This is a genomic window from Shinella kummerowiae (assembly GCF_009827055.1).
Lineage (GTDB): Bacteria > Pseudomonadota > Alphaproteobacteria > Rhizobiales > Rhizobiaceae > Shinella > Shinella kummerowiae.
The window spans coordinates 169,546-227,216 of sequence record NZ_WUMK01000007.1 but is presented as its reverse complement, the minus strand read 5'-3'; the positions used below and the strand labels follow the sequence as shown (position 1 = coordinate 227,216).

The window sequence follows — 57,671 nt, the reverse complement described above, 5'->3', positions numbered from 1 at the left end:
CGGAATGATCCGCGGCCAGGCGATGGAGAAGCGATAGGCCTCGACGCCCAGCGATTGGATGAGGTCCAGATCCTGCTCCAGGCGATTGTAATGGTCGCAGGCGACATCGCCATTGTGCCGGCCGAACACCCGGCCGGGCATGTTGGAAAAGGCATCCCAGATCGACGGTTTGCGGCCATCGATGTTCGTCGCACCCTCGATCTGGAAGGCGGCTGTCGCCACGCCGAACACGAAATCGCCGGGAAAACGCGCGGCAAGGGTCTTGGGATCGATCATCATCTTCTCTTCAAAAACGGGGCGCAGACCCATCGACAGGGAAACCTGCAACGTTGCAGTAAAGCCATTGCGCAAAAAGTCAACCGTCAGGCGATGGTGCATGCGGAAGCATCCACGCGGCGAAAATTTCGCCCGTGGGTTTGCGGGAGCATCGGACGGGGCGCTGGGAGCTGCCTCGTAAGGTTTGGTATAGGTGACACCTCTCAGCGCCCCGTTCAGCGGTTTTTGCCTGCGACTCCGGTCCCTCTGCAAAGGCCGCGATCCGTGGATGTCTGCCGCCGGTTTCCGGGATGGGCCGTTCCGGTTTTTCGCCGTGCAGGACCTCGCCTTGAGGTCCTTGCCGGCGGAAAGGGTTTTGACGCCTTTCCGGACGGTTGCCATCCCGGCGGACGATGCCGACGCATCCGCCGGACCCGGCCTCCTTGCGTGCCGCACAGGCACATCCGGCGCGCCGTTCGGGGCGTGAAACGACAGGGTCGGTCCGATGCCCTGCCGTTTCCCCCGTGTCGCCGGAGGGAGACCATTTTCCACAGGCCCTTGCGGTGAAGGGTTACGTCCTTCCCGCACCGCAAGCGCCGACCCCACCCGGCTGCCACGCCTGGCAGCGTATCCTTCGGCGGGATGGGAGGAGTGTAGGCATGCGTCGAGGAGACGGGGAAGATTGCAAGACTATTCTTTTGAAAACCGCATGAGAAATAAGACGATAGAGGTCCGGACAGCTTGCGGGGCACCACGGTTTTCCCCGTCACAACGGAGAAACGGCGATTTTACCGTCGCTACATATACACGCAAAAGTAGATAAACTCTAAAACAGCTATTCCTTAAACAAGAGTTAGGAAATCCTCCTCTAAAGTATCAGGGTAAGGATGGAGATCTGACGCGTGGTACGACGAATACCCAAGAATCTCGTTCGAAAAGGCATGTTCATCGAATCCGTCGAATGCCCGAACACGGAGTTCGCCGGTCGCCGGTTCCTTGTGCAATCCGACGAGACGGTCCGGGCAATCCTTGCAACGTCGGCAGCCTATGCGCTCGTCAATCCGCAACGAAGCACGATCGACATCGATGTCTCCACCGATCTCAAGGCCGAGGAGCAACGCCGCACGCAGGAAACCGTTGCACAGGCGGCAGGCGCCCTGCGCAACAGTTTCGATGCCGTTCGTGCCGGCAATCTGCAGATCGATACGCTGGGTCCGGTCGCAGGCGAGATTTCCGAGCGCATCGACGCGGCACCGGACGTCTTCCTGAAGGTCACGCGCCTCAAGACCAAGGACGAGGGGACCTACGTGCATTCGCTGGCGGTGAGCGCGCTGATGATGAAGCTCGCCGGCCTGCTCGACTATGACGACGACATGGTGCGAGACCTGGGGGTCGCCGGCCTGTTGCACGATGTCGGCAAGCTGATGATCCCCAATGCCATTCTCAACAAGACCGGCAGCCTGGAAGCGGAAGAGCGGCGCCTGGTGCGCAATCATCCGGAGGTCGGCTACCGGCTGCTGAAGGAACAGGGCAACGTCTCGGAACTGACCCTCGACATCTGCCGCTTCCATCACGAGACGCTCGATGGCAGCGGCTATCCGCTCGGCCTGAAGGCAGACCAACTCAGCCCGGAAATCCGCCTCGCCACCGTCTGCGACGTCTTCGAGGCCCTGACGAGCGCCCGCCCCTACAAGCGCGCCTGGACGACGCGCGATGCGCTGAACTGGATGTTCGACCGCGGGCACATGTTCGACAAGAAACTGGTCATCCGCCTCGGCAGTATTTTTGCCTGAGGGCGTGTCGGCCGCCACGACGGACGGCCGAAACCTTGATTGGTCTCAGACCTTGACCCAAGCCCCGTTCTTCTTCGAAGACTGCACGCAGGCATCGACAAAGAGCATGCCCTTCAGGCCATCATCCACCGTCGGATAGACGACGGCGGGATCGACCTTGGCGCCGCTGCGCTTGGCATAGATGGCGCGGGCGGCTTCGGAATAGATGTTGGCGAAGCCTTCGAGATAGCCTTCCGGGTGGCCGGAGGGCACGCGGCTCATGCGCGCGGCGGCCGGACCGGAACCGGCACCGTTGCGGGTGATGAGGCGCTTCGGTTCGCCGAACGGCGTGTACCAGAGGTAGTTCGGATCGGCCTGCACCCATTCGAGGGCACCCTTGGTGCCGTAGACCCGCACCTTGAGGCCGTTCTCGTGGCCGGGCGCGACCTGGCTGCACCACAGCATGCCCTTGGCGCGCGCGCCGTCCTTCTCCTTGAAGCGCAGCATGACATGGGCGTTGTCGTCGAGGCGACGGCCGGCGACGAAGCTGTCGAGATCGGCGGACAGCTCCTCCAGTTCCAGGCCGGAGACGAAGCAGCCGAGATTATAGGCATGGGTGCCGATATCGCCGGTCGAACCGCCCGCACCCGACTTCGTGGGGTCGGTGCGCCAGGCGGCCTGCTTCTGGCCGCTGCTCTCGATGTCCTCGGTCAGCCAGTCCTGCGGATACTCCATCTGCACGAGGCGGATGGGGCCGAGCTCGCCATTGGCCACCATTTCACGCGCCTGGCGGACCATAGGGTAGCCGGTGTAGTTGTGGGTGAGCACGAAGAGCGTGTCGCCCTCCTCCGCCAGCTTCTTCAATTTGCGCGCATCGGCAAGCGTCGAGGTGAGCGGCTTGTCGCAGATGACGTGGATGCCGCGCTTCAGGAATTCCTTCGCCGCTTCGTAATGCACGTGGTTCGGCGTGACGATCGCCACCGCCTCGATGCCGTTCTTCAGCTTGGCCTCGCGGATCGCCATTTCCTTGAAGCTGGCATAGCTGCGCGACGGATCGAGTCCCAGTTCGCGCGCCGACTGCTCGGCCTTTTCCGGCGAGGACGAGAGCGCGCCGGCAACCAGCTCATAGTGATCGTCGAGCCGGGCGGCGATGCGGTGCACCGCGCCGATGAAGGCGCCGGAGCCGCCGCCGACCATGCCGAGCCGGATTTTCCGTTCCCGAGTTTCGCTTGCGCTTCCTTCGATTGCCATTCGTATTCCTCCTTAAAGCCCAAGCATGCGCCGGTTGGCCGCCTCGTCCGTGCCGGCATCGGCAAAATCGTCAAACGCCTTTTCCGTCACGCGGATGATGTGCGCCTTGACGAATTCCGCACCCTCGCGGGCGCCGTCTTCCGGGTGTTTCAGCGCGCATTCCCATTCGACCACGGCCCAGCCGGCGAAATCATTGGCGGCCATCTTGGAGAAGACGGCGCCGAAATCGACCTGGCCGTCGCCGAGCGAGCGGAAGCGGCCGGCGCGGTTGACCCAGCCCTGATAGCCGCCATAGACGCCCTGCCGGCCGGTCGGATTGAACTCGGCATCCTTCACATGGAACATGCGGATGCGGTCCTTGTAGATGTCGATATTGTCGAGATAATCGAGGCATTGCAGCACATAGTGCGACGGATCGTAGAGCATGCAGGCGCGGGCATGGTTGCCGGTGCGCTCCAGGAACATCTCGTAGGTGATGCCGTCGTGCAGGTCCTCACCCGGATGGATCTCGTAGCAGATGTCGACGCCGTTCTCCTCGGCATGGTCGAGGATCGGCTTCCAGCGTTTTGCCAGTTCGTCGAAGGCGGTCTCGACGAGGCCGGCGGGGCGCTGCGGCCAGGGATAGACGAAGGGCCAGGCGAGCGCGCCGGAGAAACTGGCCATCGCATCGAGGCCGAGGTGCTTCGAGGCGGTCAGCGCCATCTTCACCTGCTCCACGGCCCATGCCTGCCGGGCCTTGGGATTGCCGCGCACCTCGGGTGCCGCAAAACCGTCGAAGGCCTCGTCATAGGCGGGGTGCACGGCGACGAGCTGGCCCTGCAGATGGGTGGAAAGCTCGGTGACCTCGACGCCGTTCTCGCGCGCCTTGCCGGCGAACTCGTCGCAATAGGTCTTGGATTCCGCCGCCTTCTTCAGGTCGATGAAGCGCGCGTCCCAGCTCGGGACCTGCACGCCCTTGTAGCCGATATCGGCGGCCCATTTGGTGATCGCGTCCCAGGAATTGAACGGCGCGGCATCGCCCGCGAACTGAGCAAGAAACAGGGCCGGGCCCTTGATCGTCTTCATGTGTGACGTCCTCCCATGGACGTGGCCATCCGCGCGGCCCGTCTCGGATATTTTTGCGGTACGTACCGCAGCGGCGTGAAAGCTAGCGGCCTTTGGTGGGGCGGGCAATGTCAAATTCACCGGCGCGAGGCAAAAGCGCATGTGACGTTGGCGGGACCGACGGCACTCCACCTCTCCTCCGTCATCCTCGGGCTTGACCCGAGGATCCACTCTCTCCCGCAGCGGCTTATGGATCCTCGGGTCAAGCCCGAGGATGACGTCGAGGGTGAGGCGGGAACGCGCCAGCCAGCAAAATGAGCCGCCCGGATCATCCTGTCCCGGGCGGCCTTCATGTCGTCAGATCAGAACGGGGAGTCCGGGAAGTAGAAATGCTCCGCGTTGTCCTTCGTCACCAGCGTGGCGTCGATCGTGTAGACGCCGCGGACCGGGACCTGGCCGTAGAAGTTGGCGGCGGTCATTTCGAGGGCCGTGCCGACCATTGCCGGCGGATAGAGCACGTCGACCGGGATCATCTTGTCGCCGTCCATGACCTTCTTGATCATGTCCTTCGAACCGGCACCGGCGATGACATACTGGATGTCCGTGCGGCCGGCCTGCTCGATGGCCTGGAGAACGCCGACGGCCATGTCGTCGTCCTGGCACCAGACGACGTCGATCTTCTGGTACTTCGTCAGGTAGTCCTGCATGACCTTGAAGGCATCGTCGCGGTTCCAGTTGCCGTACTGGCGATCGAGAACCTTGACGCTGGAGCCTTCAATGCCCTTGTCGAAGCCGTTCTGGCGTTCCTGGTCGATCGGGATCGGCATGCCGCGGATAACGACGACTTCGGCTTCCGGCGTCGTGGTCTTGATGTATTCGCCGGCCGTCTGGCCAAGCGCGAAGTTGTTGCCGGCGACATAGAGGTCACGCACGGAATTGTCGTTGACGCTCGGCGCACGGTCGACCAGGGAGACGAACGTGCCCTTGTCCTTGATTTCCTTGATGGCGTTGACCAGCGGATCCGGATCGGTCGGCAGGATGACGAGCGCGTCGATGCCCTGCGTTGCGAGGTCCTGCACGGCATTCGCCTGGCTTGCCGGGTCCGGCGAGGTCTTGACGATGACGTTGAGGCCCGGATGGCTCTCCATCAGCTGCTTGGCGACGCGCTCGGCATGATAGATCACGCCCGCCGTCCAGCCATGGCTGGCGGCCGGAATGGAGACGCCGATCGTCACCTTCTTCTCTTCCTGTGCGTGGGCAAAGCCGGCGACGACGGCAAAGGCCGCGACCGTCAGGCCGAGTAGTTTCTTGCGCATGAGTTTCCTCCCAAAATCAGGTCTCCCTTCGTGGCCGGGCGACCCGTAAACCCGGCTATTCCCCTCGCAAATCCGGCCGCGTCACCGCCGCCGGACCTGCTTGGCGTTACGACTTCCGCACCAGCGAGCGCTGGACGAGCATCGCAATGATGATGATCGCGCCCTGAATGGCCCCGATCAGGTATTCGCTGATGAAGTTGGACAGCAGCATGATGTTGCCGACCAGTTCGAGAATGAAGGCGCCGCAGATCGTGCCCCAGACGCGGCCCGCCCCGCCCTTCAGCGCTGTGCCGCCGACGACGACCGCGGTGATCGCCTGCAACTCCCAGAGGATGCCGGTGGTGGCCGAGGTGGAGCCGAGACGCGGCACGTAAAGCAGCACGGCGATGGCGACGCACAGCCCCTGGATGACGAAGGCGATGGTGCGCACGCGGTTGACCGGGATGCCGGAATAGCGCGCGACATCGCTGTTCGAACCGACGGCGACGACATGCCGGCCGTAGCGCGTGCGATAGAGCACGAAGGCGGCGACAATGGTGACGGCGAAGATGACGACGATCGGGATCGGCACGCCGAAAAGGGTGCCGAAATAGGCCGGGCGATAGAGCGCCTGCAATTCCGGCTCACGCAGCGTGATCGCGCCGCCCTGCGACAGCCAGGTGGTCAGGCCGCGATAGATGCCCATCGTGCCGAGCGTGGCGATGAACGGCTCGATCTTGCCGACCGTGGTGATGAGGCCGTTCAGCAGCCCGCAGGCCCCACCGATGACGACCGTCAGCGCGACGGCCGCCGCCAGCATGAGTGCTGGATCGGCAATCGCGCCGGAATTCATGAAGAGGATCATGATCGAGGCGACGAAGGCGACCATCGAGCCGACGGACAGATCGAGATCACCCGACGAGATGACGAAGGTGGCGCCGACGGCCACGATCGCGATGAAGGCGCTGCGCGTCGCCACGTTCGCCAGATTGGTGATGCCGATGAAATTGGGGTTCACCAGCGCACCGACGATGAGAAGCAGTGCCAGCGCCGCAAAGGGCGCGACGGCCCTCAGGTCGACGTCCCGCCAACTGCGTCCCCTGCCCTTGGTTTCGAGCGCGTCTTCGCTTGCCGTCATGTTCGTCCCCGACGTGAATGCGTTGTTCTGATGCTGCCGGCCGATGGGCTCAGGCAGCGGTCTTTTTCTTCAGGCCTGCCGAATAGCGCATGATCTCCTGTTCGGAGATTTCCTCGCCTTCAAGAATGCCGACGATCCGCCCTTCCCGCATCACGGCGACGCGGGTGCACAGGCCGATGATCTCCGGCATCTCCGAGGAGACGACGATGATCGACTTGCCGTCGCGGGCGAGCGCCGAGATGAAATGGTAGATCTGCTGCTTGGTGCCGACATCGATGCCGCGTGTCGGCTCGTCGATGATGATGACGTCAGGCTCGGTCTCCATGACCTTGGCGAGCAACAGCTTCTGCTGGTTGCCGCCCGACATGCGGCCGGCGACGACGCGGCCGTCGCGCACGCGAATGTCGAAGCGACGGCGCGCGCGTTCCAGCGCCTCGGCCTCGCTTTTCGGGCTGAGATACCCGTATTGACCGTGTTTGCCCAAGGATTGCAGCGTGAGGTTCGCCGTCATGCGGGAGTTGAGCAGCAGGCCCTTGTGCTTGCGGTCCTTGGTCATATAGGCGATGCCGACGCGGTTGGCGGCATGCACATCGCCGCCCGGCACGCCGACGCCACCGACCGAAACCTCGCCAGCCGAACGCGCGCGAAGCCCGGCGACCGCCTCCATCAGCTCGGTGCGGCCGGAGCCGATCAGGCCGGAAAAGCCGAGAATCTCGCCCTTGCGCACCTCGAAGCTGGCATCCTTGACGTAATGCGTCGAAAGACCCTCGACAGCGAGCGTCACCTCTTCGTCGACGCTCGGCTCCTGCTTGGCGGGATAGAGGCTGGACAGTTCGCGCCCGACCATCAACTGGGCGATCGACTCGCCGTCGAGAATGCCGGTCGGCGCGGTCTTCACCCATTGCCCGTCGCGCAGCACCGTGACGCGGTCGGTCAGTTCCATCACCTCGTCCAGCTTGTGCGAGACGAAGACGAAGGACGTGCCCTGCTCGCGAAGCTTGCGCACCTGACGGAACAGGTAATTGGTCTCCTCGCGCGACAGCACGGCGGTCGGCTCGTCCATGAAGATGATGCGCGCATCGCGGCTGATCGCCTTAGCGATCTCCACCATCTGCTTGTCGGCAATGGACAGCGAGCTGATCAGGGCGTTCTCGTCGACATGCGAACCGAGCTGGTCGAGCACGCGGCGCGTTTCGGCGCGCATGAACTTGCGGTCGAGCACGCCGTAACGCGTGACCTCGCGACCGAGGAACAGGCTCTCTGTGACGGTGAGGTGTTCGGCGAGGTTGAATTCCTGGTGGATGATGACGATGCCGAGCGCTTCGGCCTGGCCGTTCGGCGGCAATTTCGCCGGCTGGCCGTCGAGCAGGATTTCGCCGGAGGTCGGCTGTTCGAAACCGGAAAGGATTTTCACCAGCGTGGATTTTCCCGCGCCGTTTTCGCCCATCAGGGCATGAATCTCGCCGGCGCGCAGCTCGAAATTGACGCTGAACAGCACCTGTACGCCATTGAAAGATTTGCTGATACGGCGTGCAGCAAGAACGACGGGAGCCCCGTCGGCAGCGTCCGGATTCATCGATGTCCTCCCTGCGGCTCCTCGACCGCTTGAGCAATGATGTAAACCTTTACACTCCCCATGTAAAGGTTTACATCATTGGATATCGGGAATTTTCAGCAAGCGCCGTTTGACCCTCAGTCCAGTCTGTGTAGTGTCCCCGCAAATCGTTTGTTTCACGCAGTTCCGCCCGCAAACCGCCCATCCCTTGCCGGAATTGCCACTGCTAAGTGAGAGCCCGTTTGTCGACCTCCAGCCCCGCCACGATCGAAGATGTTGCGCGCATCGCGCAGGTCTCGATCGCGACCGTGTCGCGGGCGATCCACATGCCGGAGAAGGTGGCGAACTCGACGCGGCTGAAGGTCAATCAGGCGATCGCCATCACCGGCTACACGACGAATGCCATGGCGCGCAGCCTGCGGCTTGGCCGGTCGAACATGATCCTCGTCGTGGCGCCCGATATCGGCGACCCCAACTTCTCCAACATCCTGATCGGCCTGGAAAACGAGGCGCGCTCGCACGGCTACGGCATCCTGATCGGCCACACCCATAACGACCCGCAGCGCGGGCTGGAATATCTGAAGTTCCTGAACTCCAACCAGGCGGCCGGGCTGATCCTGTTCACCGGCATCCTGCCCTTCGGTCACCAGACCATGACGGCGCGCCTGCCGCCGAGCGTCGGGGTCTTCGAGCCGGTCTACAAGGGGGGCATTCCCTATGTCGGCGTGGACGACATCGAGGGCGCGCGCAAGGCCGTCGACTTGCTGATCGCCGAAGGCCACCGCAAGATCGCCTTCATCGGCGATTCGCGCACGCGCCTTGCCTACAGCCGCCGCCGGCAGGGCTATGACGAGGGGCTGGATGCGGCCGGCGTGCCGGTCGGCGAGCGCATCATTCTCGAAGGGGACGGGACGATCGAGAGCGGGCGCCTGGCGCTCGAACAGCTTTTCATGCGCGACACGCTGCCGAGCGCCTTCATGTGCGTCAACGACCAGACGGCGATCGGCGTGATGATCGGGCTCAGCGCCCGCGGCTACGATATTCCCGGCGACTTTTCCGTCACCGGCTTCGACGACGTGCCGCAGGCGACCTTCATGACGCCCTCGCTCACCACGGTGCGCCAGCCGCGCACGGCGATCGGCAAAAGCGCCATGGCGCTTTTGCTCGAACTGCTGGCCGGCAACGAGCCGGCCGACACCGAAATCCTGCTCCGGCCGGACCTCATCGTGCGCAACTCCGTCTCCGCACCGGCGCGGCAGTTTTTGCGCCGATAAAACCGGGTTTCTATTTTTCCGCGGGTCTCACCGCGCGAAACCGCAACCCATCGATCAGCAGGTCCACCATGCCCGCCGTATAGGCAGGTCCATCTTCGTCGGAGGCGATCGACAGATTGCCGACCGCCCGCAAAAGGTCATAGGCGGCAACACCTGCCCGTACCTCGCCGGCGGCGGCGGCGGCATCGAGAAGCGCTGTGAGCGCCGGCTCGAAATTGGAACGGAAATAGCCCGGCAGCTTTTCGAAGGCGGGATCGCCCGAGTGCAGCGCGGCGGCAAGGCCCCGCTTCGTCGCGATGAAGGCCGTGTATCGTTTCAGCCAAAGGACAAGAGCCTCGCCCGGGGGGTGGCTCTCCGCCAGCGCCGTGGCCTCAGCAGCGCAGGTATCGACTTCACGCCGGAACACGGCCGCGACAAGGTCCGAGCGTTCCGGAAAGCGCCGATAGATCGTCCCCAGGCCGACACCCGCCTTCGCGGCAATTTCACGGACAGGTGCATCGACGCCCGAGCTCGCAAAGACCGCCTTGGCTGCCTCGAGGACGGCATCCTCATTGCGTCGGGCATCTGCACGCACACGCTTTTCGGACACGGCCTCACTCTCCATCGCGGTCTTCGCACTCCGTGAAATCGGGCACGCCTTGATAAACGGAACGGCGTTCGATATATCAGCCGACATAAACGGAACATTGATCCGTTTATGTCGGCTGATGGGCTTTCGTCTGCATATAGGCGAATTGCTCCGCCGTCGCCACGCGAAAACAGGAGATTTCCATGAACAACCTGATTGATCTCGCCCGCCATATTCCGATCGGATCCGCAACACCGACCGTCTCCGTCAGCCCGGTCACACTTGACGCGCCAGGCCGCGGCCTGCCACTCGAAATGCGCGTCACGGCACCGATAACGGGCACCGACCTGCCCGTCATCCTGCTATCGCACGGACACGGACCATCGCTCTACCTTCCATCGAAGGATGGTTACGGCCCGCTCGTCAATTTCTACGCGGAGCACGGCTTCGTCGTCATCCAGCCGACGCATGCCAACTCCAAGGTCGCCGGCCTCGACCCGAAAACGCCGGGCGGACCTCTGTTCTGGCGCTCGCGCGTCGAGGATTTCAAACTCATCCTCGACCGGCTTGAGGAGATCGAGGCTATGATACCGCTCATCGCCGGCCGCATCGATCGCAGCCGGATCGCCGCCGTGGGGCATTCGCTCGGCGGCCAGACCGTCGGCATGTTGCTCGGCACCCGGCTGACGGATCCCGCGGACGCGGAGGCAACGGACGTCGACCTGATCGAACCGCGCATCAAGGCCGGCATTCTCCTGGCGGCTCCCGGCAATGGCGGCGACAGCCTCAGTGACTTTGCCCGCACGCACTACACGGCCCTCAACCCGGATTTTTCCCATATGACGATCCGCAATCTCGTCGTTGCCGGCGACAGCGACGACAGCCCGCACCTGACCGTTCGCGGCGCCGAATGGCACATGGACCCGTATCATCACAGCCCCGGTAGCGAGGCATTGCTGACACTTCTCGGCGCAAAACACGGACTCGGCGGAATTTCAGGCTATGACGCGAAGGAAACGGACGACGAGGACCCGGATCGCCTTGCCGTGACCCAACGGATGACATGGGCCTATCTGCGCTCGGCCCTCTACGAGAACGACCCCGCATGGGGCATCGCCTGCGCCGCGCTCGAACGGGATGGCGATGCGCTGGGACGTGTCACGACCAAGTAGCCGCCAGAACACGCTGAAACTCCCAACGAAGCACGGGCAGCCAGCGCTGCTCGGCCTTTCCAGAGCATTTCCGGTGAGAAGGGACACCGGGACTGCCTCTTTACAGTGGGCGCATTTCGAGCCGAAGCGATCACGCCTCGGCTCGAAATGCTCGACAGGGCGTCAAACGTAGCGGTTGACCACGTTCTCCAGCAGCTCCTGCTTGCCGGAGCGCGGCTGCGGGTTGACGCCGGCCTGCAGCACATAGGCTTCCAGCGCCTCAAGCGACGAACCGCCGGCCAGGATGTTTTTCGCGGGCGCGGTCTGCCAGCCGGCATAGCGCTCGGCGAGCGGGCCGGACAGCGCCTTGTCCTCGATCATCTTCGCCGCCGCCTTCAGGCCGCGGGCGCAGCAATCCATGCCACCGATATGGCCGATCAGCAGGTCCGCCGGGTCGATCGACTGGCGGCGCAGTTTTGCGTCGAAATTCGTGCCGCCGGTGGTGAAGCCGCCGCCCGCCAGAACCTGATAGAAGGCGAGCGCCATTTCCGGCACGTTGTTGGGGAACTGGTCGGTATCCCAGCCGGACTGGTAATCGTTGCGGTTCATGTCGATGGAACCGAAAATACCGAGTGCATTGGCAAGTGCCAGCTCGTGCTCGAAGGAATGGCCGGCAAGGATGGCGTGGCCCTGCTCGATATTGACCTTCACCTCGTTTTCCAGGCCGTATTTCTTCAAGAAGCCAAACACCGTCGCGACGTCGTAGTCGTACTGGTGCTTGGTCGGCTCCTGCGGCTTCGGCTCGATGAGGATGGCGCCCTTGAAGCCGATCTTGTGCTTGTATTCGACGACCATGTTGACGAAGCGGCCGAGCTGGTCGAGCTCCTGGCCGATATTCGTGTTGAGCAGCGTCTCGTAGCCTTCGCGGCCGCCCCACAGCACGTAATTGTCACCGCCCAGGCGATGGGTGGCGTCGATGCAGGTCTTGACCGTCGCGGCGGCGAAGGCGAAGACGTCCGGGTCCGGATTGGTGGCAGCACCGCCCATGTAGCGGCGGTTGGAGAAGAGGTTGGCGGTGCCCCAGAGCAGCTTGACGCCGGTCTCGGCCTGCTTCTTCTCGAAATAGTCGACGATCTCGTTGAGGTTCTTGGTGTTCTCGACGAAACCCTTGCCTTCCGGCCGCACGTCCGCGTCGTGGAAGCAATAGAACGGCACGCCGAGCAACTGGAAGAACTCGAAGGCCACGTCGGCCTTGAGTTTCGCGGCCTTCATCGAATCCTCGAACCACGGGCGCTCGAAGGTCTGGCCGCCGAAGGGGTCGCCGCCCGGCCAGACGAAGGTGTGCCAATAGGCGACGGCGAAGCGCAGGTGATCTTCCATGCGCTTGCCGGCGACGATTTCGTCGGGATTATAGTGGCGGAAGGCGAGCGGATTGGTGCTGTCGGGACCTTCGTATTTGATCTTGGCGATGTCGCCGAAAAAGCCGGTGGCCATGGATGTCTCCTCTTGAATGGTCTGGATCAGTAGGCGGCGCGGATTGCCGGATAGAGGCGGCGGTAGCGCTGATAGGCGTCCTCGTAGGCGGCGGTCAGCGCCGCCTCGGGTTCGATCGTCTCGGCCGTGGCCGGTGCGGTCAGGATATCGGTCGGGTTCGCGCCGGTCGCGGCGATGAGGCCGAGGCGGGCGGCGCCGAAGGCCGCACCGAAATCGCCGTCGGCCGGCAGATCGACGGGCAGGTTCAGCGCGGTGGCAATCGACTTCAGCCAGTAGCGCGAGCGCGAGCCGCCGCCGATGGCGGTGACGCGCGACAGGCGCGTGCCAGCGGATTTCAGCGCCTCGAGGCTGTCGCGGATGGCAAAGGACACGCCCTCCAGCACGGCCTGCGTCAGCACCGCGCGGCCACTCTCATGGCCAAGGCCGAGGAAGGCGCCGCGAATGGCGGCGTCGTTGTGCGGCGTGCGCTCGCCGGAAAGGTAGGGCAGGAAGGTGACGCTCGAGGGTTCCTTCAGCGCTTCGCCGAGTTCCGTCGTCAGATCGGCGGCGGAGGCGCCGGTGACACGCGAATGCCAGTTCAGCGCATCGGTGGCGGAAAGGATGACGCCCATCTGGTGCCAGGTGTTGGGCAGCGCATGGCAGAAGGCGTGCACGGCGCTTGCCGGGTTCGGCAGGTAGCTGGCGTTCGCCGCAAACAGCACGCCGGACGTGCCGAACGAGACGAAAGCCGTGCCCTCACGCACCGTGCCCATGCCGCAGGCCGAGGCCGCATTGTCCCCGGCGCCCCCGGCGACGACGATGCCCTCGCCAAGCCCCCACCGGGCGGAGAGGTCCGAGCGCAGCGTTCCGGCGGGCTCCGTGCCTTCGACGAGGCCCGGCATCTGGCGCTCTTCCAGGCCGGTTGCCGCAAGCAGCTCTGCGGACCATGCGCGCGCCCCGGTATCCAGCCAGGACGTGCCGGCCGAATCCGACATTTCCGACAGATGCTCGCCGGTGAGCCAGAGGCGCAGGTAATCCTTCGGCAGCAAGACCCAGCGGACCTTTGCAAAGATGTCCGGTTCGTTCGCCTTCACCCAGGCGAGCTTCGGCGCGGTGAAGCCGGGGAAGACGATGTTGCCGGTGATTGCGCGGAAGCGCGGATCGGCATCGAGGCTGGCGGCCTCGCGATGGCTGCGCGTGTCGTTCCACATGATGCAGGGGCGCAGGACCTTGTCGTCGGCATCGATCAGGGTTGCGCCATGCATGTGACCGGACAGGCCGATGCCGCGCACGGCGGCAAGGGCGGCGGGATGGGCGGTGCTGAGGCCGGCAATGGCTTCCTCCGTCGCGCGGATCCATTCGGCGGGGTCCTGTTCGGACCAGCCGGGATGCGGGCGCGTGGTGGCGACCTGCTGGCTGGAGGCCGAGCCGATGACGGTCTGGTCTGCGTCGATCAGCATGGCCTTGACGCCGGAGGTGCCGAGGTCGATCCCGAGATACATGCGTCTCTCCCTAGTTGCCGGCCGCGCCGGGCTGTTCGTCCTCGTCCGGCCCGGCCGGGAGGTTGTCCTTGATGAAAATGTCGAGGCGGATGCGCTCCTGCGCTGATATCACCGGCAGGCCATCGGCCTTGGCGCGCAGGACGCGGATGGCGCTGCGCACCTCGTGACCGGCATCCTGGTTGAGCACGGCATCGACGAGGCCGGTTTCGAGCGCTGCGCGGGTCTCGGCGGTCAGTTCATGGGCGATGACGCAGAGATCGGCCCTCCCCCTGGCGGAAAGCGCCTTGATGAGGCCGCGGTTGCCGGCGCCGAGATTGTAGATGCCGGCAAGAGTAGGATTGGCGGCAAGGCAATCGGAAATGAGGGAGAAGGACAGATCCGGATCGTCCTGTCCCTCCAGCACGGGCAGCACGGTGCGGGTGACCGGCATGGCAGCGTGAAAACCGTCGAGGCGCTCGCGATGGTCGCGCACCCGCATCGAGCCGGCCAGCACCGCCACGGCACCGGGTCGTTCGCCCAGGAAGCGTCCCATCAGGCTGCCGGCGGTGCGACCGGCGGCGATGTTGTCGACGCCGACGAAATGATCGCGGCCGGAATTTGCGAGGTCCGAGACGAGCGTGACGAAGGGAATGCCGGCGGCATGCGCCCGGGCGATCGCAGCGGACACCTCCGGCGCATCGACCACCACGGCGGCGATGCCGGAAACGTCTTCCATGATGGCGGCGTCGATGGCCTTCACCAGTGCGCCGGCATCGAAGGCGGGAACGGTCGCCACGGAGAGGCGCGTGCGCTCGGCAGGAGAATGCAGGCCGGCGCGGCGGACTTCTGCTTCCAGCCCGCGCATGAAGGGATTGTCGCCCTCCGGCAGGATGAAGACCAGCGGGTAGACACGGCTCTTGGCAAGGTTGGCCGCCGCGACATCGCGCACATAGCCGAGCGAGACAATCGCCGCCTCGACCTTGGCCTTCGTGACGCCGCGCACGCCCGGCCGGTCGTTCAGCACGCGGTCGACCGTGGCCAGGCTGACGCCCGCCGTTTCAGCGATATCGTGAACTGTGGGTCTCATGTCTCCTCCGTGGCGAGACCCTTAGAGGAATTTTTGATGTACGTAAATCAGAAATTTTCGCAGGCCGCCCGGAACGGGTTTTTTCAACCCGTGAGACGCTTGCTGAAGGCGTGCGTGAAGATGATGTCGGCCGGGTTTTCGCCCGCCTTGGCGAGGGTCACATCGAGGAAAGAATCGGTGACGTGGACCAGCGCGAAACCGCCGAGAAAGGCGGCGATCGGCTTGAAGATGTCGTAGCCCTCGCGGTTGTAGATCATCGGCGTCGGGTGTTCGTGGCCATGGAAGATACCGACGACGTTGTAGCCCTTCAGCGCGGCGGTAAGGCTCGCGCGCTCCGCATCGGTCCACCAGTGCGCAGCACCTGCGCCCTGCGGATCGAAGGTCTTTGCCGCCGGGTCCCAATGTTCCGTCGAGAACGTGTCCCAGCCATAGTGCTGGAACAGCACGACGGGACGGCCGTCGGCGGCATAGGTGGCGAGATCCTGCTGCAGCCACGACAGGCCGCTGACGGCCCCCTTGGTATCGTCGCCACCGAAGCGCTGGAGCTGGATGAGATGCAGGCCGCCCCAATCCCAGGAGTAGTTGTCCGACTCGATATCGTAGTTCGTCACCGGCACGGGGGCCTTGTAGAACACGGTGGACCGGTGATTCAGCTCGACATAGTCGCGCAGCTCGCGGCGATACCAGTCAACATGCGGCGGCGCGCCGTCCTGGTCGAGATCATGATTGCCGAGGCCGTTATAGACCGGATAGTGCACCCGGTCCGGTCCGGTGCCCTGCTGGTAGCGACTGGAAAACTGCTGGAGCTGGCGCCCCTCGCCCGGCACCTTCACCTGCCCGCCGCCGTCATCCGTCATGTCGCCACCGAACACCAGGCCGAGCGGCGTGGCGATCGTCGTGCCGGCGCTTTCGAGGCCGGAAGGTTTTCCGTCGATCGTCGCGGGCCAGACCAGGCCGCCGACGGCATTCACCGCCGCGACATGGCGCAGCAGCGCCGCATCCGTCTTGCCCTCGTCCGCGCAACCGGGGCTGAGGCCATCGGCCGAGACGAGGCAGGCGTGCACGTCGCAGGAGAAGAGGAAGGTCGCATCCGTCGCCGGCCGCTGCGTCTGCGCCAGGAGCGGCAGGCGCGGCAGCGTGAGGGCAAGGCCGAGGCCGGCTGCACCGGTGAGAAGATGGCGGCGGGTGGGATGAACGGGCATACGGCTCTCCGGGGCGAAAGGCAGGTCGCATTCTGGAACAGGAATGCGCGAGCGTACAGCGGTCTCGGCGTCACCTTGGGGCAATCGCCTATGGCGCCACCGTAGCCGCTTTCCCCTTCTCCCCCACGGGGAGAAGGTGGCCCGAAGGCTCGGATGAGGGGGCTTGGCACGCCGCTTACCGTCCGCGCCACCCCCTCATCCCGCTGCCGCGACCTTCTCCCCGAGGGGGAGAAGGGGCAGGAGGCAACCTCCGAATGCCATGTGCGATCGCCCTGCGTCGCCTTGAGCCACCACCGCGAACTTGCTACCACCGGACGACACATTGGAGTCGCATGATGAAGCTGCCTTTTCACACACTCGACGTCTTCACCCGCCTGCGCTTCGGCGGCAATCCGCTTGCTGTCGTGCTGGAGGCCGATGAGCTGACGGGCGAGGAAATGCAGATGATCGCCCGCGAGTTCAACTATTCCGAAACGACCTTCGTGCTGCGCCCGAAAGACGCGCGGCATACGGCGCATGTGCGCATCTTCACGCCCACGGTGGAAGTGCCGTTCGCAGGCCACCCCAATGTCGGCACGGCCTATGCGCTGGCGACGGCGGACGGCAACGAAACGGTGGAAGAATTCATCTTCGAAGAAGCGGCAGGCCTTGTGCGGGCGAAGATCCTGCGCGTAGCGGGAGAGGTCGACCAGGTCCAGCTGACGGCACCGCAGGCCCTGTCCGTCGGGCGAAGTTTTGCACCGGCGAGCGTCGCCGCGTGCCTTTCGCTGGACGAGGCGGATATCGCCGTTGGTGTGCATCAGCCGTGCATCGCCACGGTCGGCCTGCCGTTCATCGTCGTCGAGATCGCCACGCGCGAGGCCCTGCAGCGCGCCAAGGCCGACATGGCGGCGTTTTCCGCCATCCTGCCGGCGGACGGTGCCGATGCGATCTATCCCTATTGCCGGGAGGTGGCGGAACGAGACGGCGCGGTGGACTTTTCCGCCCGCATGTTTGCGCCGTTCGACGGCCTGCCGGAAGACCCCGCGACGGGCAGCGCCACGGCAGCGGCCTGCGCCCTCCTCGCCGGGCTGGAAAAGAGCACGCCGCGACAGTTCCAGGTGGCGCAGGGCATCGACATGGGGCGGCCGAGCCTGCTGTCGGTCGCGGTCGAAGAGGATGGAACCGTGCGGATCGGCGGCGCCTGCGTGCCGGTCCTGAGCGGGATCTTGAGCGTCTGACGCCTGTCAGTGCCCGCCACCGCCGCCGACGCCGGATTGCGGTTTCTTGATCACGAAGGCGCATAGCACCAGCGTGCCGAACAGCCCCGTCAGCAGCACGAAGACGTCGGCGAAGGACAGGATCGTCGCCTGTTGCTGGACAAGGCCGGACATCTTCTGGATCGCGATGGTGGTGCCGTCGAGGCCATGCGACGAGTAGTTCGCCGCCATGTTGCGCAGCTGGTCCATCGCTTCCGGATTGCCCCACTGCACATGTTCGGACAGCCGGGCATAATGCCCCTGCTGGCGCTGGGTGAGGATCGTGTTGATGACCGCGAGCCCCACCGCGCCACCGAGGTTGCGCGTCAGGTTGAAGACGCCGGAGGCACCGCGGACCTTGTCCGGCGAGAGAGTGCCAAGCGCCACGTTGTTGATCGGCACCATGCAGATCATCAGACCGAAGCCACGCAGGATCTGCGGCAGGAGCAGCTCGTAGAAATCCCAGTCCGTCGTCAGGCTGCTCATGATCCACGTGCCGTAGGAGAAGCTGGCGAAACCGATCATCATCATGAAACGCGGATCCATGCGGCTCGACAGCGCGCCGGCAATGGGCGCCGTGAAGAACATGGTGAGGCCGCTGACGAACATGGTCTCGCCGATCATCAGCGAATCGTAGCCGCGGATGCGCCCGAGATAGAGCGGGTAGAGATAGGTCAGGCCGTAGAGACCGATGCCCATGACGAAGGAGAACAGCGAGCCGAAGGCAAAATTCCGGTTGCTGAAGGCGCGCAGATCCACCACCGGAAACTCGACGTTGAACACCCGGTAGAAGAAGATCAGCCCGCCGACCGCCGACGCGACGGCGCCCATGACGATATGCTCGTCGTTGAACCAGTCATTGGCGTTACCCTCTTCCAGCACATATTCCAGCGCGCCGAGGAAAACCGCCATGGCGGCGAGGCCGAGCCAGTCGAACTTCTTCATCAGACTGAGCTGCGGCTTGTCGAAATCGATGAAGTTCCAGGTCACGATGGTGACGATGATGCCGGGCACGATGTTGACGAGGAACAGCCAGTGCCAGGAGAAGGCATGGCTGAGATAGCCGCCGACCGTCGGGCCGATCGTCGGCGCAAGCGTCGCGACGAGGCCGATCATCGGCGAGACGATGGAGCGCTTCGACGGCGGGAAGATAGTGAAGGCGGCCGCGAAGACCGAGGGGATCATGCCGCCGCCGATAAAACCCTGGATGGCGCGATAGACGATCATCTGGTCGATGTTCGTCGCCGTTGCGGCGAGCGCGCTGGCGGCGGTGAAGCCGGCGGCCGAAACGGCAAACAGCACGCGGGTCGAGACGATGCGGGCGAGCGTGCCCGACAGCGGGATCATGATGACCTCCGCGATCAGGTAGGAGGTCTGCACCCAGCCGATCTCGTCCGAGCCGGCACTCAAGCCGGCCTGGATTTCGGCAAGCGAGGCCGAAACGATCTGGATGTCGAGGATCGACATGAACATGCCGAAGACCATCGCGAAGAACGCGACGACGCGGCGCACGGGGATCTTGTCGGATTGGGCGGGCGCCGCCACGGCGCCGGCTGTCGGTTCAGCGGTCGCGGCCATCGCCCGCGCTCCTTTGACTGGAGAAACCCTACTCGGCTTTCGCGGCCCGTGCCGTGTCGGTCGGCGCCGTGCGGCTGTCGACATCGACGACCACGCTCAGGCCCGCCCGGAGCTTGCCGGTATCCAGCGCCTCCTTGGGGATGGCGATGCGGACCGGCACACGCTGGGTGACCTTGGTGAAGTTGCCCGTGGCGTTTTCGGCCGGCAGCAGCGAGAACACCGAGCCGGAGGCCGGCGCGATCGACTGCACGGTGCCGAGGATGTCGTCATCCTCATAGGCATCGACATGCAGGTGCACCTTCGAGCCCGGCACGAGATGGGCGATCTGCGTTTCCTTGAAATTCGCCTCGATATAGAGGTCCTTGACCGGGACGAGTGCTGCAAGGCGCTGGCCGGCCGAAACGAGATCGCCGACCTGCATGGAAATATTGCCGACGACGCCGTCATAGGGCGCCTTCAGCACGGTGAAGGCGAGATCGCGCTCCGCCTTGTCACGGGCGACCTCCAGCGTGCGCACGCTGCTCTCGGATTCGGCGCGTTGCGCCTGGAGAACCGCGATATTTGCCCGGGCGGCGACGATATTGGCATCCGCGCCGACGAGGTTGGCCTTGGCCTGGTCGAGCGCCACGGTCGCGCTGTCGAGCGATGCGGTGGTGCCGACCGCCTTGGCGTTCAGCTCCTTGGCGCGCTTTTCCGCCACTTCCGCGCCGCTGAGGGAGGCCTGATAGGCGACCTTCTGGGCTTCCGCCTGGGCAAGGCTCGCCTTGGCGCCCTCGATCTGCGCGTCGATGCGGTCGAGCGCGAGCTTCTGCGTCACGATCTGGGCCTCGGCCTGCTCCTTGGCAAGCACGTAGTCACCATTGTCCAGGGTGACGAGCGGATCGCCGGCCTTGACCACCTGGTTGGCGACGACGTTCACGGCCGCGATATAGCCGGAAACCTTGGGAGAAATGGAAGCGATGTCGCCCTCGATGTAGGCGTCATCTGTCGAGATCATGAAGCGACCGTTCGTCCACCACTGGTAGCCATACCAGCCGGCGGCGGCAAGCAGCGCGAGGCCGATGACCGGCATCACGAAACGGCGGCTGCCCTTTTTCTTCTCGGGCTGCGCGACGGCGGCGACAGGCGTTGCCTCGGCGGTCGTCACAGGCGAAGCCTCGGCGGTTTCGGCCTCAAAATCATCGTTGACCGGACGAACCTTCGCCGCGCCGGTGCCATGGGTAGTCGACATGGGCTTGCCACCATCTCAGGGATAAAATTTCGAACTGAACCGTTCGGTTCGATTTGACTTAGGCCACTTTATCCCGCATATCAAGTGAAATCGAACTGATCGGTTCGAAATAGTTGATAGCAAGTTTCGAACACGGGAACTGAGATGCAGACGACCGAAGAAAAGCCGGCTGGCCCGCTGACGGGCCGCCGCGTTGCCGGCGAGGACCCCGCCAAGCGCGAGCAGATCCTCGACGGGGCGAAGCGCGTGTTCATGGAACAGGGTTTTGAAGCCGCCAGCATGAACGACATTACCCGTGCGGCGGGCGTCTCCAAGGGCACGATCTACGTCTATTTCGAGAACAAGGAAGACCTGTTCGGCGACATGATCGAGCGTGAGCGCCGCAAGCTGACGGAAACGGTGCGCCACGCACTCGACAGCGACCAGCCGCTCGACCGGGCGCTGAACGATTTCGGCATGCTCTTCGCCACGCATATGACGGCGGACCAGACGATCCGCGCCATGCGCATGGTGATCGCCGCCAATCATCGCCTGCCGACACTCTGTAGTCGCTTCTTCTCCGCCTCGGCGATCAACCCGGTCTCGGTGTTGCAGGACTATCTCGACCGCCAGGTCGCCGCCGGCGCAATCACCTGCGACGACACCGCGCACGCCGCCAAGCAGTTCATCGAACTCACCACCGTCGGCCTCTTCAAGCCGCGCATCTTCGGGTCGATGGAAGAGGTGCCGCCGCGCGCGGTCATCGAGAAGAATGTCGTCTCGGCGATCAGGGTCTTCCTTTCCGCCTACGGTTCAAAGAGCTAACGTTTTCACGCAGCTCCGGACGCAAAGCCGCTGCGCACGTTTGCTGGCGTTGCTGTAAACGCGCAACCACGATCAAGTGACGGGCCGCGAAGGACGCCATAGAATGGCTGTCCATGAGGAGCGACCGAGCCATGCATCCCGTTGCCAAGGCGATCTGGTACATCGAAAGCCATTTCGGCAGGGCCATCGCGCTGTCCGAGATCGCCGCGATGGCCGGCATGTCGCGCCACCACCTGTCGCGGCGCTTCAACGAGATGACCGGCCAGAACCTCAACCGGTATCTGCGCGCCCGCCGCCTTTCCGAAGCCGCCCGGCAACTGGCCGGCGGCGCGGCTAATATCCTGACGGTGGCACTCGAGGCCGGCTACGGCTCCCATGAGGCATTCACCCGCGCCTTCCGCGCGGCCTTCGGCACCACGCCGGAAGCCGTGCGGGCACGGCGCGATCTTTCCGGCCTCACTCTTCAGGAGCCCATCCGCATGTCCAACCTCGAAAAGCCAAACCTGCCCGCCCCGCGCATCGAAACGCTCGATGCCTTCACCATTGCCGGCCTCGGCGGCGACTTCGAGCCCGGCAAGGCCGCCGGCATTCCCGCGCTCTGGCAGAGATTCAACGACTATTTCGGCCACATCCCCGGCCAGGCCGAAAAGACCGCCTACGGTGTCTGCACGATGCAGCCGGGCAAGCCGCATTTCCACTATGTCGCCGGCGTCCGCATCGCCAAAAACCAGGACCTGCCGGCGGAATTCGAGACGATCGCCGTGCCGGCGCAGACATGGGCGGTCTTCGCGCATCACGGCCATGTCAACGGCATTGCGGCGACGGTGGACGCCGCCTTTCGCACCTGGCTCCCCGCATCCGGCCGCAAAATCGGGGCCTTTCCGGACATGCTGGAATTCTACGGCGAGGATTTCGACCCGGAAACCGGGCTGGGGCGTGTGGAAATCTGGCTTCCGCTCGCCGATCCGATGACGAAATCGTGAAATGATCGGGAACGGCGGCCGGCCTGCTTGCCACCGGTTGAAATCTGCATAAATACGGAAGTCCATTCTCAAACCGTATTCTTGGAGAGGAAGACCGGATGGACAGCATTCTTGCCCTGATGCAAGACCCGGCCGCCTGGATCGCGCTCATCACCCTTATCGTGATGGAAGTCGTTCTCGGCATCGACAACCTTATCTTCATCTCGATCCTGACCAACAAGCTGCCGCCAGAACACCGGGTGCAGGCCCGCCGCATCGGCATCGGCCTGGCGCTGATCATGCGCCTTGGTCTCCTCGGCACCATCGCCTGGATCGTCCAGCTCACCACGCCGGTGTTCGAGGCCTTCGGCCACGGCTTCTCGTGGAAGGACATGATCCTGATCGCCGGTGGCCTCTTCCTCGTCTGGAAGGCGACGAAGGAAATCCACCACAATGTCGACCCCGTCGACCACAAGGAAGACATGGTCGGCGGCGCCGTCGCATCGTCGTTTTCGGCAGCGATCGGCCAGATCCTGCTGCTCGACCTCGTCTTCTCCGTCGACAGCATCATCACCGCCGTCGGCATGACGCCGCACCTGCCGATCATGGTGGTCGCCGTTGTCGTCGCCGTCGCCGTCATGCTCTTGGCCGCCAACCCGCTCGCCAACTTCATCGAGAAGAACCCGACGATCGTCATGCTGGCGCTCGCCTTCCTGATGATGATCGGCACGACGCTGATCGCCGAAGGCATGGGCTTCCACGTGCCCAAGGGCTACGTCTACGCCGCCATGGCCTTCTCGGCCCTCGTCGAGGTGCTGAACATGATCTCGCGGCGCGCGCGCGAGAAGAAGAGCAAGGGCGCGACCCACCACTGACAAACAACCGGCGGGATGAAAATCCCGCCGGTTTCAGTTTGGAAACCTGCTGAAGACAGACCGGACGGGTGGGGAGCTCGCCTGCCGTTTCGTTGGCCACGGGAAGAAACCGGAAAAATCCCCGTGTTCTCCATCCCCGTCGCGTCCGGTTGACACGACCCGCCTTCTCTTGGCAAACCTTTCGACGGATGAATTGTTCCGCGAAAGTTCATGGCCGGTATCCGTTGCTTGTGACGGAACCGGAAAGGCCTGGATGGAATTCATGCCAAGCATCCTCCTGCCGCACGGGCCATACGCATGACACTTGAGCAGACCTTCGCCTTCGTCGTCATCGGCCTGATGATGGCGGCGTTCATCTGGGGACGCTTCCGCTACGACCTCGTCGCCTGCTGTTCGCTGCTGCTGGCGCTGGCGCTCGGCATCGTGCCCTTCGACAAGGCGTTTTCCGGCTTCAGCGACGATATCGTCATCATCGTCGGCAGCGCGCTGATGGTGAGTGCGGCGGTCGCCCGCTCCGGCATCGTCAACCTGGCGGTCAAGCGCTTCTTTCCGAACCTCACCTCGAAACAGAGCCAGCTCGCGCTGCTGCTCGTCTCCGTCGCGGTGCTCTCGGCCTTCATCAAGAATATCGGCGCGCTCGCCATCATGATGCCGCTCGCCTTCCAGTTCGCCAAGAAATCCGGCACGCCGCCCTCGAAATTCCTGATGCCGATGGCCTTCGCCGCCCTGCTCGGCGGCCTGATGACCCAGATCGGCACCTCGCCCAACATCGTCGTCTCGCGGCTGCGCCAGGAAATCACCGGCGAGAGCTTCACCATGTTCGATTTCACGCCGGTCGGCGCGCTTCTGACGGTGTGCGGCATCCTCTTCATGCTGTTCTTCAACCGCATCGTGCCGGAACGCACCAACAGCAATGCCAGCATCGAGGAATCGCTGGAGGCCTCCGCCTATTCCTCCGACGCCACGGTGGAGGAAGGCTCGCCTTCGGTCGGAAAATCGCTCAACGAAATCCTGAAAAACGGCGATGGCGAGGTGATTGCCACCGCCATCATCCGCGGCCATGTCCACATCACCCCCCTGCCCGATGTGCGGCTGATGGTGAACGACACGATCCTGATGGAAGGCACGGCGGGCGCGCTCGACAAGGTCGTCTCCGCCACCGGCCTGACGCTGTCCGGCAAGCCGATCCGCGCCGGTAGGGGGGAAGCCGGCGAAATCAGCGCCATCGAGGCCGTGGTCGGCAACGATTCCCGCCTCATCGACATTTCCGCGCGCAGCATCGCGCTGTTCCACTCCTACGGCATCAACCTGCTCGCCGTCAGCCGGCAGGGCCAGCGCCTGCGCGAAAAGCTCTCCGAGGTGCGTCTTCGCCCCGGCGACATGATCGTGCTCCAGGGCAACACCCGCACCTTGCCGACGCTTTTGCCGGAACTCGGCCTGCTGCCGCTCGCCCAGCGCGAAATCCTGCTCGGCGCACCGCGGCGCGCGATCATTCCCGTGCTGATCCTGATCGCCGCCATGACCTCCACCGCGCTCGGCTTCGTGCCGGTCGCCACCGGCTTCTTCGCCGCCGCCGTCGCCATGGTGCTGTTCAAGGCCGTGCCGTTGCGCGACGCCTATACCGCACTCGACGGGCCGATCCTCGTGATGCTCGCCGCCCTCATTCCCGTCTCCGACAGCCTGCGTACCACAGGCGCCAGCGAATTGATCGCCGGCTGGCTCGGTGACGTCGCCGTGCACCTGCCACCCTTCGGCGCGCTCGCCCTCATCCTCTTGACCGCGATGGCCGTCACGCCGTTCCTCAACAATGCCGCGACCGTGCTCGTCATGGCGCCGATCGCGGCGAGTTTCGCCAGCGCGCTTGGCTACAAGCCGGAGGCCTTCCTGATGGCGGTGGCGATCGGTGCGGGCTGCGACTTCCTCACCCCCGTCGGCCACCAGTGCAACACGCTGGTCATGGGGCCAGGCGGTTACAAATTCGCCGATTATCCGCGCGTCGGACTGCCGCTGTCCTTGCTGATCGTTCTCGTCAGCGTGCCGGCCCTGCTCGCCGTCTGGCCGGTACGGTAGCGCGGCCGGAGTTTTTCTTGACGTGCCGGGCTGAATATGGTCTCAACCAGCCCAACGGAGAGCCTTTTCCCCGCGAAAAACCGGGTTCCTCCTCGCAAAAATCACGCCTCCGACGCCGGGTTCTCCGGCCGGGGGCGTAAAACCATGTCAAGACGGGCCATATCATGAGCACTTCCGGAACCACGTCCGGCGTTCGCGTACGCATCGCACCCTCCCCGACCGGCGAGCCGCATGTCGGCACCGCCTATATCGCGCTGTTCAACTATCTCTTCGCGAAAAAGCACAACGGCACCTTCATCCTGCGCATCGAGGATACGGACGCCACGCGCTCGACGCCGGAATTCGAGCAGAAGGTGCTGGACGCGCTGAAATGGTGCGGTCTCGAATGGTCGGAAGGCCCTGACATCGGCGGCCCCTACGGTCCCTATCGCCAGTCCGACCGCAAGGACATGTACCGTCCCTATGTCGACAAGATCGTCGCCAACGGCCACGGCTTCAAATGTTTCTGCACGCCGGAACGGCTGACAGAAATGCGCGAGGCGCAGCGCGCCGCCGGCAAGCCGCCGAAATACGATGGTCTCTGCCTGCACATTTCCGCGGAAGAAGTCACGCGCCGTGTCGACGCCGGCGAGCCGCATGTCGTGCGCATGAAGATCCCGACCGAGGGCTCGTGCAAGTTCGTCGACGGCGTCTACGGCCCGGTCGAAATCCCGTGGGATGCCGTCGACATGCAGGTGCTGCTCAAGGCGGACGGCATGCCGACCTATCACATGGCGAACGTCGTCGACGACCACCTGATGAAGATCACCCATGTGGCGCGCGGCGAGGAATGGCTCGCCTCCGTGCCGAAGCACATCCTCATCTATCAATATCTCGGTCTCGAGCCGCCGGTCTTCATGCACCTGTCGCTTATGCGCAATCACGACAAGTCGAAGCTGTCCAAGCGCAAGAATCCGACCTCGATCTCCTACTATTCCGCGCTCGGCTACCTGCCCGAAGCGCTGATGAACTTTCTCGGCCTGTTCTTCATCCAGATCGCCGAGGGCGAGGAACTGCTCACCATGGAGCAGCTCGCCGAAAAGTTCGATCCGGAGAACCTTTCCAAGGCCGGCGCGATCTTCGACATCCAGAAGCTCGACTGGCTGAACGGCCGCTGGCTGCGCGAGCAGTTGACGGAAGAGGAATTCACAGGCCGCGTGCTTTCCTGGGCCATGGAGAACGATCGCATCCGCCAGGGCCTCAAGCTCTCGCAGTCGCGTATCTCCAAGCTCGGTGAACTGCCTGATCTCACCGGCTTCCTGCTGAAATCGGATCTCGGCCTGACGCCGGACGCCTTCGCCAAGGTGAAGTCCACGCCGGAAGAAATTCTCGAAGTCTTGAACCAGGTTCAGCCCGACCTCGAAAAGATGCCGGAATGGACCGTGGAAAGCATCGAGGCGGAACTGCGCTTGAGCGCCGACCGGCTCGGCAAGAAGCTGAAGGTCGTCGTGGCCCCGCTCTTCGTTGCCGTTTCCGGCTCGTCGCGCTCGCTGCCGCTGTTCGACTCGATGGCCATCCTCGGCCGCTCCGTCGTGCGCCAGCGCCTTAAAGTGGCGGCACAGGTGGTAGCTTCGATGGTTGGAAGCGGGAAATAGTCTACAGTCGAGGGGACACCCCCTCATCCGCCTGCCGGCACCTTCTCCCCGAGGGGAGAAGGTGATGCGGCGCCCGCAATACTCTCTCTTGTCCCCTCTCCCCTCGAAGAGAGGGCTAGGGTGAGGGGGTAGCCAAAGGCAGCAGTTTTGTAATTATTGCGCGGTTACGCCGCGACAGGGTTCGAAAAATGACCGACACGAAGACAGAAACCGGCCTTTCCTCCGATCCGACGGAAGTCCGCCGCCAGAAGCTCGACCATCTTCGCCAGACGATCGGCGACGTCTATCCGGCGCATTTCCACCGCACGATGAGCAATGCCGAGCTCGCCGAGAAATACGAGGCGCTGGAACTCGACACCGAGAGCGGCGACGTCGTGACGGTGGCCGGCCGCGTCTATTCCTCGCGCAATTCCGGCATGTTCATGGACATCCATGATGCCTCGGGAAAGATCCAGATCTTTAGCCACAAGGACACCACGCCGGAAGAGGCGCGTGCGCTGCTGCCGATGATCGACCTTGGCGACATCATCGGCGTGACCGGCGTCGTGCGCCGCACCAAGCGTGGCGAGCTGACCATCAACGCGCAGGAAATCGTCATGCTGACGAAGACCCTGCTGCCGATGCCGGAAAAGTGGCATGGCGTGGCCGACGTCGAAATCCGCTACCGCAAGCGCCACCTCGACATCATGACCAATGAGGAATCGAAGCTGCGTTTCCAGCAGCGTTCGAAGATCGTCTCGGGCATCCGTCGCTTCATGGAAAACGACGGCTTCATGGAAGTCGAGACGCCGATGCTGCATTCCGTCTATGGCGGTGCGACGGCCGAGCCCTTCAAGACGCACCACAACACGCTGAAGCTCGACATGTTCCTGCGCATCGCGCCGGAGCTCTACCTGAAGCGCACGCTGGTCTCCGGCCTTACCGACAAGGTGTTCGAGATCAACCGCAACTTCCGCAATGAGGGCGTGTCGACCCGGCACAATCCCGAATTCACCATGATGGAATGCTACTGGGCCTATGCCGACTACGAGGACATTATGGACCTCGTGGAGCGCCTGTTCGCCGAGCTGGCCGTAAAAATCCACGGCTCGACGGAATTCGCCTACGGCGACAAGGAAATCTCCTTCAAGGGCCCGTTCAAGCGCGTGCCGATGCCCGATGCCGTCAAGGACGCGACCGGCATCGACTTCCTGGCCATCAAGACGGACGAGGAAGCCCGCGCCGCCGCAAAGGCGGCCGGCTTCGAAGTGGAGAAGGACTGGACCTGGGGCGAATGCCTCGCCTTCATCTTCGAGGAGAAGGTCGAGGGCACGCTGATCCAGCCGAGCCATGTTACGCATTTCCCGAAGGACATCTCGCCCTTCGCCAAGGAAGTGCCGGGCGAACCGCGCCTCGTCGAGCGTTTCGAGACCTATTGCAACACCTGGGAACTCGGCAACGCGTTTTCCGAGCTGAACGACCCGGAAGAGCAGCGCGCCCGCATGGTCGAGCAGCTCGAACAGGCGCATGCGCGCGGCGAGAAGTCCAAGCAGCTCGACGACGAGTTCCTGGACGCCATCGACCAGGGCATGCCGCCGGCCGGTGGCCTCGGCATCGGCGTCGACCGCCTGATCATGCTGCTCACCAATGCGCCATCGATCCGCGACGTCATCCTCTTCCCGGCCCGACGGGCGAAGGCGGACTGAGGCTCTTTACAGCCGGCACGGCCCCTCATCCGCCTGCCGGCACCTTCTCCCCGCAAGCGGGGCGAAGGGGACAAGGCTCTATCGTTTCCTGAAATCGGATAGCCGGTTCGGCATTTCCCTTCTCCCCGCCTGCGGGGAGAAGGTCGCGGCAGCGGGATGAGGGGCAAGTCTCCCCAACAGCACGCTCAGTGCTCGCTCTTGGCGACCTCGTGCGTGCCTTCTTCGGCAGCCGCTGCATGCTCGCCGCCGCCCTCGCCTTCGGCCGGCGCTTCATGGCCACCTTCAGCCTTCGCCTCACCCTGCCCGCCGCCTGCGTCCGCCACCGCATTCGGATCGATGCAATCCGCCCGCTCGTCCATGCCCGTGACGATGGTCTTGATCTCGTCGAGCGACAATTCCTTGCGCTCGCCATAGAACTCGCCGTTTTCGGCGGGCTTGCCATCGGTGTAGCGCGCGACGAAGGGCGCGCTCATGCCGGGGATGGCGGAAGGGTCGCGGGCAAACAGCACCTCGGCGCCAATGGCGCGGCCGCGCATGTCGGCGCGGTTTATCGGGCCTGCCGTATCGAGCAGGATGACCTGATACAGATCGGCCGTTTCGTGATTGGACACGGCGCCCGCGACACGCAGCGCCGTCTTGACGCGCACTTCGCCGTCCTTGGCGTCGGAGCGCACATATTTGCGCAGCCAGTGCTGGCCGTTGCGATCGAGGCGAACGGTGGTGACCGTGGTGCAGGCGACGCCCGACACCTGCTCCGCCGGCGGCCCGAGCAGCGCATCGCGCCCGACGAGGATTGCCGCAGCACCCGACGCACCGCTCAGCACGACGACACCGGCGACGATGATCAGCAGCTTCCGGGACAAGCGGAACGAGGTCGGAAGGAACTTCACGGGCGCAGACTTCTCTTGGAACGCAGGAACATGGAACGCGCCGAGACCACGCGAACTTTGCGCACAATACACGGCGGGCGTTTCGGAAGTTTTAAACGGCGGCGTCCGATTTCGGGACGCTTTTGCGAATGATTTGCAATTGCGTTTGACAGGCGGCGAAAGCGCCCTATAGTTTAATGCAACTCATTCGCAAAAGCAGCTCAGGAGAGCCGATGCTTCGCCGTTCGTTTAATGCCCTTCTCGTCAGCCTCACTCTGGCTTCCGCCGCCCCCGCAATCGCCCAGGAAAAGCCGAAGGTCGTCACGACCTTCACCATCATCGCCGATATCGCGTCGAATGTGGCGGGCGATGTCGCGGTGGTTGAATCGATCACCAAGCCGGGCGCCGAGATCCACAATTACCAGCCGACGCCGCGCGATATCCTGAAGGCACAGGATGCCAAGCTCGTGCTGTGGAACGGCCTCAACCTCGAACTCTGGTTCAAGAAATTCCTCGCCAATCTCGGCGACGTGCCGAATGTCACGGTCAGCGACGGCATCGAGCCGCTGAGCATCGTCGAGGGACCCTATCAGGGCAAGCCGAACCCGCATGCCTGGATGTCGCCCAACAATGCGCTGATCTATGTCGAGAACATCCGCAAAGCCTTGGTCGCGCTCGATCCAGCCAATGCGGCGACCTATGACGCCAATGCCAAGGCCTACAGCGCGAAGATCACCGCGCTCGGCGAGGAGATGAAGGCGAAGATCGGCGCGTTGCCGGAAGAGAAGCGCTGGCTCGTCACCAGCGAGGGCGCCTTCAGCTACCTCACCCGCGATTTCGGCCTCAAGGAACTGTTTCTCTGGCCGATCAATGCCGACCAGCAGGGCACGCCGAAACAGGTGAAGGCGGTGATCGACGCGGTGCGCGAGCACAATATCCATGTCGTCTTCTCGGAAAGCACCGTCTCCGCCGACCCCGCCAAGCAGGTCGCGGCCGAAACCGGCGCCACCTATGGCGGCATCCTTTATGTCGACTCGCTGAGCGAGGCGGATGGCCCCGTACCGACCTATCTCGACCTGCTGCGCGTGACCTCCGAGACCATCGTGAAAGGCCTTTCGCAATGATGATGGGCGGCAAGCCGAAAAAGGTGGACGGCATCGTCGCGGAGGACGTGACCGTCACCTATCGCAACGGCATGACGGCACTGCGCCATGCCAGTTTCTCCGTGCCGAAGGGCACGATCACCGCACTTGTCGGCGTCAATGGTGCCGGCAAGTCCACGCTGTTCAAGGCGATCATGGGCTTCGTGCCGGTCGCCGCCGGCAAGGTGACGATCCTCGGCCTTTCCGTGAAGGAAGCACTGAAGAAGAACCTCGTCGCCTATGTGCCGCAGGCCGAAGAGGTCGACTGGACCTTTCCGGTGCTCGTCGAGGACGTGGTGATGATGGGCCGCTACGGCCATATGAACTGGCTGCGCATTCCGAGCAAACGCGACCATGAGATGGTCGACGAGGCGCTGTCGCGGGTCAACATGGCGGCCTTCCGCAAGCGCCAGATCGGCGAACTTTCCGGCGGACAGCGCAAGCGCGTCTTCCTTGCGCGAGCGCTGGCGCAGGAGGGCCAGGTGATCCTGCTCGACGAGCCCTTCACCGGCGTCGACGTCAACACGGAAGAGCAGATCGTCGAACTGCTCGGCAAGCTGCGCGACGAAGGCCGCGTCATGCTGGTCTCGACCCACAATCTCGGCAGCGTGCCGGATTTCTGCGACCGCACCGTCTTCGTCAAGGGCACGGTCATCGCCTCCGGCCCGACGAAGGAGACTTTTACCGAAGCCAATCTGGAGCGTGCCTTCGGCGGCGTGCTGCGCCACTTCATCCTCGGCGGCCACGACCTGCACGACGACGAGGACAAGCGCTCGATCACGGTCATCACCGACGACGAGCGCCCCTTCGTCATCTATGGCGAGCCCGAGAAGGAGAAGACGCCGTGATCGACACGCTCCTCGAGCCCTTCGGTTACGGCTACATGGTCAATGCCATGTGGGTCAGCGCGCTGGTCGGCTGTATCTGCGGCTTCCTGTCGGCCTATCTCATGCTGAAGGGCTGGTCGCTGATCGGCGACGCGCTCTCGCATTCGATCGTTCCGGGCGTCGCCGGCGCCTATATGCTCGGCCTGCCCTTCGCGGCCGGTGCCTTTCTGTCGGGCGGGCTTGCCGCCGCCGCCATGCTCTTCCTCAATCGCCAGACGAAACTGAAGGAAGACGCCATTATCGGCATGATCTTCTCCTCCTTCTTCGGCCTCGGCCTGTTCATGGTGTCGCTGTCGCCGACACCGGTGAACATCCAGACCATCGTGCTCGGCAACATTCTTGCCGTCAGCCCCGAGGACACGATACAGCTCGCCATCATCGGCGCCGTCACGCTCATCATCCTGCTGTTCAAGTGGAAGGACCTGATGGTCACCTTCTTCGATGAAAACCATGCCCGTTCGATCGGCCTCAACCCGACGGGTCTGAAAATCCTGTTCTTCACGCTGCTCAGCGCCTCGACGGTCGCTGCCATGCAGACGGTCGGCGCCTTCCTCGTCATCGCCATGGTGGTGACACCGGGTGCCACCGCCTATCTGCTGACCGACCGCTTCCAGCGCCTGATCGTCATCGCGGCATCGCTCGGCGCCGGCACGAGCTTCGTCGGCGCCTATATTTCCTACTTCCTCGACGGCGCGACCGGCGGCATCATCGTCGTGCTGCAGACGGCGATCTTCCTGCTGGCCTTCGTCTTCGCGCCCAAGCACGGCCTCATCGCCGCGCGCCGCAAGGGCCAGCTGGCGCTCGAACCCGCGGAAGGCGCCAAGCCATGAACGAGACGCTTGAACTCGCCATCATGCCCTTCCAGCTCGCCTTCATGCAGAATGCCTTTCTGGTGACGCTGATGATCGCCGTGCCGATGGCGCTGCTGTCCTGTTATCTGGTGCTGAAAGGCTGGTCGCTGATGGGCGACGCGGTCTCCCATGCCGTGCTGCCGGGTGTCGTCATCGCCTATGTCGTCGGCCTGCCCTTCGCGGTCGGCGCCTTCGTCGCCGGCTTGTTCTGCGCGCTCGCCGCCGGCTATCTCAAGGACAACAGCCGAGTGAAGGAAGACACCATCCTCGGCATCGTCTTCTCCGGCATGTTCGCGATCGGGCTGGTGCTCTACGTCAAGATCCAGCCGGACATCCATCTCGACCACATCCTGTTCGGCGACATGCTCGGCATCGCGGCATCGGATCTCGTCGAAACGGCGATCATCGCGCTCGCCTCGACCGGCTTCATCCTCATCTTCCGCAAGGACCTCTTGGTGCATGCCTTCGACCGGCAGCACGCCTCCGCCATCGGCCTGCCGGTCAAGCTGCTGCATTACGGCCTGCTCGCCGTGCTGTCGCTGGTCGTGGTCGGCGCGCTGAAGGCGGTCGGCATCATCCTGGCGATCGCCATGCTGGTGGCGCCCGGCGCCATCGCCGCGCTCGTCACCCGGCGCTTCCCGAGCATGCTGATGGTTGCCGTCGCGGTTGCCATGGGAGCGACGTTCTTCGGCATCTGGCTGAGCTTCCTGATCGACAGCGCGCCGGCACCGACCATCGTGCTTTTGATGACGATCCTCTTCGTCCTGGCGTTTTTCCGCAACGTGCTGCAAAGCCGCAGGCCCGCACAGGAGGCGTGATCCGGCCCGGCTGAGGCTCTGTCGACAGAGGTGCGGTTTCCGTCTATCGTCCGCCGCGACCGGTCGGCCGCGTGCTTCGCGGCAGGCCCAATGAAGACGAGAACAAGCAGCGGGACGGCATGGCGCATATCGGTATCGTCGGCGGTGGCCTCATGGGCTGCGCCACAGCGCTCAACCTTTTGGAACAGGGCCACAGCGTCACCATCCTCGAGCGGGATGCCGGTGGCTTGCCGGCCTCCGTCGGCAATGCGGGCATTCTGGCCGTACCGGAAATCGACCCGCTCGCCCGGCCAAACATGTTGCTTTCCGTGCCGAAATGGCTGCTCGATCCGCAGGGGCCGCTGACAGTGCGCTGGCAGGACCTGCCGGCGCTCACACCCTGGCTCCTCCGGTTCCTGCTCTCCGCGCGCCCTGCCAAGATCGCCGCCAGCCGCGCGGCCATGCTCTACCTCATGAAGACGGCCGAGGCCGACCATGTGCGCCTCGGCAACTTCGCCGGCATGTCCGGCCATATCCGCGATACCGGCGCGCTCACCGTGTTCGACAGTGTTGCGGCCCGCGACAGGGCCTTTGCGCACGAGACGGAGAATGCCAAACTGATCGGCTGCAACGTCGAGAAACTCGACATGGAGGAAGCCCGTCGCCGCGTGCCGGCCCTGCAGGGCAGCTTCGCCGGCGCCACCTTCAGCGACGGCTACAAGACCTTCGACTATCCGCTCACCTTCCTGCGCCGGCTCCAGGCGGCATTGCGCGAGCGGGCAACGCTGCTCGACGCCACCGTGTCCTCGGTCGCCCGCGCCGAGCACGGCATCATCGTCCGGACGGAAGGCGGCAAGGAATTCATCTTCGACCGGCTGGCGATCACCGCCGGCGTCTGGTCCCGCCGCTTCGTCGCCGATCTCGGCCTGAATGTGCTGCTGGAAACCGAGCGTGGCTACAACACGACCTTCATGAACCCGTCGACCACGCTGGAAATGCCGATCTTCTTCTCCGAACACGGCTTCGTCGCGACACCCTTCGAGAATGCGCTGCGCGTTGGTGGCGCCGTGGAACTTGCCTCGCCGGACGCGCCCGCCAACTACAAGCGTGCCGCCGCCATGCGCAAGAAGATGCGGCGCTACGTGCCGGACCTTCCGGAAGAGGGCGGCACGGAATGGATGGGCCGGCGCCCGTCCACGCCGGATACGCTGCCCGTCATCAGCCTGCATCCCCGCGATCCGCGCATTGCCTTCGCCTTCGGCCACGGCCATCTCGGCCTGACGCTTTCGGCGACGACCGGCCGCCATGTTTCGCGCCTGCTGGCCGGCGAAGGCGAAGCGGCACTCGCCCCCTTCTCCATCGCCCGTTTCCAGTAAACGCGGCCTCCAGAACAACAAAAAGCCAGAACAAAAAGAAAAGAAAGAGACCGACCATGCACAAGGTTATTTTCGATACGGATCCCGGTGTCGACGACGCGATGGCGCTGTTGTTCCTGCACAATCACCCCGAAATCGACCTGATCGGCATCACCACCGTGTTCGGCAATGCGTCGATCGAGACGACGACGCGCAACGCGCTGTTCCTGAAGCGCGAATGGGGCATCGCGGCACCGGTCGCCAAGGGTGACGGCAAGACCTACAATCCGATGCGCAACCCGATCGACTGGCCGGTGATGATCCACGGCCATGACGGGCTCGGCAATATCGACGTGCCCGAGACGATCGACCTGCCGCTCGACCCGCGCCCGGCCCATCGCTTCATCATCGAGACGGTCCGCGCCAATCCCGGCGAAGTCACGCTGATCGCCGTCGGCCGCATGTCGAACCTCGCCTATGCACTGAAGGAAGACCCGGCGATCGCCGGCCTCGTCAAGCAGGTCATCATCATGGGTGGCGCCTTCGACGTTCCCGGCAACATCACGCCTGCCGCCGAAGCCAATATCCATGGCGACCCGGAGGCGGCCGACGTGGTGATGGGGGCAGCCTGGAAGGTCGTCGTCGTTGGCCTCGACGTGACGATGAAGACCGTGATGCTGCGCAAGCGGCTGGCCGATCTCACGGCGCAGAACGGCACGCACCTGAAACTGCTCTCCGATATCTCGCAGTTCTACATCGATTTCTACGGCCAGCATGTGAAGGACGAGGGCATGGTGGTGCATGACAGTTGCGCCTGCGTCTATCTCGTCGCCCCCGAACTCTTCACGACCCGCAGCGGCGCGATCCGCGTCGTCGCCGGCGGCATAGCCGACGGCCAGACGATCCAGAAGCCGGACGGCCGCGGTTTCCCACCCGGCAACTGGGACGACCTGCCGAGCCAGCATGCCTGCATCGGCATCGATGCGGAAAAGGTGATGGCGCTGCTCGACGCGACGCTGGTACGCTGATCGGGAACCGCCGGCCCGTGTGCGTTACCGGCCGGCGTGTTCATCCCACCAGCGCAGCACGCGCAAAGCCCGAAGCGTGATCCAGCGCGAGGGCTGTCCCGGTACTTCCATCTCGAACCAGACAGGCCCCTTCAGGGTCCAGTCGAGCGGCCAGGTGCCGTCGTCCGACTGCCGGGAGCGCAAATGGTCGATCGCCTCGCGCAGGCGCGGATCGAGTGCAGTGCCCGTTGCCAGCGACGCCGCGCGAAAATACTCCAGCCCGCGCAGAACATCGTAACGCCAGCGGTTCGGGTGCAAAAATTTCAGATAGCGTTCGTCCGCCGGCGCGCCGGTGCCGAGACGGCGGAAAAGACCGCGTTCCAGCAGATAGGCTTCACCCGCCGCCCGCGCTGCCCGCGTTTTCGCCGTGGCGCCCTTGGCGTTTTCGTATTCAAGAAGCCCTTCCAGCACATTGATCGTCGTGTGGAAGGACGAGCGATGCGAGCCGTTGCAACGCTCGCAGTTCCAGCCGCCGTCCGGCTGCCGTTCGCCCAGCAAGCGCTCGACGATCGGCGAGACCTCGACACCGAAATAGGCGCCCACCATCACCGTGCGGGCATTGATGCATTCCTCGACTTCACCATCCCAGAAAGGCTGCGCGTCATGGTCCCAGCGCGAATTTTCCGCGATGAGATCAACCGTACGCCGCGCCCGTGCCGATGAAGGATAGAGGCCGAAGTCGTAAAGCTGCTGCAGGGAAAAACAGGTGGCGGTCCAGGCCTGGCCGAGCTCGCGCCAGTTCTCTTCCGTGTAGCCGGCCGGCATGAAGGCGCCACCGGCCCATTGGCCATCCTGATCCTGATGGGAGAGGAGCCGCGCGCCCCAGCCTTCGGTTTCCACCCTGGCGCGCTCGGCCTGCCATTCCGCTTCCGGCGCGTCGAGGAGGTCGCGCATCACCTGCCAGCGGATCGCGGGATCCGAAGCGAGCAGCCAGTCGATGACGGAACCGGTGGGAGCCATATGGTGGAATCTATCACCGCATCCCGCCGATTTCTATTCCGGCGCGCCCGGCAACTGCCAGTCGATCGGCTTGCGGCCGTGTTTTTCGAGAAAGGTATTCGCCTTGGAAAACGGCTTCGTGCCGAAGAAACCATTGTGCGCGGAGAGGGGCGAGGGATGAACCGAGCGCAGCACGAGGTGGCGCTTGCTGTCGACGAACGCCGCCTTCTTCTGCGCGTAGGAGCCCCAGAGGATGAAGACGACGGGTTTTTCCTGCTCGTTGACGGCGCGGATCACGGCATCGGTAAAACGCTCCCAGCCCTTGCCCTGATGCGAGGCGGCGCGGCCCATCTCCACCGTCAGCACGCTGTTGAGAAGGAGGACGCCCTGCCTGGCCCAATGTTCGAGGAAGCCATGGCGCGCCGGGGGAATGCCGAGATCGTCCTGCATTTCCTTGTAGATATTGACGAGCGACGGCGGGGTGCGAATACCGGGCTGCACGGAAAAGCACAGGCCGTGCGCCTGCCCTTCGCCGTGGTAAGGATCCTGACCGAGAATGACGACCCGCACCTCGTCGAGCGGCGTCAGGTCCAGCGCGCGAAAATATTCCGGCCCCTTGGGGAAGATGCGTCGCCCGTCCTGCTTCTGCTCCAGCAGAAAGGTCTTCAGGTCGGCCATGTAGGGACTGGAGAATTCCGCCGCGAGCGGCGCCTTCCAGCTTTCGCCGATCTTCACATCCGTCATCGTCCGCTCCCGCCATGCCTTCGAGGAGGCAGAGTTTAGCGCCGGATGGACGGAGCGACCGGCCAAAGGGCCGGTCATCCACAGCTATCTCAACGAACCCCGAGCACGCTCATCAGGCTTTTCATGCGCTCTGCCGCCACGTCCGGCTTGTCGAGCACATTCGCCTGGTCGGCGAGGCGGAAGACATCGGCATAGTGCAGCGCGCCGCGCGCGGACTGCATGCCGGCCGGCATGGTGAAGTGATCCTGATGGCCGTTCAGCCAGGCAAGGAAGACGACGCCTGCCTTGTAGTACTGCGTCGGCGCCTCGAAGATCTTGCGCGACAGCGGCACGGTCGGCTCGATGACCGAGCGGAATGTCGCAACGTCGCCAGCGGCGAGCGAAGCCAGCGCCATCGAGGCCTGCGGCGCCACCGCATCGAAGATGCCGAGCAGCGCGTGGCTGTATTTGCGCCCGTCGCCCTCGATCAGTTCGGCATAGTTGAAATCGTCGCCGGTAAAACACAGCACGCCCTCCGGCAGACGATCGCGCAACGCCACTTCCTTGGCGTTTTCGAGAAGCGAGATCTTGATGCCTTCGACCTTGTCGCGGTTTTCGTCGATGATCGACAGCACCGCATCGAGCGCCGGCTCGAAACTGTCCGAACCCCAATAGCCCTTCAACTGCGGATCGAACATGTCGCCGAGCCAGTGCAGCACGACCTTGTCCTTCGCCTGGCCAAGGATGCGGCCATAGACCTTGCGGTAATCGTCCGGCGATTTGGCGAGACGGGCAAGCGCGCGGCTGGCCATCATGATCGCGCGGCCGCCATGTTTTTCGACGAAGCCGACCTGTTCCTCATAGGCCGCGATCACATCGTCCAGCGAGCGGGCAGCGGCCGGGTTCAGGTGGTCCGTGCCGGCGCCGCAGGCAAGGTCGGCACCCGACACCGTCCTGGCGTCCGCGAGCGACCGGCGGATCAGTTCCTGTGCGCCGGCCCAATCGAGCCCCATGCCGCGCTGCGCCGTATCCATCGCCTCGGCGATGCGGAAGCCGAGCGACCAGAGGTGATGGCGGAAGGCCATGGTGGCGTCCCAGTCAACGGCCGGCGCCTCCCAGGGACGCGTATCGCGACGCGGATCCGACACCACATGGGCTGCGGCATAGGCAATGCGGCTGAAGACGGGCACGCCGGAGGGACGCGACGTGGGCGTGCCGGCAAGGGTATAAGCTTCGACACCGCCATCGGCACGCGGCAGGGAAAGGCTGATCGGCATGGAGTCCTCCCGAGGTTTGTTCAGGGCAATAATTTAGATCGTTCCAAATTTCAAGGCTATTTTTTGAAACCGGCACTGAAAATCAAGGCGCACGACCCTGCTGTTGGAAAGACAAGGAAACCTCTCATCCACCCCCCGTCGTCATCGTCGGCCTTGAGCCGGGGACGCGAGAAACCGGATGTTGAGCGCGCCGCATGGATGGTCGGGGCCAAGCCCGACCATGACGGGAAGAAGGGAGCGCTACAAACAAGAAAACCGCAGGATCAAGCCCGTCACCAAACCCGCCAAACATCTCTTGACAAAATTGGAACGATCCAATTAACTGCACCCAACAAGCGAGCACACAACGCCTCGCACAGGGAGGATGATCGTGAACAAAGGCCGGGTAACCGTCATCGATATTGCGCGCGCTGCCGGCGTGTCGAAGTCGACGGTATCGCTCGTCCTGCAGGCAAGCCCGCTCGTGAACGAGGCGACCCGCGCCAAGGTGAATGCCACCATTCGCGAGCTTGGCTATGTCTACAATCGCGGTGCGGCGAACCTGCGCCAGTCCGCCTCCTCGCGCATCATCGGCATCATCGTCAACGACCTCACCAACTCCTTCTTCGCGGAACTTGCCGTCGGCATGGACATGGTCATGCAGTCCGCCGGCTATGTGCAGTTCCTGTCGAACTCCGCCGAAAGCGTCGACCGCCAGCGCGAGGTCATCGCCTCGATGCGCGAGCATGGCATTGCCGGCCTCATCTTCTCGCCTGCCCGCGGCACGGAAGCCGCCGACCTGAAGCCGCTGGTGGCAAGCGGCATTCCCGTCGTCGCCGTGGTGCGCAACGTGGTCGGTGCGAAGGTCTCGACGCTGTTTTCCGACAATTATGCCGGCGCGAAAGATGCCGTACGGCACCTCATCGCGCTCGGCCATCGCCGTATCGCCTTCCTCGGCGGTATCTCGAACACCACGGTGTTTACCGAGCGTGTCCAGGGCTGGCGCGAGGCGCTGGCGGAGGGTGGGCTTGAGGCTCAGAATTCCCTCGTCATCGCCACGACGGCATCGCGCGCCGGCGGTGTCGCGGCCATCGAGCGCGCCCTGCTGCTGCCCGAACCGCCGACCGCCGCGCTGTGCTTCAACGACGCGGCCGCCTTCGGCGTCTGCGATGGCCTGCGGGCCGCCGGCAAGGAGCCGGGTCGCGATTTCGGCGTGGTCGGCTTCGACGACGTGATCGAGGCCGAAACCGCAGTCCCCGCGCTGACGACGGTTTCCGTCGATCCGCAGGGCATGGGCCGGCGTGCGGCGCAACTGCTTTTGAAACAGATCAATGCGGGCCGGGTAGAGCCCGAGGCGATCGTCAGTTCCGTGCGCCTCGTCGTGCGCCAGAGCTGCGGCGCCGGATCGAACGACAAGACGAGGAGGATTTCGGCATGACACGGTGGGGTTTGATCGGGGCGAGCACGATCGCCAAGGAATGGGTGATCGGCGCAATCCGCGCGACGGGCGGCGAAATCGTCTCCGTGATGAGCACGAATGCCGAGCGCGGCAGGGCCTATGCGGATGCGCAGGGCATTGCGAAATCGGTCACCACGCTCGCCGACCTGGTGAATGATCCCGAAATCGACGCCGTCTATATTTCGACGACCAACGAACTGCACCGCGACCAGGCACTGGCAGCGGCCAGGGCGGGAAAGCATATTCTCTGCGAAAAGCCGCTCGCCATGTCGCTTGAGGACGCCCGCGGCATGGTCAAGGCCGCGCAGGATGCCGGCGTCGTCATGGCGACCAACCACCACCTGCGCAATGCGGCGACGCACGGCGCCATGCGCGCGGCAATCAAGGCCGGCCGCATCGGCCAGCCGCTGTCGGCCCGCGTCTTCCATGCCGTCTACCTGCCGCCGCACCTGCAGGGCTGGCGCCTCGACAAGCCGGAAGCCGGCGGCGGCGTGATCCTCGACATCACCGTGCACGACGCCGACACGCTGCGCTTCGTGCTGGACGCCAATCCGGTGGAAGCGATCGCCTTTTCGCAGGCCGGCGGCATGGGCAAGGCCGGGCTGGAAGATGCCGTGATGGGCGTGCTGCGTTTCGAGAACGGCGTGATCGCGCAGTTCCACGATGGTTTCACCACCAAATTCGCCGAAACCGGCCTGGAAGTGCACGGCACGGACGGTTCGCTGATCGGCCGCAACGTCATGAGCCAGCGCGCCGCCGGCACCGTGACGCTGCGCGACGCGAATGGCGAACAGGAGCTGCCGCTCGACCACCGCAATCTCTATGAAACGGCACTTGCCGCCTTTCATGTGGCAATCGCCGGCAAGGGACAGCCCTCGGCCACGGGCGAGGACGGCGTCTGGTCGCTGGCCGCGGGGCTGGCGGTCGTCGAGGCGGCCCGCACAGGCCGCACGGTCAGCATCGAACCTGGACTCTAAAAGACCATGAGCAAGCATATCACGCCACGCCAGGCCGCAGATCTGATCCCGGACGGCGCCGTCGTTTCGGTCTCCTCCTCCTCCGGCCTCGGCTGCCCGGACCTGACGTTGAAGGCGATCGGCGAGCGCTTCGACGAGACCGGCCATCCGCAGAACCTCACCACGCTGCATCCCATCGCCGCCGGCGACATGAGCGGCATCAAGGGCGTGGATTACATCGCGAAAAAGGGCCTGCTGAAGACGATCATCGGCGGCTCCTATCCGTCCGGCCCCTCCTCGTCCGAACCGCCGCTGATCTGGCAGATGATCGGCAGCGACGAGGTTGCCGCCTATAACGTGCCGTCCGGCATTCTCTTTGACATGCACCGCGAGGCCGCCGCCAAGCGCCCCGGCGTGATCACCAAGGTCGGCCTCGAAACCTTCGTCGATCCGAGCCGCGAAGGCTGCGCGATGAATGCTTCGGCGGCAAAGACCCCGCTTGTCGAAAAAATCACCTTCGCCGGCGAGGACTGGCTGTATTTCAAGGCGATCGCGCCGCAGGTGGCGATCATCCGCGCCACCACGGCCGACGAGCGCGGCAACCTGACCTATGAACACGAGGGCGCCTATCTCGGCGGCCTCGACCAGGCGCTCGCCGCCCGCAACAATGGCGGCATCGTGATTGCGCAGGTCAAGCGCATCGTCAAGGACGGTTCGCTGAAGCCGCATGACGTGCGCGTTCCCGGTGTGCTGGTCGATTACATCGTCGTCGATCCGGACCAGAAGCAGACGACGCAGACTCTGTACGACCCGGCGATTTCCGGCGAAATCTTCCGGCCGCTCGACACATTCCGCGTGCCGGAATTCAACATCCAGAAGGTCATCGCCCGTCGCGTGGCGCAGGAGCTGGAGGCCGGCAGCGCCGTCAATCTCGGCTTCGGCATTTCCGCCAACGTGCCGCGCATCCTGCTCGAAGAAGGCCTGCATGGAGCCGTCACCTGGGTGATCGAACAGGGCGCCGTCGGCGGCGTGCCGCTGCTCGACTTCGCCTTCGGCTGCGCGTCGAATGCCGATGCCTTCATGCCCTCGCCCTATCAGTTCACCTATTTCCAGGGCGCGGGTTTTGATGCCTCGCTGCTCTCCTTCCTGGAAATCGGCAAGGACGGCTCGGTCAATGTGTCGAAGCTCTCGTTCCGACCACATGTGACGGCAGGCGCCGGCGGCTTCGTCGATATCACGGCGCGGGCGAAGAAGATCGTCTTCTCCGGCATGTTCAATGCCGGCGCCAAACTCGTCGTCGAGGGCGGCAAGCTGGTGATCGAGAAGGAAGGCAAGCTGAAGAAGCTGGTCAACGCCGTCGAGCATGTCACCTTCTCCGGCCCGCGCGGCGTGGCGCAGGGGCAGGACATCACCTATGTCACCGAACGCTGCGTGCTGAAGCTGACGCAGGAAGGTATCGTGCTCACCGAGATCGCGCCGGGCGTCGATCTGCAGGCGCACATCCTCGACCAGTCGGAATTCGACCTCATCGTTTCGCCGGACCTGAAGGTGATGGATGCCGCACTGTTCAGCGATGCGCCGATCGGCCTGACGCTGCCGCAGAAGGCACCGCGCCAGCTGGCAGGAGCACATCATGGCTGAGCCGCGCATCCGCATCTCCGTCGAAGGCGACGTCGCGACGATTACCGTCGCGCGGCCGGAAAAGGCGAACGCCTTCGACATCGACATGCTGAAGGAGCTTTCGGCTGCCTGCGACGAGATCGAGGCGAATGCTGCCGTGCGCGTCGCGATCCTGACCGGCGAGGGCAAGGCCTTTTCGGCGGGCGGCGATATCCGCGCCTGGGCCGGCATGGAAGCCAATGCATTCGGCCATGCCTGGGTGCGCTTCGGCCACCGCGTCTTCGAACGGCTGGCGACCTTGCGCATGCCGCTGATCGCCGCTGTCAACGGCCATGCGCTGGGTGGCGGGCTGGAACTGGCGGCCGCCGCCGACATTCGCATCGCCGAAACACAGGTGAAGATCGGCCTGCCGGAAGCCGGCCTCGGCATGGTGCCCGGCTGGTCCGGCACGCAGCGGCTGGTGAAGCGCTTTGGCGCACAGGCCGTGCGCCGCATGCTGCTCGGCGGCGAGGTGCTGACAGCCGTGGAGGCACAGACGCTCGGCATCGTCGACCAGGTTGTGGAGACCGGAACGGCTGTCGAAGCAGCCAAGGCTTACGCCGCCCGCATCGCGGCCCGCGGGCCCGCGGCGACGGAAGTTTCGAAACTGATGATCGCCGTGGCGAATGGCGAAGACAATGGTGCGGCGGTGGAGGCCCTCGGCTCGATCCTCGTTGCCAAGACCGGGGACCTGAAGGAGGGCGTTGCCGCCTTCACGAGCAAACGCCCCGCAGACTTCAAGGGAGAATGGTAATGACCGCGCATGTGAAGCCGAAGGCGCTGGAAAACTTCAAGGCACGCGATTTCCGCATGCTGATTAACGGCGTCTGGACGGAAGGCGCCGGCCCCGCGCTCGAACGCGTGGCCCCCGGCCACGGCATCGTGGTGAGCCGCTACCCGGCCGGCACCAAGGCCGATGCCGAGCGCGCCATCGCAGCCGCGCGAAAAGCCTTCGACGACGGCCCATGGCCGACCATGACGGGCGCCGAGCGCTCCAACATCCTGCTGAAAGCCGCCGACCTCATCGCCGCACGCGCCGATGAACTCGCCTTCCTCGACTGCATCGAGAGCGGCAAGCCGATCAGCCAGGCGAAGGGCGAACTCGGTGGTGCCGCCGATATCTGGCGCTATGCCGCAGCGCTTGCCCGCGATCTGCATGGCGAGAGCTATAACACGCTCGGCGAAGGCACGCTCGGCGTCGTGTTGCGCGAGGCGATCGGCGTCGTCTCCATCATCACGCCGTGGAACTTCCCCTTCCTGATCGTCAGCCAGAAGCTGCCCTTCGCGCTCGCCGCCGGCTGCACGACGGTCGTCAAGCCGTCGGAGCTCACCTCCGGCTCGACGCTGGTGCTCGGCGAAATCCTCATCGAAGCGGGCGTGCCCGCCGGTGTCGTCAACATCCTCACCGGCACCGGCCCCGAGGTCGGCGCGCCGATGACGACCCATCCCGACGTCGACATGGTCTCGTTTACCGGCTCCACCGGCGTCGGCCGCCTGACGATGGCCAATGCCGCGCAGACGCTGAAAAAGGTCTCGCTGGAACTCGGCGGCAAGAACCCGCAGATCGTCTTCCCCGATGCCAATCTCGACGAATTTCTCGACGCCGCGGTGTTCGGCGCCTATTTCAACGCCGGTGAATGCTGCAATGCCGGCTCGCGGCTGATCCTGCACAAATCGATCGCGGCGGACGTCACCGCCCGCATCGCTGAACTCGCAAAAAAGGTCAAAGTCGGCGATCCGCTCGATCCGACGACACAGGTCGGCGCGATCATCACGCCGCAGCACCTGGAAAAGATCGGCTCCTATGTGGATGGCGCGACCAAAGCCGGCGCTTCGGTGGCGCTCGGCGGCGGCGCCCTCGATCTCGGCCTCGGCCAGTTCATGGCGCCGACCGTCCTCTCCGGCGTGCTGCCCGAGATGACGGTCGCCCGCGAGGAGGTTTTTGGCCCGGTGCTGTCGGTGCTGACCTTCGAGACGACGCAAGAGGCGATCCGCATTGCCAACGCCATCGACTACGGCCTGTCGGCCGGTGTGTGGAGCCGCGATTTCGACACCTGCCTGACCATCGGCCGCAAAGTGCGCGCCGGCACGGTCTGGATGAACACCTTCATGGACGGCGCATCCGAACTGCCCTTCGGCGGCTACCGCCAGTCCGGCCTCGGCCGCGAACTCGGCCGCCATGCGGTGGAGGATTATACCGAGACCAAGACGCTCAACATGCATATGGGCGCGCGCACCGGCTGGTGGATGCCGCGATGACAAAACCCTTCCCGACAACCATGGATGGGATCGGTTTTGCCGCCCGCTCAGGGCGTCGGGAAGCCGAATTGCGGGCTTTGCAGGATCGTCAGGTCCTCGACAGGCTCGCCGGCGATGCGTTGCAAGAGCAACTGTCCCATCGCCTCGCCGGCCGCCTTGAGGTCCTCGTAGATCGTCTCGACCTTGGGCTGAATCTGGCTCAAGAGCAGCGAGGTCTGCTTGGCGACGATATCGTATTCCGCGCCAAGGGTAAGGCCCTGGTCGCTCATGCCGGTGATGGTGGCGAGCGCCGAGACCTCGCCGGGACAGGCGAAACCATCCGGCGGATCGGGCTCACCGCTGCGGCGGCGCACATAGTCGCGGATCATGTCGGCGGGACTGTCGAGATCGAGCGTGTCGGGAATTTCGTAGGCGATGCCGGCCTCGCGCACCGCGGTCATGAAGCCGTGCAGCATGTGCTGGTGGAAGGTCAGGCGCTTCGGCGGCAGGATGATCGTGACCTTGCGGCGTCCCTTGACGATCAGGCGTTTGGTGGCCTCGTAGGCGAAGGCGTAGTTGTCGTAGTCGACGAAGGCATGCGGAGTGGAGAACTCCGTGCGGCCATGGGTGACGAAGGGAAAGCCGTTTTCGAGCAGCAGCCGCACACGCGGATCGAAGGGCTCGGTGCGCGAAAAGATCAGGCCGTCGGCCATGCCGTTGCGGATGATGTAGTTGACGGCATCGACATTGCTGCCGTCGAGAAAATTCGGCGTGACGATGAGGTGGTAGGGCGTCGTCTGCAGCGCGCGCGCCAGGCCGTGCATGATGGACGTGCCGAAGCCGAGGATTTCCTCGTGCGGATCGAGCAGCACGGAAATGACATTGGTGCGGCCGGTCTTGAGGCGTTGCGCGGCGCGGTCGGGCAGGTAGCCGATCTCGGCGGCGACCTCATGCACGCGCCGACGGGTGTTTTCGGAAATCTGCGGCGCATTGCCGAGCGCGCGCGAGACCGTAGTGATGGCCAGACCCGTCATTTCGGCAATCGTCTTCAGCGTCGGCTTGCCGGCTCGGGACGGGTTGCGGGCTGGTTCACTGTCGGCGGGCTTTTCGATGCGGGACACGGGTGCGTTTCTTTGGATTGCAGCAGTCGATCGGCGGCACCATACCGACGCGCCACGCCGCTAGCAATCTTGCACCGCACAGAATTTAAAACGTTTTCCGTGCGGCGCAGCAAGCGCCCGAATTTGCGCCAATCGCCTGAATTGCCCGAATTTACCGCATTTGCGAAAGCAGTTCCGGCTGACGCTTGGGATGGCTTGACTCCGCAAATTTACAACGTTTTAAATTGGCACGGCACTTTGAGCCGCAAACGAAATTCCGACGCCGTCAACGGCCTCGGGGAAATCGGCGGGAGGAGGCTCTCGCCCTCGAACTTGCAAACGGGAGGAATACGATGCGCAAGTTTCTGACAACCACCGCAATCGCCGCGGTAATGATGACGATGGGCGGCATGTCCGCCAAGGCAGCCGAAGGCGTCGAGGTTCTGCACTGGTGGACCTCCGGTGGCGAAGCTGCCGCTCTCGACGTCCTGAAGAAAGATCTGGAAGCCAAGGGCATTTCCTGGACCGACATGCCGGTTGCCGGCGGCGGCGGCACGGAAGCCATGACGGTGCTGCGCGCCCGCGTCACGGCCGGCAATGCGCCGACCGCCGTGCAGATGCTCGGCTTCGACATTCTCGACTGGGCCAAGGAAGGCGCTCTCGGCAATCTCGACGACATCGCCGCCAAGGAAGGCTGGGACAAGGTCATCCCGACCGCACTCCAGCAGTTCTCCAAGTATGACGGCCACTGGATCGCCGCCCCGGTCAACGTGCACTCCACGAACTGGGTCTGGGTCAACAAGGCAGCCCTCGACAAGGCAGGCGGCAAGGAACCGGCGAACTGGGACGAACTCGTCGCCCTGCTCGACAAGTTCAAGGAACAGGGCATCACGCCGGTCGCCCATGGTGGCCAGCCGTGGCAGGACGCGACGATCTTCGACGCGGTCGTGCTGTCCTTCGGCAACGACTTCTACAAGAAGGCGTTCATCGACCTCGATCCGGACACGCTGGGCGGCGCCCAGATGAAGGAAGCCTTCGACCGCATGACGAAGCTGCGCTCCTACGTGGACGACAACTTCTCGGGCCGTGACTGGAACCTCGCGTCCGCCATGGTCATCGAAGGCAAGGCCGGCGTGCAGTTCATGGGCGACTGGGCGAAGGGCGAATTCATCAAGGCCGGCAAGAAGCCGGGCACGGACTTCGTCTGCATGCGCTTCCCGGGCACGCAGGGTTCGGTCACCTTCAACTCCGACCAGTTCGCGATGTTCAAGGTTGCCGAGGCCAAGATCCCCTCGCAGCTCGAAATGGCGACCGCCATCGAAAGCCCGGCCTTCCAGTCGGCCTTCAACGTGGTCAAGGGTTCTGCCCCTGCCCGCACCGACGTCTCGGACGAAGCCTTCGACGATTGCGGCAAGAAGGCCATCAAGGACCTTGCGGAAGCCAACACCAATGGCTCGCTGTTCGGCTCCATGGCGCATGGCCACGCCAATCCAGCCTCCGTCAAGAACGCGATCTATGACGTCGTGACCCGCCAGTTCAACGGCGAGCTTTCCTCTGAGGAGGCCGTGACGGAACTCAAGGCCGCCGTCGAGGCCGCGAAGTAAGCGAACGAGGCTACCCCTCACCCCGGCCCTCTCCCCGTTCACGGGGAGAGGGCGACGGAGAGGTCACGGCATATGTCCTTCTCCCCGCCTGCGGGGAGAAGGTGCCGGCAGGCGGATGAGGGGCATGGCCCCGCCGCCGACAAACACACAACAACGGTGGTACCGACCATGGATAGCCGAAGCCGGCTGCAGGAGCTTCTGCCGAAGCTCGTGCTGGCACCCAGTTTCCTCATCGTGCTCGTCTTCGTCTACGGCTTCATCGCCTATACGGGCTTCCTGTCGCTGACGGACAGCAAGATGCTGCCCTCCTACAATTTCGTGGGTCTCAGCAACTATACAAAGCTCTGGGCGCTGCCGCACTGGTGGCGGGCGATCTCGAATCTGGCGATCTTCGCCTCGCTCTACATCGTCATCTGCTCGGTTCTGGGGCTCGGGCTCGCCATCCTGCTCGACCAGAAGATCCGTGCCGAAGGCATCCTGCGGCCCATCTACCTCTATCCCATGGCGCTCTCCTTCATCGTCACGGGCACCGCGTGGAAATGGTTCCTCGACCCCGGCATCGGGCTTGAGAACACCATGCACCTCTGGGGCTGGGAAAGCTTCGCCTTCAACTGGATCAAGGACCGCAACTACGCGATCTACTGCGTGGTGATCGCCGCCGTCTGGCAGTCCTCCGGCTTCGTCATGGCGATGTTCCTCGCCGGCCTTCGCGGCGTCGACAACGAGATCATCAAGGCCGCGCAGATCGACGGCGCCTCGACCTCGACGATCTATCGCCGCATCATCATTCCGCTGATGCGCCCGGTGTTCCTGTCGGCCTTCGTCGTGCTCGCCCACCTCGCCATCAAGGCCTACGACCTTGTCGTCGCCTTGACCGGCGGCGGCCCCGGCCAGGCGACCGAACTGCCGGCGACCTTCATGTATTCCTATACCTTCACCCGCAACCAGATGGGCATCGGCGCCTCGTCGGCCATCATCATGCTGGTCATGATCTTCTCGATCATCATCCCCTACCTCTATTCCGAAATCCGCGGAGGCAAAGGCCGATGAGCGCTCAGAACCCCGACAACGTCATCTCGCACAACAAGCTGACGCGCGCCCTGATCTACACCGCCCTCATCCTGTTTGCGGTCTACTACCTGCTGCCGCTCTATGTGATGCTGGTCAATTCGCTGAAGCCCTTGGAGGAAATCCGCCAGGGCGGCATGCTGAACCTGCCGAAGGTCTGGACGATCGAACCCTGGCTGCAAGCCTGGTCGACCGCGCAGATCGGCGTGCAGCCGACCGGCCTTCGCCCCTTCTTCATCAACTCGATCCTGATGGTCGTGCCGGCCGTGGCGATCTCCACCATCATCGGCGCGCTCAACGGCTACGTGCTGACCAAGTGGCAGTTCAGGGGCTCGAACGTCTTCTTCGGCCTCTTGCTGCTCTCCTGCTTCATTCCGTTCCAGATCGTACTCATTCCGATGGCGCGCATCCTCGGCATGCTGGGCCTCGCCGGCTCGCTCTGGGGCCTGATCCTCGTGCACATCATCTACGGCCTCGGCTTCACCACGCTCTATTTCCGCAACTACTACGAAAACTTCCCGACCGAGCTGGTGCGCGCGGCGCAGATCGACGGCGCAAGCTTCTTCCAGATCTTCTACCGCATCCTGCTGCCGTCTTCCGGGCCGATCATCGTCGTCTCCGTCATCTGGCAGTTCACCAATATCTGGAACGACTTCCTGTTCGGCGCCTCCTTCTCCGGCGCCAACACGACGCCGATGACGGTCGCGCTCAACAACCTCGTCCAGTCCTCGACGGGCGTGAAGGAATACAACGTGCATTTCGCCGGCGCGATCCTCGCCGCCCTGCCCACCCTCATCGTCTACATCGTCTCCGGACGGTATTTCGTGCGCGGCCTGATGTCCGGCGCCGTGAAAGGATAATGTCCATGTCTTTCCTGAAGATCAGCAACCTGCGCAAATCCTACGGATCGCTCGAAATCCTGAAGGACATCAATCTCGAGATCGAACAGGGCGGCTTTCTCGTGCTCGTCGGCCCGTCCGGCTGCGGCAAGTCCACGTTGCTCAACACCATCGCCGGCCTGGAGCCGATCACCTCGGGCGACATCGCCATCGACGGCCGCTCGGTCGCTGGCCTGCATCCATCCAAGCGCGACATCGCCATGGTGTTCCAGTCCTACGCGCTCTACCCGAACATGACCGTCGCGGGAAACATCGCCTTCGGCATGGAAATCCGTGGCGTGCCGAAGGACGAGCGCGACAAGGCGATCAAGCAGGTCGCCGACATGTTGCAGATCGGCCATCTGCTGGAACGCAAGCCGGGCCAGCTTTCCGGCGGCCAGCGCCAGCGCGTCGCGATGGGTCGGGCGCTCGTGCGCGATCCGAAACTCTTCCTGTTCGACGAGCCGCTGTCGAACCTCGATGCCAAGCTGCGCGTCGACATGCGCACCGAAATCAAGCGCCTGCACCAGCGCATGAAGACCACCATCGTCTATGTGACGCACGACCAGATCGAGGCGATGACGCTTGCCACCAAGATCGCCGTTTTGAAGGACGGCGTGTTGCAACAGTTCGGCTCGCCGGCGGAAATCTACAACAACCCGGCCAACATCTTCGTCGCCGACTTCATGGGCTCGCCGGCGATGAACCTGCTTTCGGCGAAGATCGAGCAGAACGGTACCGGCATGGCCGTCTCATTGGCGCGCCACCAGGCGGAACCGCTGGTGCTGTCGGTGCCGAACGCGCCGGGCGGGCTTGCCGCCTACAAGGGCAAGGACGTGATCTTCGGCATCCGCCCGGAGGCGCTGACCGATCCTGATGGTGCGGACCGCAACGCCCGCACGGTTGCCGAGGGCGATTGCCTGATCGAGGTGGTGGAGCCGGCCGGCGCCGACACCTTCGCCGTCACCCATCTCGGCGGCAAGGAGATCGTCGCCCGTCTTCGCGCCGACGTGCGCATCGCCGCCGGCCAGACGGCGCGCCTCGCCTTCAACCTCGACAAGGCGGTGTTCTTCGACCCCGCAAGCCAGCTTCGCATCGCCTGAGACAGCCATGACCACGCAGCCGGACATCGTCATCATCGGATCGGGCATCGGCGGCTCCACCATGGCCGCCGCCCTTGCCCCGACAGGCGCGAAGATCGTCATCCTGGAGGCGGGCGACCACCTGCCCGACCGCCCGGAAAACCGCGACCAGCGCGCCATCTTCCAGCGCGGCCATTTCCGCCCGAAGGAGATGTGGTACGAGGCCGACGGCACGGCCTTTAACCCCGGCAATTATTACAATGTCGGCGGCAACTCGAAATTTTACGGCGCGGTGCTGGTGCGCTACCGGCGGGAAGATTTCGAGGAGATGAAGCATCGCGAGGGCACCTCCCCCGCCTGGCCCTTCCCCTATGAAGAGCTGGAACCGTGGTATTCCGCCGCCGAAAAACTGTTCAATGTGCGCGGCACGCTCGGCGAAGACCCGACCGAACCGCACCATTCCGCACCCTATCCCTTTCCGCCCGTGCCGGACGAACAGGCCATCGCGAAGGTGCGCGCCAGGATGAAGGCGAACGGGCTGCATCCCTATTCGCTGCCGCTCGGCGTTGATATCGACCGCTGGCTCGCCAAGGCGAAGACGCCCTGGGATGCCCATCCGAACAGCAATGACGGCAAGATGGATGCGGAAAGCACGGCACTCGCCGAAGCGCTGAAACATCCGAATGTCGAGCTGCGCACCCATTGCCGGGTGACGCGGCTCGCAACCGCCCCACATGGCCGCACCATCTCGACGGTGCATTACATGCGCGGCGATCAGGCGGAGAGCATCTCGCCGAAGCTGGTCATCCTCTCGGCCGGCGCCGTGCAATCGGCCGTGCTTCTGCTGCGCTCGGCCTCGGAGGCCTATCCGAAGGGGCTCGCCAACAGCTCCGACCAGGTCGGCCGTAACTTCATGAACCACAATTCGAGCGCCGTGATCGGCGTCTCGCCGTTCTACCGCAACACCTCCGTCTACCAGAAGAGTTTCGGCTTCAACGACTATTACCTCTCCGACGGCAATGGCGGCGCGCCGCTCGGCAATGTCCAGTTGCTCGGTCGCGTCTCGGGAAAGATCCTGAAGGCCAACATGCCCTCCGTGCCGGAATGGCTGCTGGAAAGCGTGGCCTCCCACAGCATCGACTTCTACGCGATGAGCGAGGACCTGCCGCATCCCGAGAGCCGCATCACGGTCGACCGCGACCGGATCGTCATGAAGTGGACACGCACCAACTGGCAGGCCCATCTCGACCTCGTCACCAAGCTGAAAGGTGCCCTGAAGAAGGCCGGCTTCCCGATCGTGCTCGCCCGCGCCTTCGACAAGCGTACGCCGTCGCACCAGTGCGGCACGGTGCGCATCGGCAACGACCCGATGACCGCGCCGCTCGATATCTGGTGCCGCGCCTACGATCATCCGAACCTCTTCGTGGTCGACGCCTCCTACCTGCCGACCTCGGCTGCGGTGAACCCAGCGCTCAGTGTCGCCGCCCAGGCGCTGCGCGTCGCAGACCACATCAAATCGAGGGACCTTGCCGCATGACGACAACAGCACGCCCCGTCGCCATCGTCACCGGCGGTCGCCGCGGCATCGGCCTTGGCATTGCCAGGGCGCTTGCGGCGGACGGTTTCGACATCGCGATCACCGGCATCGGTGACAGCGATGCAGCAACCGACGCCATGCTCGCCGAATTCGCGACCGCAGGCAGCCGCGCGATCTACCTGAAGGCCGACCTTGCTGATCTTTCCGGGCACGCGGCAACCGTCGCGGCCATCGAAGACCAGCTCGGCGCCATCGGCTGCCTCGTCAACAATGCCGGCATCGCCTCCGTCGTGCGCGGCGATTTCCTCGATCTTTCGCCGGAGAATTTCGACACGATCGTGGCCACCAACCTGCGCGGCACGGTGTTCTTCACCCAGGCCGTCCTGAAGGCGATGCTGCATTCGAAACAGGCGACCGGTTCGCGCACGATCATCAACATCACCTCCGTCTCGGCCGGTCTCACCTCGCCGGAACGACTTGATTACTGCATGACCAAGGCAGGGCTTGCCGCCTTCAGCCAGGGCCTGACGCTGCGCCTGGCGGATACGGGCATCGCCGTCTTCGAAATCCGCCCCGGCATCATCCGCTCGGACATGACGGCCGGTGTGGCGGCGAAGTACGACGCGCTGATCGAGGGCGGCCTCGTGCCGATGAAACGCTGGGGCGAACCGGACGACATCGGCGCTGCGGCCGCAGCACTTGCCACCGGCAAGTTCGGTTTCGCCACCGGCTCGGTGATCAATCTCGACGGCGGATTGTCGATCGGCCGGCTTTGAACATGGGTTGGCCCCTCACCCCGCCCTCTCCCCGCAAACGGGGCGAGGGAGACGAGAGGGCACGGCTATCCCCTTCGCCCCGCTTGCGGGGAGAAGGTGCCGGCAGGCGGATGAGGGGCAAAGTGCCGCCTCCAACACGAATGCTTGAGGAAACAGCATGACCTACGACTACATCATCACCGGCGCAGGGCCGGCCGGCTGCGTTTTGGCGAACCGCCTCTCGGAAGACCCAACCGTGCGCGTGCTGCTGCTGGAAGCCGGCGGCGGGGACTGGAATCCGCTGTTCCACATGCCGGCGGGTTTCGCCAAGATGACCAAGGGCGTGGCAAGCTGGGGCTGGGAGACCGTGCCGCAGAAACACATGAAGGGTCGCGTGCTGCGTTACACACAGGCCAAGGTGATCGGCGGCGGCTCGTCGATCAACGCCCAGCTCTACGCGCGTGGCAATGCGGCAGATTACGACCTCTGGGCCAGCGAAGACGGCTGCGAAGGGTGGAGCTATCGGGAAATCCTGCCCTATTTCAAGCGCGCCGAGGACAACCAGCGTTTTGCCGACGACTACCACGCCTATGGCGGGCCGCTCGGCGTTTCCATGCCGGTTTCGGCGCTGCCGATCTGCGACGCCTATATCCGCGCCGGCCAGGAACTCGGCATTCCCTACAATCACGATTTCAACGGCCGCCAGCAGGCCGGCGTCGGCTTCTACCAGCTGACCCAGCGCAACCGCCGCCGCTCCTCCGCCTCGCTCGCCTATCTGTCGCCGATCAAGGACCGAAAGAACCTGACGATCCGCACCGGCGCGCGCGTCGCCCGGATCGTGCTCGAAGGTTCTCGCGCGGTCGGCGTCGAGGTGGTGACGGGCAAGGGCGTCGAGACCATCCGGGCGGAGCGCGAGGTGCTGGTCTCATCCGGCGCCATCGGCTCGCCGAAACTGCTCCAGCAATCCGGCATTGGCCCGGCCGACCACCTGAAATCCGTCGGTGTTCCGGTCAAGCATGACCTGCCCGGCGTCGGCTCCAACCTGCAGGACCATCTCGACCTGTTCGTGATTTCCGAATGCACCGGCGACCACACCTATGACGGCGTCGCCAAGCTGCACCGGACGCTCTGGGCCGGCCTGCAATATGTGCTGTTCCGTTCCGGCCCCGTCGCCTCCTCGCTCTTCGAGACGGGCGGCTTCTGGTATGCCGATCCGGAGGCCCGCTCGCCGGATATCCAGTTCCATCTCGGCCTCGGCTCCGGCATCGAGGCGGGCGTGGAAAAGCTGAAGAATGCCGGCGTGACGCTGAACTCCGCTTACCTGCACCCGCGCTCGAAGGGCACAGTGCGGCTTTCCTCCGCCGATCCGTCCGCCGCGCCGCTGATCGACCCGAACTATTGGGAAGACCCGCACGATCGCAAAATGTCGATCGAAGGCCTGAAGATCGCCCGCGAAATCCTGCAGCAGGCAGCGCTGAAACCCTTCGTCCTGGCCGAGCGCCTGCCGGGGCCGAAGGCGATGACCGACGAGGAGCTGTTCGACTACGGTTGCGCCAATGCCAAGACCGACCACCATCCTGTCGGCACCTGCAAGATGGGTACGGGCGCGGATGCGGTCGTCGGGCTCGATTTGAAGGTGCACGGGCTTGAAGGTTTGCGCGTCTGCGACAGTTCCGTCATGCCGCGCGTTCCTTCCGCCAACACCAATGCGCCGACCATCATGGTGGGCGAGAAGGGCGCCGACATCATTCGCGGCCTGCCGGCACTGCCGGCCCAGGTCTTCCAGCATGAACGCAACGACGCGCGCCCGCGCGCCCGCGCCAACATCCGATAGGGGCAGCCATGATCCGCCACTGCGTCTTCATCCACTTCAAGCCGACCATTTCCGCCCATTACAAGGCCGAATTGTTCAACGAGATCGACGCGCTGAAGAGCCGTCTCCCGGGCATGCTCGCCGTGCACATCGGCACGAATGTCAGCCCGGAAGAAGGCATGGACAAAGGGTTTGGCGATGGCTTTATCGTCGATTTCGCCGATAGTTTTGCCCGCGACGCCTATCTGGACGATCCCGAGCACAAGCAGACCGGCGGGCGTCTCGTCGCCGCCGCGGAAGGCGGCATCGCCGGCATTCTCGTCTACGACCTCGAAACCGACGACTGAGCCTCATGATCGAAGACGCCCGCGCTTTCCTCGCCTCGCTGTTCAACGCCGCCGTCGAGGCTGCCGACCCTGTTGCGGCGATCCGCGCGCACCTGCCGGAAAAGCCGAAGGGGCGCACGGTGGTCATCGGTGCCGGCAAGGCGGCAAGCCAGATGGCGGCTGCGCTGGAAAGCCTTTGGGATGGTCCGCTGGAAGGCACCGTCGTCGCGCAGCACGGCCCGGTGGCGGAGTGCCGGCAGATCGAAGTCCTGCAGGCCGCTCACCCCGTTCCCGACGAGGCCGGCATCGCCGCCTCGGCCCGGCTGTTTGCTCTCCTGCGGGACCTGACGGAGGATGATCTTGTCATCGCGCTCGTCTCCGGTGGCGGCTCGGCGCTGCTGCCGGCCCCGGCGGGCATGCTGACGCTGGCCGACGAGAGCGCCGTCAACAGGGCACTGCTCGCCTCCGGTGCGCCCATTTCAGCCATGAACATCGTTCGCAAACACGTCTCGCGCATCAAGGGCGGGCGGCTGGCGCATGCAGCCCATCCGGCCCGGGTGGTGAGCCTCATCATCTCCGACATTCCCGGCGACAACCCCGCCCATGTCGCCTCCGGCCCGACGATCCCCGACACCTCGACGCCGCAGGATGCGCTGGCGATCGTCCGGCAATATCGCATGGCCCTGCCGGAGACGGTGATGGACCACCTCGCCTCACCCGAGGCCGCAGCAGCGGGGCCGGACAACCCCGTCTTTGCCCGGCACGAGCACCATGTCATCGCCTCCGCGCGCGTCTCGCTGGAGGCCGCGGCAACGACCGCAAAAGCCGCGGGGATCAGCGCCGTCATTCTCTCGGATTCGATCGAAGGCGAGGCGCAGGATATCGGGCTGATGCATGCCGCACTCGCCCGCGAGGTGCGTCATCACGGACGACCCTTCACCACACCCGTCGTCATCCTCTCCGGCGGGGAGACGACGGTGACGATCCGCGACGAAGGCTATGGCAAGGGCGGGCGCAACACGGAATTCCTGCTCTCCTTCGCCCAAGCTATCGATGGCCTGGCGAATGTGCAGGCGCTCGCCGCCGATACGGACGGCCGCGACGGCTCGGAGCACAATGCCGGGGCCTTTGCCGATGGTGACAGTATCTTGCGCATGCGGGCCGCCGGTATCGAGCCCAGAATGCACCTGATGGGCCACGACGCCTACAGCGCCTTCGATTCTATAGGTGATATCTTCGATACCGGCCCGACCGGCACCAATGTCAACGATTTCCGGGCGATCCTGATCCGCTAGAGCAATTCCAGCAAAAGTGCGCAGCGGTTTTGCGTCCGGAATTGCGCGAGAACAAAAGCCAGAGCGTTTTCGCGGTTCGAAGAAAAGCGGAGAGGCTCTAGACGCGCCCGGCGCGGCGCGACAGCACGCGTTCGACGGCAGAAAAAGCATCGTAGATCAGCACCGCCAGCACCGCGACGACCACGCCGCCTTGCAGCACGAAGGCGAGATTGTTGGATTGCAGGCCGGCAATGATGACCTCGCCGAGCGTCTTGGCCGCAACCGTCGAGCCGATGGTGGCGGTGGCAAGGCTGATGGTCACCGACAGGCGGATGCCGGCGAGAATAACCGGCAGCGCCAGCGGGATTTCCACCTTTGTCAGCCGTTGCCACGCTGTCATGCCCGTGCCGCGCGCCGCCTCGACGATGGCTGGCGGCAGGGTGGAGAGGCCCGTCATCGCATTCTCGAAGATCGGCAGCAGCCCATAGAGGAAGAGCGCGATCAGCGTCGGCTTTTCACCGAAACCGACCGCGGGCACCGCAAGCGCCAGCACCGCGACCGGTGGAAAGGTCTGGCCGATATTCACGAGGCTGCGCGACAGCGGCAGAAACTCCGCCCCGATCGGCCGTGTGACGAGGATGGCGAGGCCGACGGCGACGATGGTCGCGGCAAGCGTCGCGGTGAAGACGGTGGCCAGATGGGAAAGCGTCAGCGACAGCAGGCTGCCCTGATTGTAGACGGCCGGCGCATTGGCCTGTACCAGCGGTTTCAGCAGCGGCTCGAACAGCATGGGCTGGACAAGGAAGGCGATCAGGATGATCAGCGCTGCCAGCCGCAAAAGATTGGGCAGGTAACGCTTCATTGCGGCCTCGCGGCGCGGCGGGCAAGGCCGGCGAGCGTGACGCGGCCGAGCCGCGTCCCATCCGCGCCGACGACCGGCAGGGCGTCGCGACCGGCCCAGAGCAGCGCGGACAGCGCGTCGCGCTGGCTGGTGGCGGCAGCGATGGCTTCGCCTTCCGCCTCCCCGGCCTCGGTGGCCTCGCCAACCGAGCCGATCGACAGCAGCCGGAACGGCCGCTCACCGGCGCCGATCAGCGTTTCCACGAAGTCGGTGGCGGGGTTGACCAGCATCTCTTCCGGCGCGGCGTATTGCACGATCCTGCCCTTGTCCATCACCGCGATCTTGTCCGCGAGGTGGAAGGCTTCTTCCATGTCGTGCGTGACGAGCACGATGGTCGTGCCGAAATGTTTCTGGATCGCCAGCAGATCCTCCTGCGCCTTGGCGCGGATGACCGGATCGAGCGCGCCGAAGGGTTCGTCCATCAGCAGAATGTTCGGCTCGGCGGCAAGCGCCCGGGCAACGCCGACACGCTGCTGCTGGCCGCCGGAAAGCTCGTGCGGATAACGCGGGCC

The 57,671-nt window shown here is 64.3% G+C and carries 50 protein-coding genes (2 of these 50 only partly in view); 30 read left to right on the top strand and 20 right to left on the bottom strand.

Features of this window, described 5'->3' with window-relative positions:
* Nucleotides 1–279, bottom strand: partial view of a GH1 family beta-glucosidase gene (locus GR138_RS19435; protein ID WP_160861085.1) — the beginning only. 1,098 nt of this gene lie to the left of the window's left edge; only the first 279 of its 1,377 coding nucleotides appear in the window; the start codon lies at nt 277–279; its stop codon lies beyond the left edge, outside the window.
* An 878-nt stretch (nt 280–1,157) separates the two neighbouring features.
* On the opposite strand from GR138_RS19435, the gene GR138_RS19430 reads away from it, so the two are divergent.
* Nucleotides 1,158–2,048, top strand: coding sequence for an HD-GYP domain-containing protein (locus GR138_RS19430; RefSeq protein WP_338091124.1), 891 nt, complete (start codon nt 1,158–1,160; stop codon nt 2,046–2,048).
* A 45-nt stretch (nt 2,049–2,093) separates the two neighbouring features.
* Here GR138_RS19430 and GR138_RS19425 read toward each other — a convergent pair whose 3' ends face one another.
* From GR138_RS19425 to GR138_RS19405, 5 genes are all read right to left on the bottom strand, one after another.
* Nucleotides 2,094–3,278 (bottom strand): Gfo/Idh/MocA family protein, encoded by a 1,185-nt coding sequence (locus GR138_RS19425; RefSeq protein ID WP_160860914.1) that lies wholly within the window; start codon nt 3,276–3,278, stop codon nt 2,094–2,096.
* A 12-nt stretch (nt 3,279–3,290) separates the two neighbouring features.
* Nucleotides 3,291–4,343, bottom strand: a complete 1,053-nt coding sequence (locus tag GR138_RS19420) for a sugar phosphate isomerase/epimerase family protein (RefSeq protein WP_160860913.1) — start codon at nt 4,341–4,343, stop codon at nt 3,291–3,293.
* A 341-nt stretch (nt 4,344–4,684) separates the two neighbouring features.
* Complete coding sequence (locus tag GR138_RS19415; RefSeq protein WP_160860912.1) at nt 4,685–5,638, bottom strand: substrate-binding domain-containing protein; 954 nt, start codon at nt 5,636–5,638, stop codon at nt 4,685–4,687.
* 106 nt (nt 5,639–5,744) lie between these two features.
* Nucleotides 5,745–6,755 carry an ABC transporter permease gene (locus GR138_RS19410; RefSeq protein ID WP_160860911.1) on the bottom strand — a complete coding sequence of 337 codons (1,011 nt, stop codon included), beginning with the start codon at nt 6,753–6,755 and terminating at the stop codon, nt 5,745–5,747.
* 49 nt (nt 6,756–6,804) lie between these two features.
* Complete coding sequence (locus GR138_RS19405) at nt 6,805–8,331, bottom strand: sugar ABC transporter ATP-binding protein (protein ID WP_160860910.1); 1,527 nt, start codon at nt 8,329–8,331, stop codon at nt 6,805–6,807.
* A 221-nt stretch (nt 8,332–8,552) separates the two neighbouring features.
* On the opposite strand from GR138_RS19405, the gene GR138_RS19400 reads away from it, so the two are divergent.
* Entirely contained in the window at nt 8,553–9,584 is a 1,032-nt protein-coding gene (locus GR138_RS19400) for a LacI family DNA-binding transcriptional regulator (RefSeq protein WP_160860909.1), read from the top strand.
* A gap of 10 nt (nt 9,585–9,594) precedes the next feature.
* On the opposite strand, the gene GR138_RS19395 is transcribed toward GR138_RS19400, so the two are convergent.
* Nucleotides 9,595–10,188, bottom strand: coding sequence for a TetR/AcrR family transcriptional regulator (locus tag GR138_RS19395; protein ID WP_160860908.1), 594 nt, complete (start codon nt 10,186–10,188; stop codon nt 9,595–9,597).
* A 167-nt stretch (nt 10,189–10,355) separates the two neighbouring features.
* On the opposite strand from GR138_RS19395, the gene GR138_RS19390 reads away from it, so the two are divergent.
* Nucleotides 10,356–11,324, top strand: coding sequence for an alpha/beta hydrolase family protein (locus tag GR138_RS19390; RefSeq protein WP_160860907.1), 969 nt, complete (start codon nt 10,356–10,358; stop codon nt 11,322–11,324).
* A gap of 162 nt (nt 11,325–11,486) precedes the next feature.
* Here the strand turns inward: GR138_RS19390 and xylA are convergent, their stop codons facing one another.
* The 4 genes from xylA to GR138_RS19370 form a co-directional block, all read right to left on the bottom strand.
* Nucleotides 11,487–12,797, bottom strand: a complete 1,311-nt coding sequence (xylA, locus tag GR138_RS19385; protein WP_160860906.1) for a xylose isomerase — start codon at nt 12,795–12,797, stop codon at nt 11,487–11,489.
* Between the two features lie 26 nt (nt 12,798–12,823).
* A complete protein-coding gene (gene xylB / locus GR138_RS19380; protein ID WP_160860905.1) occupies nt 12,824–14,278 on the bottom strand; it encodes a xylulokinase in 1,455 nt (484 codons plus the stop codon).
* A gap of 10 nt (nt 14,279–14,288) precedes the next feature.
* On the bottom strand, nt 14,289–15,344 hold the full coding sequence (locus tag GR138_RS19375) for a LacI family DNA-binding transcriptional regulator (protein WP_160860904.1): 1,056 nt from the start codon (nt 15,342–15,344) through the stop codon (nt 14,289–14,291).
* An 83-nt stretch (nt 15,345–15,427) separates the two neighbouring features.
* Nucleotides 15,428–16,546 carry a metallophosphoesterase gene (locus GR138_RS19370; protein ID WP_160860903.1) on the bottom strand — a complete coding sequence of 373 codons (1,119 nt, stop codon included), beginning with the start codon at nt 16,544–16,546 and terminating at the stop codon, nt 15,428–15,430.
* 335 nt (nt 16,547–16,881) lie between these two features.
* On the opposite strand from GR138_RS19370, the gene GR138_RS19365 reads away from it, so the two are divergent.
* Nucleotides 16,882–17,766: a PhzF family phenazine biosynthesis protein gene (locus tag GR138_RS19365; protein ID WP_160860902.1), complete on the top strand. Its 885-nt coding sequence runs from the start codon at nt 16,882–16,884 to the stop codon at nt 17,764–17,766.
* 6 nt (nt 17,767–17,772) lie between these two features.
* On the opposite strand, the gene GR138_RS19360 is transcribed toward GR138_RS19365, so the two are convergent.
* Nucleotides 17,773–19,362 (bottom strand): DHA2 family efflux MFS transporter permease subunit, encoded by a 1,590-nt coding sequence (locus GR138_RS19360; protein WP_160860901.1) that lies wholly within the window; start codon nt 19,360–19,362, stop codon nt 17,773–17,775.
* Nucleotides 19,363–19,390: 28 nt separating this feature from the next.
* On the bottom strand, nt 19,391–20,593 hold the full coding sequence (locus tag GR138_RS19355) for an HlyD family secretion protein (RefSeq protein WP_160860900.1): 1,203 nt from the start codon (nt 20,591–20,593) through the stop codon (nt 19,391–19,393).
* A 144-nt stretch (nt 20,594–20,737) separates the two neighbouring features.
* On the opposite strand from GR138_RS19355, the gene GR138_RS19350 reads away from it, so the two are divergent.
* The 6 genes from GR138_RS19350 (at nt 20,738) to lysS (ending at nt 28,623) form a co-directional block, all read left to right on the top strand.
* Nucleotides 20,738–21,397 (top strand): TetR/AcrR family transcriptional regulator, encoded by a 660-nt coding sequence (locus GR138_RS19350; RefSeq protein ID WP_160860899.1) that lies wholly within the window; start codon nt 20,738–20,740, stop codon nt 21,395–21,397.
* Nucleotides 21,398–21,528: 131 nt separating this feature from the next.
* Nucleotides 21,529–22,380, top strand: a complete 852-nt coding sequence (locus GR138_RS19345; RefSeq protein WP_160860898.1) for an AraC family transcriptional regulator — start codon at nt 21,529–21,531, stop codon at nt 22,378–22,380.
* A 98-nt stretch (nt 22,381–22,478) separates the two neighbouring features.
* Nucleotides 22,479–23,234, top strand: a complete 756-nt coding sequence (locus GR138_RS19340; protein ID WP_160860897.1) for a TerC family protein — start codon at nt 22,479–22,481, stop codon at nt 23,232–23,234.
* 297 nt (nt 23,235–23,531) lie between these two features.
* The gene (locus tag GR138_RS19335; RefSeq protein WP_160860896.1) at nt 23,532–25,304 is read left to right on the top strand and encodes an SLC13 family permease; all 1,773 of its coding nucleotides are present in this window, start codon (nt 23,532–23,534) and stop codon (nt 25,302–25,304) included.
* Nucleotides 25,305–25,468: 164 nt separating this feature from the next.
* Entirely contained in the window at nt 25,469–26,938 is a 1,470-nt protein-coding gene (gene gltX / locus GR138_RS19330; protein WP_160860895.1) for a glutamate--tRNA ligase, read from the top strand.
* A gap of 188 nt (nt 26,939–27,126) precedes the next feature.
* Nucleotides 27,127–28,623, top strand: coding sequence for a lysine--tRNA ligase (gene lysS, locus GR138_RS19325; protein WP_160860894.1), 1,497 nt, complete (start codon nt 27,127–27,129; stop codon nt 28,621–28,623).
* Nucleotides 28,624–28,808: 185 nt separating this feature from the next.
* Here lysS and GR138_RS19320 read toward each other — a convergent pair whose 3' ends face one another.
* Nucleotides 28,809–29,513 carry a hypothetical protein gene (locus tag GR138_RS19320; RefSeq protein ID WP_202402729.1) on the bottom strand — a complete coding sequence of 235 codons (705 nt, stop codon included), beginning with the start codon at nt 29,511–29,513 and terminating at the stop codon, nt 28,809–28,811.
* Nucleotides 29,514–29,725: 212 nt separating this feature from the next.
* On the opposite strand from GR138_RS19320, the gene GR138_RS19315 reads away from it, so the two are divergent.
* The 6 genes from GR138_RS19315 (at nt 29,726) to GR138_RS19290 (ending at nt 35,552) form a co-directional block, all read left to right on the top strand.
* Nucleotides 29,726–30,616: a metal ABC transporter substrate-binding protein gene (locus tag GR138_RS19315; protein ID WP_160860893.1), complete on the top strand. Its 891-nt coding sequence runs from the start codon at nt 29,726–29,728 to the stop codon at nt 30,614–30,616.
* Nucleotides 30,613–31,482, top strand: a complete 870-nt coding sequence (locus GR138_RS19310) for a manganese/iron ABC transporter ATP-binding protein (protein ID WP_276508800.1) — start codon at nt 30,613–30,615, stop codon at nt 31,480–31,482. The genes GR138_RS19315 and GR138_RS19310 overlap by 4 nt, the downstream gene beginning before the upstream one ends.
* A complete protein-coding gene (locus GR138_RS19305) occupies nt 31,479–32,351 on the top strand; it encodes a metal ABC transporter permease (protein ID WP_338091123.1) in 873 nt (290 codons plus the stop codon). Before GR138_RS19310 ends, GR138_RS19305 begins: the two co-directional genes overlap by 4 nt.
* Complete coding sequence (locus GR138_RS19300) at nt 32,348–33,190, top strand: metal ABC transporter permease (RefSeq protein WP_160860892.1); 843 nt, start codon at nt 32,348–32,350, stop codon at nt 33,188–33,190. Before GR138_RS19305 ends, GR138_RS19300 begins: the two co-directional genes overlap by 4 nt.
* A 71-nt stretch (nt 33,191–33,261) precedes the next feature.
* Nucleotides 33,262–34,545, top strand: coding sequence for an NAD(P)/FAD-dependent oxidoreductase (locus tag GR138_RS19295; RefSeq protein WP_338091122.1), 1,284 nt, complete (start codon nt 33,262–33,264; stop codon nt 34,543–34,545).
* Nucleotides 34,546–34,601: 56 nt separating this feature from the next.
* Nucleotides 34,602–35,552, top strand: a complete 951-nt coding sequence (locus GR138_RS19290) for a nucleoside hydrolase (protein WP_160860891.1) — start codon at nt 34,602–34,604, stop codon at nt 35,550–35,552.
* 24 nt (nt 35,553–35,576) lie between these two features.
* Here GR138_RS19290 and GR138_RS19285 read toward each other — a convergent pair whose 3' ends face one another.
* From GR138_RS19285 to GR138_RS19275, 3 genes are all read right to left on the bottom strand, one after another.
* The gene (locus GR138_RS19285; RefSeq protein ID WP_160860890.1) at nt 35,577–36,551 is read right to left on the bottom strand and encodes a squalene cyclase; all 975 of its coding nucleotides are present in this window, start codon (nt 36,549–36,551) and stop codon (nt 35,577–35,579) included.
* 33 nt (nt 36,552–36,584) lie between these two features.
* Nucleotides 36,585–37,274: a uracil-DNA glycosylase gene (gene ung, locus GR138_RS19280; protein WP_160860889.1), complete on the bottom strand. Its 690-nt coding sequence runs from the start codon at nt 37,272–37,274 to the stop codon at nt 36,585–36,587.
* Between the two features lie 89 nt (nt 37,275–37,363).
* Nucleotides 37,364–38,530 (bottom strand): dihydrodipicolinate synthase family protein, encoded by a 1,167-nt coding sequence (locus GR138_RS19275; protein WP_160860888.1) that lies wholly within the window; start codon nt 38,528–38,530, stop codon nt 37,364–37,366.
* A gap of 370 nt (nt 38,531–38,900) precedes the next feature.
* On the opposite strand from GR138_RS19275, the gene GR138_RS19270 reads away from it, so the two are divergent.
* From GR138_RS19270 to GR138_RS19250, 5 genes are read left to right on the top strand one after another with little or no spacing between them, the layout of a single operon-like run.
* Nucleotides 38,901–39,947 (top strand): substrate-binding domain-containing protein, encoded by a 1,047-nt coding sequence (locus GR138_RS19270; RefSeq protein WP_160860887.1) that lies wholly within the window; start codon nt 38,901–38,903, stop codon nt 39,945–39,947.
* A complete protein-coding gene (locus GR138_RS19265) occupies nt 39,944–40,945 on the top strand; it encodes a Gfo/Idh/MocA family protein (protein ID WP_160860886.1) in 1,002 nt (333 codons plus the stop codon). The genes GR138_RS19270 and GR138_RS19265 overlap by 4 nt, the downstream gene beginning before the upstream one ends.
* Before the next feature lie 6 nt (nt 40,946–40,951).
* Nucleotides 40,952–42,565, top strand: coding sequence for an acyl CoA:acetate/3-ketoacid CoA transferase (locus GR138_RS19260; protein ID WP_160860885.1), 1,614 nt, complete (start codon nt 40,952–40,954; stop codon nt 42,563–42,565).
* A complete protein-coding gene (locus tag GR138_RS19255; RefSeq protein ID WP_160860884.1) occupies nt 42,558–43,337 on the top strand; it encodes an enoyl-CoA hydratase/isomerase family protein in 780 nt (259 codons plus the stop codon). The genes GR138_RS19260 and GR138_RS19255 overlap by 8 nt, the downstream gene beginning before the upstream one ends.
* Complete coding sequence (locus GR138_RS19250; RefSeq protein ID WP_160860883.1) at nt 43,337–44,842, top strand: aldehyde dehydrogenase family protein; 1,506 nt, start codon at nt 43,337–43,339, stop codon at nt 44,840–44,842. Before GR138_RS19255 ends, GR138_RS19250 begins: the two co-directional genes overlap by 1 nt.
* Nucleotides 44,843–44,889: 47 nt before the next feature.
* On the opposite strand, the gene GR138_RS19245 is transcribed toward GR138_RS19250, so the two are convergent.
* Nucleotides 44,890–45,855: a LacI family transcriptional regulator gene (locus GR138_RS19245; RefSeq protein WP_160861081.1), complete on the bottom strand. Its 966-nt coding sequence runs from the start codon at nt 45,853–45,855 to the stop codon at nt 44,890–44,892.
* Between the two features lie 419 nt (nt 45,856–46,274).
* Here GR138_RS19245 and GR138_RS19240 point away from each other — a divergent pair, with 419 nt between their 5' ends.
* From GR138_RS19240 to GR138_RS19200, 9 genes are all read left to right on the top strand, one after another.
* Nucleotides 46,275–47,525 (top strand): ABC transporter substrate-binding protein, encoded by a 1,251-nt coding sequence (locus GR138_RS19240; protein WP_160860882.1) that lies wholly within the window; start codon nt 46,275–46,277, stop codon nt 47,523–47,525.
* Between the two features lie 168 nt (nt 47,526–47,693).
* Nucleotides 47,694–48,575, top strand: a complete 882-nt coding sequence (locus tag GR138_RS19235; RefSeq protein WP_160860881.1) for a carbohydrate ABC transporter permease — start codon at nt 47,694–47,696, stop codon at nt 48,573–48,575.
* Entirely contained in the window at nt 48,572–49,453 is an 882-nt protein-coding gene (locus GR138_RS19230; protein ID WP_160860880.1) for a carbohydrate ABC transporter permease, read from the top strand. Before GR138_RS19235 ends, GR138_RS19230 begins: the two co-directional genes overlap by 4 nt.
* Before the next feature lie 5 nt (nt 49,454–49,458).
* Complete coding sequence (locus GR138_RS19225) at nt 49,459–50,574, top strand: ABC transporter ATP-binding protein (RefSeq protein ID WP_160860879.1); 1,116 nt, start codon at nt 49,459–49,461, stop codon at nt 50,572–50,574.
* A gap of 7 nt (nt 50,575–50,581) precedes the next feature.
* A complete protein-coding gene (locus GR138_RS19220; RefSeq protein WP_160860878.1) occupies nt 50,582–52,090 on the top strand; it encodes an FAD-dependent oxidoreductase in 1,509 nt (502 codons plus the stop codon).
* Nucleotides 52,087–52,866 (top strand): 3-ketoacyl-ACP reductase, encoded by a 780-nt coding sequence (locus GR138_RS19215; protein WP_160860877.1) that lies wholly within the window; start codon nt 52,087–52,089, stop codon nt 52,864–52,866. The genes GR138_RS19220 and GR138_RS19215 overlap by 4 nt, the downstream gene beginning before the upstream one ends.
* A gap of 157 nt (nt 52,867–53,023) precedes the next feature.
* The gene (locus tag GR138_RS19210) at nt 53,024–54,679 is read left to right on the top strand and encodes a GMC family oxidoreductase (protein WP_160860876.1); all 1,656 of its coding nucleotides are present in this window, start codon (nt 53,024–53,026) and stop codon (nt 54,677–54,679) included.
* 8 nt (nt 54,680–54,687) lie between these two features.
* Nucleotides 54,688–55,005: a Dabb family protein gene (locus tag GR138_RS19205; protein ID WP_160860875.1), complete on the top strand. Its 318-nt coding sequence runs from the start codon at nt 54,688–54,690 to the stop codon at nt 55,003–55,005.
* Nucleotides 55,006–55,010: 5 nt separating this feature from the next.
* Nucleotides 55,011–56,279: a glycerate kinase type-2 family protein gene (locus GR138_RS19200; RefSeq protein ID WP_160860874.1), complete on the top strand. Its 1,269-nt coding sequence runs from the start codon at nt 55,011–55,013 to the stop codon at nt 56,277–56,279.
* 97 nt (nt 56,280–56,376) lie between these two features.
* On the opposite strand, the gene GR138_RS19195 is transcribed toward GR138_RS19200, so the two are convergent.
* Together GR138_RS19195 and GR138_RS19190 are read right to left on the bottom strand one after the other, a co-directional pair.
* A complete protein-coding gene (locus tag GR138_RS19195; protein ID WP_160860873.1) occupies nt 56,377–57,120 on the bottom strand; it encodes an ABC transporter permease in 744 nt (247 codons plus the stop codon).
* Nucleotides 57,117–57,671 carry the 3' portion of an ABC transporter ATP-binding protein gene (locus tag GR138_RS19190; RefSeq protein ID WP_160860872.1) on the bottom strand. 384 nt of this gene lie beyond the right edge of the window, so the window shows 555 of its 939 coding nt (coding positions 385–939); the start codon falls outside the window, past its right edge; the stop codon is at nt 57,117–57,119. The genes GR138_RS19195 and GR138_RS19190 overlap by 4 nt, the downstream gene beginning before the upstream one ends.

Excerpts from the sequence above, each read along its gene's own strand:
- GR138_RS19420 (WP_160860913.1), bottom strand. The coding sequence starts at position 4,343 with ATGAAGACGATCAAGGGCCCGGCCCTGTTTCTTGCTCAGTTCGCGGGC.
- GR138_RS19355 (WP_160860900.1), bottom strand. The coding sequence starts at position 20,593 with ATGTCGACTACCCATGGCACCGGCGCGGCGAAGGTTCGTCCGGTCAAC.
- GR138_RS19285 (WP_160860890.1), bottom strand. The coding sequence starts at position 36,551 with ATGGCTCCCACCGGTTCCGTCATCGACTGGCTGCTCGCTTCGGATCCC.
- GR138_RS19245 (WP_160861081.1), bottom strand. The coding sequence starts at position 45,855 with ATGACGGGTCTGGCCATCACTACGGTCTCGCGCGCGCTCGGCAATGCG.
- GR138_RS19300 (WP_160860892.1), top strand. The coding sequence starts at position 32,348 with ATGAACGAGACGCTTGAACTCGCCATCATGCCCTTCCAGCTCGCCTTC.
- ung (WP_160860889.1), bottom strand. The coding sequence starts at position 37,274 with ATGACGGATGTGAAGATCGGCGAAAGCTGGAAGGCGCCGCTCGCGGCG.
- GR138_RS19310 (WP_276508800.1), top strand. The coding sequence starts at position 30,613 with ATGATGATGGGCGGCAAGCCGAAAAAGGTGGACGGCATCGTCGCGGAG.
- GR138_RS19375 (WP_160860904.1), bottom strand. The coding sequence starts at position 15,344 with ATGAGACCCACAGTTCACGATATCGCTGAAACGGCGGGCGTCAGCCTG.
- GR138_RS19240 (WP_160860882.1), top strand. The coding sequence starts at position 46,275 with ATGCGCAAGTTTCTGACAACCACCGCAATCGCCGCGGTAATGATGACG.
- GR138_RS19195 (WP_160860873.1), bottom strand. The coding sequence starts at position 57,120 with ATGAAGCGTTACCTGCCCAATCTTTTGCGGCTGGCAGCGCTGATCATC.
- GR138_RS19390 (WP_160860907.1), top strand. The coding sequence starts at position 10,356 with ATGAACAACCTGATTGATCTCGCCCGCCATATTCCGATCGGATCCGCA.
- GR138_RS19365 (WP_160860902.1), top strand. The coding sequence starts at position 16,882 with ATGAAGCTGCCTTTTCACACACTCGACGTCTTCACCCGCCTGCGCTTC.
- GR138_RS19210 (WP_160860876.1), top strand. The coding sequence starts at position 53,024 with ATGACCTACGACTACATCATCACCGGCGCAGGGCCGGCCGGCTGCGTT.
- GR138_RS19345 (WP_160860898.1), top strand. The coding sequence starts at position 21,529 with ATGCATCCCGTTGCCAAGGCGATCTGGTACATCGAAAGCCATTTCGGC.
- GR138_RS19395 (WP_160860908.1), bottom strand. The coding sequence starts at position 10,188 with ATGGAGAGTGAGGCCGTGTCCGAAAAGCGTGTGCGTGCAGATGCCCGA.
- GR138_RS19230 (WP_160860880.1), top strand. The coding sequence starts at position 48,572 with ATGAGCGCTCAGAACCCCGACAACGTCATCTCGCACAACAAGCTGACG.
- GR138_RS19340 (WP_160860897.1), top strand. The coding sequence starts at position 22,479 with ATGGACAGCATTCTTGCCCTGATGCAAGACCCGGCCGCCTGGATCGCG.
- GR138_RS19410 (WP_160860911.1), bottom strand. The coding sequence starts at position 6,755 with ATGACGGCAAGCGAAGACGCGCTCGAAACCAAGGGCAGGGGACGCAGT.
- GR138_RS19205 (WP_160860875.1), top strand. The coding sequence starts at position 54,688 with ATGATCCGCCACTGCGTCTTCATCCACTTCAAGCCGACCATTTCCGCC.
- GR138_RS19415 (WP_160860912.1), bottom strand. The coding sequence starts at position 5,638 with ATGCGCAAGAAACTACTCGGCCTGACGGTCGCGGCCTTTGCCGTCGTC.
- GR138_RS19335 (WP_160860896.1), top strand. The coding sequence starts at position 23,532 with ATGACACTTGAGCAGACCTTCGCCTTCGTCGTCATCGGCCTGATGATG.
- GR138_RS19250 (WP_160860883.1), top strand. The coding sequence starts at position 43,337 with ATGACCGCGCATGTGAAGCCGAAGGCGCTGGAAAACTTCAAGGCACGC.
- GR138_RS19315 (WP_160860893.1), top strand. The coding sequence starts at position 29,726 with ATGCTTCGCCGTTCGTTTAATGCCCTTCTCGTCAGCCTCACTCTGGCT.
- GR138_RS19290 (WP_160860891.1), top strand. The coding sequence starts at position 34,602 with ATGCACAAGGTTATTTTCGATACGGATCCCGGTGTCGACGACGCGATG.
- xylB (WP_160860905.1), bottom strand. The coding sequence starts at position 14,278 with ATGTATCTCGGGATCGACCTCGGCACCTCCGGCGTCAAGGCCATGCTG.
- lysS (WP_160860894.1), top strand. The coding sequence starts at position 27,127 with ATGACCGACACGAAGACAGAAACCGGCCTTTCCTCCGATCCGACGGAA.
- GR138_RS19220 (WP_160860878.1), top strand. The coding sequence starts at position 50,582 with ATGACCACGCAGCCGGACATCGTCATCATCGGATCGGGCATCGGCGGC.
- GR138_RS19255 (WP_160860884.1), top strand. The coding sequence starts at position 42,558 with ATGGCTGAGCCGCGCATCCGCATCTCCGTCGAAGGCGACGTCGCGACG.
- GR138_RS19370 (WP_160860903.1), bottom strand. The coding sequence starts at position 16,546 with ATGCCCGTTCATCCCACCCGCCGCCATCTTCTCACCGGTGCAGCCGGC.
- GR138_RS19265 (WP_160860886.1), top strand. The coding sequence starts at position 39,944 with ATGACACGGTGGGGTTTGATCGGGGCGAGCACGATCGCCAAGGAATGG.
- GR138_RS19275 (WP_160860888.1), bottom strand. The coding sequence starts at position 38,530 with ATGCCGATCAGCCTTTCCCTGCCGCGTGCCGATGGCGGTGTCGAAGCT.
- gltX (WP_160860895.1), top strand. The coding sequence starts at position 25,469 with ATGAGCACTTCCGGAACCACGTCCGGCGTTCGCGTACGCATCGCACCC.
- GR138_RS19360 (WP_160860901.1), bottom strand. The coding sequence starts at position 19,362 with ATGGCCGCGACCGCTGAACCGACAGCCGGCGCCGTGGCGGCGCCCGCC.
- GR138_RS19225 (WP_160860879.1), top strand. The coding sequence starts at position 49,459 with ATGTCTTTCCTGAAGATCAGCAACCTGCGCAAATCCTACGGATCGCTC.
- GR138_RS19260 (WP_160860885.1), top strand. The coding sequence starts at position 40,952 with ATGAGCAAGCATATCACGCCACGCCAGGCCGCAGATCTGATCCCGGAC.
- GR138_RS19350 (WP_160860899.1), top strand. The coding sequence starts at position 20,738 with ATGCAGACGACCGAAGAAAAGCCGGCTGGCCCGCTGACGGGCCGCCGC.
- GR138_RS19425 (WP_160860914.1), bottom strand. The coding sequence starts at position 3,278 with ATGGCAATCGAAGGAAGCGCAAGCGAAACTCGGGAACGGAAAATCCGG.
- GR138_RS19405 (WP_160860910.1), bottom strand. The coding sequence starts at position 8,331 with ATGAATCCGGACGCTGCCGACGGGGCTCCCGTCGTTCTTGCTGCACGC.
- GR138_RS19200 (WP_160860874.1), top strand. The coding sequence starts at position 55,011 with ATGATCGAAGACGCCCGCGCTTTCCTCGCCTCGCTGTTCAACGCCGCC.
- GR138_RS19215 (WP_160860877.1), top strand. The coding sequence starts at position 52,087 with ATGACGACAACAGCACGCCCCGTCGCCATCGTCACCGGCGGTCGCCGC.
- GR138_RS19235 (WP_160860881.1), top strand. The coding sequence starts at position 47,694 with ATGGATAGCCGAAGCCGGCTGCAGGAGCTTCTGCCGAAGCTCGTGCTG.
- xylA (WP_160860906.1), bottom strand. The coding sequence starts at position 12,797 with ATGGCCACCGGCTTTTTCGGCGACATCGCCAAGATCAAATACGAAGGT.